The organism is Kribbella sp. CWNU-51 (genome assembly GCF_054073265.1).
On record NZ_JBSXMZ010000051.1, the window covers coordinates 109,693 to 164,906 of the forward strand.

55 protein-coding genes and 3 tRNA genes (1 of these 58 running past the window's edge) are annotated in these 55,214 nt (G+C 68.5%); 38 read left to right on the forward strand and 20 right to left on the reverse strand.

What is annotated here, in order from left to right; translation table 11 throughout:
* Positions 1-61: 61 nt before the first annotated feature.
* A complete protein-coding gene (locus tag ACXC9Q_RS37635) occupies positions 62-247 on the reverse strand; it encodes a Flp family type IVb pilin (RefSeq protein ID WP_457061459.1) in 186 nt (61 codons plus the stop codon).
* Between the two features lie 303 nt (positions 248-550).
* On the opposite strand from ACXC9Q_RS37635, the gene ACXC9Q_RS37640 reads away from it, so the two are divergent.
* The 4 genes from ACXC9Q_RS37640 to ACXC9Q_RS37655 all read left to right on the forward strand — a co-directional run bounded on the left by ACXC9Q_RS37640 (position 551) and on the right by ACXC9Q_RS37655 (position 3,848).
* Positions 551-1,261 (forward strand): prepilin peptidase, encoded by a 711-nt coding sequence (locus tag ACXC9Q_RS37640; RefSeq protein ID WP_457061461.1) that lies wholly within the window; start codon positions 551-553, stop codon positions 1,259-1,261.
* Between the two features lie 164 nt (positions 1,262-1,425).
* The gene (locus tag ACXC9Q_RS37645) at positions 1,426-2,115 is read left to right on the forward strand and encodes a response regulator transcription factor (RefSeq protein ID WP_457061463.1); all 690 of its coding nucleotides are present in this window, start codon (positions 1,426-1,428) and stop codon (positions 2,113-2,115) included.
* A gap of 133 nt (positions 2,116-2,248) precedes the next feature.
* Entirely contained in the window at positions 2,249-2,968 is a 720-nt protein-coding gene (locus ACXC9Q_RS37650) for a hypothetical protein (protein WP_457061465.1), read from the forward strand.
* 361 nt (positions 2,969-3,329) lie between these two features.
* Positions 3,330-3,848 carry a GNAT family N-acetyltransferase gene (locus ACXC9Q_RS37655; RefSeq protein ID WP_457061467.1) on the forward strand — a complete coding sequence of 173 codons (519 nt, stop codon included), beginning with the start codon at positions 3,330-3,332 and terminating at the stop codon, positions 3,846-3,848.
* Positions 3,849-3,902: 54 nt separating this feature from the next.
* Here ACXC9Q_RS37655 and ACXC9Q_RS37660 read toward each other — a convergent pair whose 3' ends face one another.
* Complete coding sequence (locus tag ACXC9Q_RS37660) at positions 3,903-4,253, reverse strand: hypothetical protein (protein WP_457061469.1); 351 nt, start codon at positions 4,251-4,253, stop codon at positions 3,903-3,905.
* 442 nt (positions 4,254-4,695) lie between these two features.
* Here ACXC9Q_RS37660 and ACXC9Q_RS37665 point away from each other — a divergent pair, with 442 nt between their 5' ends.
* From ACXC9Q_RS37665 to ACXC9Q_RS37675, 3 genes are all read left to right on the forward strand, one after another.
* Positions 4,696-5,565 (forward strand): FUSC family protein, encoded by an 870-nt coding sequence (locus ACXC9Q_RS37665; RefSeq protein ID WP_457061471.1) that lies wholly within the window; start codon positions 4,696-4,698, stop codon positions 5,563-5,565.
* Positions 5,562-5,696 carry a hypothetical protein gene (locus tag ACXC9Q_RS37670; protein WP_457061473.1) on the forward strand — a complete coding sequence of 45 codons (135 nt, stop codon included), beginning with the start codon at positions 5,562-5,564 and terminating at the stop codon, positions 5,694-5,696. Before ACXC9Q_RS37665 ends, ACXC9Q_RS37670 begins: the two co-directional genes overlap by 4 nt.
* A gap of 191 nt (positions 5,697-5,887) precedes the next feature.
* On the forward strand, positions 5,888-6,196 hold the full coding sequence (locus tag ACXC9Q_RS37675; protein ID WP_457061475.1) for a tyrosine-type recombinase/integrase: 309 nt from the start codon (positions 5,888-5,890) through the stop codon (positions 6,194-6,196).
* A 131-nt stretch (positions 6,197-6,327) separates the two neighbouring features.
* Here the strand turns inward: ACXC9Q_RS37675 and ACXC9Q_RS37680 are convergent.
* From ACXC9Q_RS37680 to ACXC9Q_RS37690, 3 genes are all read right to left on the reverse strand, one after another.
* Positions 6,328-6,400: transfer RNA gene (locus ACXC9Q_RS37680), tRNA-Phe, on the reverse strand.
* Positions 6,401-6,444: 44 nt separating this feature from the next.
* A tRNA-Asp gene (locus ACXC9Q_RS37685) sits at positions 6,445-6,521 on the reverse strand.
* Positions 6,522-6,580: 59 nt separating this feature from the next.
* Positions 6,581-6,653, reverse strand: a tRNA-Glu gene (locus tag ACXC9Q_RS37690).
* A 438-nt stretch (positions 6,654-7,091) separates the two neighbouring features.
* Here ACXC9Q_RS37690 and ACXC9Q_RS37695 point away from each other — a divergent pair.
* Positions 7,092-7,442, forward strand: a complete 351-nt coding sequence (locus tag ACXC9Q_RS37695) for a metallopeptidase family protein (RefSeq protein WP_457061477.1) — start codon at positions 7,092-7,094, stop codon at positions 7,440-7,442.
* 13 nt (positions 7,443-7,455) lie between these two features.
* Here ACXC9Q_RS37695 and ACXC9Q_RS37700 read toward each other — a convergent pair whose 3' ends face one another.
* Positions 7,456-8,184 carry a polyprenol monophosphomannose synthase gene (locus ACXC9Q_RS37700; RefSeq protein ID WP_457061479.1) on the reverse strand — a complete coding sequence of 243 codons (729 nt, stop codon included), beginning with the start codon at positions 8,182-8,184 and terminating at the stop codon, positions 7,456-7,458.
* Positions 8,185-8,228: 44 nt separating this feature from the next.
* A complete protein-coding gene (locus tag ACXC9Q_RS37705) occupies positions 8,229-8,579 on the reverse strand; it encodes an STAS domain-containing protein (protein WP_457061481.1) in 351 nt (116 codons plus the stop codon).
* A 253-nt stretch (positions 8,580-8,832) separates the two neighbouring features.
* Here ACXC9Q_RS37705 and ACXC9Q_RS37710 point away from each other — a divergent pair, with 253 nt between their 5' ends.
* Together ACXC9Q_RS37710 and ACXC9Q_RS37715 are read left to right on the forward strand one after the other, a co-directional pair.
* Positions 8,833-9,576: an SDR family oxidoreductase gene (locus ACXC9Q_RS37710; protein ID WP_457061483.1), complete on the forward strand. Its 744-nt coding sequence runs from the start codon at positions 8,833-8,835 to the stop codon at positions 9,574-9,576.
* Between the two features lie 26 nt (positions 9,577-9,602).
* Positions 9,603-10,316 (forward strand): DNA alkylation repair protein, encoded by a 714-nt coding sequence (locus tag ACXC9Q_RS37715; RefSeq protein WP_457061610.1) that lies wholly within the window; start codon positions 9,603-9,605, stop codon positions 10,314-10,316.
* Here the strand turns inward: ACXC9Q_RS37715 and ACXC9Q_RS37720 are convergent.
* Both ACXC9Q_RS37720 and ACXC9Q_RS37725 read right to left on the reverse strand, forming a co-directional pair.
* Complete coding sequence (locus ACXC9Q_RS37720; protein WP_457061485.1) at positions 10,298-11,794, reverse strand: MFS transporter; 1,497 nt, start codon at positions 11,792-11,794, stop codon at positions 10,298-10,300. The genes ACXC9Q_RS37715 and ACXC9Q_RS37720 overlap by 19 nt on opposite strands.
* A gap of 15 nt (positions 11,795-11,809) precedes the next feature.
* A complete protein-coding gene (locus ACXC9Q_RS37725) occupies positions 11,810-12,526 on the reverse strand; it encodes a hypothetical protein (protein ID WP_457061487.1) in 717 nt (238 codons plus the stop codon).
* A 269-nt stretch (positions 12,527-12,795) separates the two neighbouring features.
* Between ACXC9Q_RS37725 and ACXC9Q_RS37730 the strand changes: the two genes are divergently transcribed.
* The 6 genes from ACXC9Q_RS37730 to ACXC9Q_RS37755 all read left to right on the forward strand — a co-directional run bounded on the left by ACXC9Q_RS37730 (position 12,796) and on the right by ACXC9Q_RS37755 (position 18,066).
* Positions 12,796-13,644, forward strand: coding sequence for a DUF4397 domain-containing protein (locus ACXC9Q_RS37730; RefSeq protein WP_457061488.1), 849 nt, complete (start codon positions 12,796-12,798; stop codon positions 13,642-13,644).
* Between the two features lie 71 nt (positions 13,645-13,715).
* Positions 13,716-14,324, forward strand: a complete 609-nt coding sequence (locus ACXC9Q_RS37735; protein ID WP_457061489.1) for a class F sortase — start codon at positions 13,716-13,718, stop codon at positions 14,322-14,324.
* A 78-nt stretch (positions 14,325-14,402) separates the two neighbouring features.
* Entirely contained in the window at positions 14,403-15,719 is a 1,317-nt protein-coding gene (locus tag ACXC9Q_RS37740) for a S41 family peptidase (RefSeq protein ID WP_457061491.1), read from the forward strand.
* 29 nt (positions 15,720-15,748) lie between these two features.
* Complete coding sequence (locus ACXC9Q_RS37745; protein WP_457061492.1) at positions 15,749-16,366, forward strand: L-threonylcarbamoyladenylate synthase; 618 nt, start codon at positions 15,749-15,751, stop codon at positions 16,364-16,366.
* A gap of 83 nt (positions 16,367-16,449) precedes the next feature.
* Entirely contained in the window at positions 16,450-17,409 is a 960-nt protein-coding gene (locus tag ACXC9Q_RS37750) for a penicillin-insensitive murein endopeptidase (protein ID WP_457061494.1), read from the forward strand.
* Between the two features lie 12 nt (positions 17,410-17,421).
* Positions 17,422-18,066 (forward strand): nitroreductase family protein, encoded by a 645-nt coding sequence (locus tag ACXC9Q_RS37755; protein ID WP_457061496.1) that lies wholly within the window; start codon positions 17,422-17,424, stop codon positions 18,064-18,066.
* 1 nt (position 18,067) lies between these two features.
* Here ACXC9Q_RS37755 and ACXC9Q_RS37760 read toward each other — a convergent pair whose 3' ends face one another.
* Both ACXC9Q_RS37760 and ACXC9Q_RS37765 read right to left on the reverse strand, forming a co-directional pair.
* Complete coding sequence (locus tag ACXC9Q_RS37760) at positions 18,068-18,562, reverse strand: DNA polymerase ligase N-terminal domain-containing protein (protein ID WP_457061497.1); 495 nt, start codon at positions 18,560-18,562, stop codon at positions 18,068-18,070.
* Complete coding sequence (locus ACXC9Q_RS37765) at positions 18,559-19,374, reverse strand: SigB/SigF/SigG family RNA polymerase sigma factor (protein ID WP_457061499.1); 816 nt, start codon at positions 19,372-19,374, stop codon at positions 18,559-18,561. The genes ACXC9Q_RS37760 and ACXC9Q_RS37765 overlap by 4 nt, the downstream gene beginning before the upstream one ends.
* A gap of 131 nt (positions 19,375-19,505) precedes the next feature.
* On the opposite strand from ACXC9Q_RS37765, the gene ACXC9Q_RS37770 reads away from it, so the two are divergent.
* Both ACXC9Q_RS37770 and ACXC9Q_RS37775 read left to right on the forward strand, forming a co-directional pair.
* The gene (locus ACXC9Q_RS37770; RefSeq protein ID WP_457061500.1) at positions 19,506-19,877 is read left to right on the forward strand and encodes a VOC family protein; all 372 of its coding nucleotides are present in this window, start codon (positions 19,506-19,508) and stop codon (positions 19,875-19,877) included.
* Between the two features lie 257 nt (positions 19,878-20,134).
* A complete protein-coding gene (locus ACXC9Q_RS37775) occupies positions 20,135-20,326 on the forward strand; it encodes a hypothetical protein (RefSeq protein WP_457061501.1) in 192 nt (63 codons plus the stop codon).
* A 29-nt stretch (positions 20,327-20,355) separates the two neighbouring features.
* Here the strand turns inward: ACXC9Q_RS37775 and ACXC9Q_RS37780 are convergent, their stop codons facing one another.
* On the reverse strand, positions 20,356-21,426 hold the full coding sequence (locus tag ACXC9Q_RS37780; protein ID WP_457061503.1) for a serine hydrolase domain-containing protein: 1,071 nt from the start codon (positions 21,424-21,426) through the stop codon (positions 20,356-20,358).
* An 89-nt stretch (positions 21,427-21,515) separates the two neighbouring features.
* Here ACXC9Q_RS37780 and ACXC9Q_RS37785 point away from each other — a divergent pair, with 89 nt between their 5' ends.
* The 3 genes from ACXC9Q_RS37785 to ACXC9Q_RS37795 all read left to right on the forward strand — a co-directional run bounded on the left by ACXC9Q_RS37785 (position 21,516) and on the right by ACXC9Q_RS37795 (position 24,255).
* The gene (locus ACXC9Q_RS37785) at positions 21,516-22,448 is read left to right on the forward strand and encodes a LysR family transcriptional regulator (protein ID WP_457061505.1); all 933 of its coding nucleotides are present in this window, start codon (positions 21,516-21,518) and stop codon (positions 22,446-22,448) included.
* 137 nt (positions 22,449-22,585) lie between these two features.
* Positions 22,586-23,332, forward strand: coding sequence for an SDR family oxidoreductase (locus ACXC9Q_RS37790; protein ID WP_457061506.1), 747 nt, complete (start codon positions 22,586-22,588; stop codon positions 23,330-23,332).
* Between the two features lie 29 nt (positions 23,333-23,361).
* Positions 23,362-24,255: an SDR family oxidoreductase gene (locus ACXC9Q_RS37795; protein ID WP_457061507.1), complete on the forward strand. Its 894-nt coding sequence runs from the start codon at positions 23,362-23,364 to the stop codon at positions 24,253-24,255.
* Positions 24,256-24,297: 42 nt separating this feature from the next.
* On the opposite strand, the gene ACXC9Q_RS37800 is transcribed toward ACXC9Q_RS37795, so the two are convergent.
* The gene (locus ACXC9Q_RS37800; RefSeq protein WP_457061509.1) at positions 24,298-25,206 is read right to left on the reverse strand and encodes a TIGR03564 family F420-dependent LLM class oxidoreductase; all 909 of its coding nucleotides are present in this window, start codon (positions 25,204-25,206) and stop codon (positions 24,298-24,300) included.
* Between the two features lie 88 nt (positions 25,207-25,294).
* On the opposite strand from ACXC9Q_RS37800, the gene ACXC9Q_RS37805 reads away from it, so the two are divergent.
* The 8 genes from ACXC9Q_RS37805 (at position 25,295) to ACXC9Q_RS37840 (ending at position 37,516) form a co-directional block, all read left to right on the forward strand.
* Entirely contained in the window at positions 25,295-26,146 is an 852-nt protein-coding gene (locus ACXC9Q_RS37805) for a LysR family transcriptional regulator (RefSeq protein WP_457061510.1), read from the forward strand.
* Between the two features lie 277 nt (positions 26,147-26,423).
* Positions 26,424-28,700, forward strand: coding sequence for an MFS transporter (locus tag ACXC9Q_RS37810; protein WP_457061511.1), 2,277 nt, complete (start codon positions 26,424-26,426; stop codon positions 28,698-28,700).
* 1,165 nt (positions 28,701-29,865) lie between these two features.
* Positions 29,866-31,164, forward strand: coding sequence for an SWIM zinc finger family protein (locus tag ACXC9Q_RS37815; RefSeq protein ID WP_457061512.1), 1,299 nt, complete (start codon positions 29,866-29,868; stop codon positions 31,162-31,164).
* A 17-nt stretch (positions 31,165-31,181) separates the two neighbouring features.
* On the forward strand, positions 31,182-32,609 hold the full coding sequence (locus tag ACXC9Q_RS37820) for a DUF5691 domain-containing protein (protein WP_457061513.1): 1,428 nt from the start codon (positions 31,182-31,184) through the stop codon (positions 32,607-32,609).
* Positions 32,606-33,688 carry an ATP-binding protein gene (locus ACXC9Q_RS37825; RefSeq protein ID WP_457061514.1) on the forward strand — a complete coding sequence of 361 codons (1,083 nt, stop codon included), beginning with the start codon at positions 32,606-32,608 and terminating at the stop codon, positions 33,686-33,688. Before ACXC9Q_RS37820 ends, ACXC9Q_RS37825 begins: the two co-directional genes overlap by 4 nt.
* Positions 33,685-35,865 carry a DUF5682 family protein gene (locus tag ACXC9Q_RS37830; protein ID WP_457061516.1) on the forward strand — a complete coding sequence of 727 codons (2,181 nt, stop codon included), beginning with the start codon at positions 33,685-33,687 and terminating at the stop codon, positions 35,863-35,865. The genes ACXC9Q_RS37825 and ACXC9Q_RS37830 overlap by 4 nt, the downstream gene beginning before the upstream one ends.
* On the forward strand, positions 35,862-37,010 hold the full coding sequence (locus ACXC9Q_RS37835) for a VWA domain-containing protein (RefSeq protein ID WP_457061518.1): 1,149 nt from the start codon (positions 35,862-35,864) through the stop codon (positions 37,008-37,010). The genes ACXC9Q_RS37830 and ACXC9Q_RS37835 overlap by 4 nt, the downstream gene beginning before the upstream one ends.
* A gap of 74 nt (positions 37,011-37,084) precedes the next feature.
* Positions 37,085-37,516, forward strand: coding sequence for a GNAT family N-acetyltransferase (locus tag ACXC9Q_RS37840; RefSeq protein ID WP_457061520.1), 432 nt, complete (start codon positions 37,085-37,087; stop codon positions 37,514-37,516).
* Here the strand turns inward: ACXC9Q_RS37840 and ACXC9Q_RS37845 are convergent.
* Together ACXC9Q_RS37845 and ACXC9Q_RS37850 are read right to left on the reverse strand one after the other, a co-directional pair.
* Complete coding sequence (locus ACXC9Q_RS37845) at positions 37,513-37,857, reverse strand: YciI family protein (RefSeq protein ID WP_457061521.1); 345 nt, start codon at positions 37,855-37,857, stop codon at positions 37,513-37,515. The genes ACXC9Q_RS37840 and ACXC9Q_RS37845 overlap by 4 nt on opposite strands.
* Before the next feature lie 166 nt (positions 37,858-38,023).
* Positions 38,024-38,974 carry an aldo/keto reductase gene (locus ACXC9Q_RS37850; RefSeq protein ID WP_457061522.1) on the reverse strand — a complete coding sequence of 317 codons (951 nt, stop codon included), beginning with the start codon at positions 38,972-38,974 and terminating at the stop codon, positions 38,024-38,026.
* Between the two features lie 155 nt (positions 38,975-39,129).
* Between ACXC9Q_RS37850 and ACXC9Q_RS37855 the strand changes: the two genes are divergently transcribed.
* A complete protein-coding gene (locus tag ACXC9Q_RS37855) occupies positions 39,130-39,699 on the forward strand; it encodes a TIGR03086 family metal-binding protein (RefSeq protein WP_457061524.1) in 570 nt (189 codons plus the stop codon).
* On the opposite strand, the gene ACXC9Q_RS37860 is transcribed toward ACXC9Q_RS37855, so the two are convergent.
* Together ACXC9Q_RS37860 and ACXC9Q_RS37865 are read right to left on the reverse strand one after the other, a co-directional pair.
* The gene (locus tag ACXC9Q_RS37860; RefSeq protein ID WP_457061612.1) at positions 39,670-40,836 is read right to left on the reverse strand and encodes a hypothetical protein; all 1,167 of its coding nucleotides are present in this window, start codon (positions 40,834-40,836) and stop codon (positions 39,670-39,672) included. The genes ACXC9Q_RS37855 and ACXC9Q_RS37860 overlap by 30 nt on opposite strands.
* The gene (locus ACXC9Q_RS37865) at positions 40,820-41,908 is read right to left on the reverse strand and encodes a glycosyltransferase (protein WP_457061613.1); all 1,089 of its coding nucleotides are present in this window, start codon (positions 41,906-41,908) and stop codon (positions 40,820-40,822) included. The genes ACXC9Q_RS37860 and ACXC9Q_RS37865 overlap by 17 nt, the downstream gene beginning before the upstream one ends.
* Before the next feature lie 772 nt (positions 41,909-42,680).
* Here ACXC9Q_RS37865 and ACXC9Q_RS37870 point away from each other — a divergent pair.
* Both ACXC9Q_RS37870 and ACXC9Q_RS37875 read left to right on the forward strand, forming a co-directional pair.
* Positions 42,681-43,130 (forward strand): GNAT family N-acetyltransferase, encoded by a 450-nt coding sequence (locus ACXC9Q_RS37870; protein WP_457061525.1) that lies wholly within the window; start codon positions 42,681-42,683, stop codon positions 43,128-43,130.
* Positions 43,131-43,906: 776 nt separating this feature from the next.
* Positions 43,907-46,741: a S8 family serine peptidase gene (locus tag ACXC9Q_RS37875; protein WP_457061526.1), complete on the forward strand. Its 2,835-nt coding sequence runs from the start codon at positions 43,907-43,909 to the stop codon at positions 46,739-46,741.
* Positions 46,742-46,747: 6 nt separating this feature from the next.
* Here the strand turns inward: ACXC9Q_RS37875 and ACXC9Q_RS37880 are convergent, their stop codons facing one another.
* Together ACXC9Q_RS37880 and ACXC9Q_RS37885 are read right to left on the reverse strand one after the other, a co-directional pair.
* Complete coding sequence (locus ACXC9Q_RS37880; protein WP_457061527.1) at positions 46,748-47,896, reverse strand: PrsW family intramembrane metalloprotease; 1,149 nt, start codon at positions 47,894-47,896, stop codon at positions 46,748-46,750.
* Positions 47,893-48,534, reverse strand: coding sequence for a hypothetical protein (locus ACXC9Q_RS37885; protein WP_457061528.1), 642 nt, complete (start codon positions 48,532-48,534; stop codon positions 47,893-47,895). The genes ACXC9Q_RS37880 and ACXC9Q_RS37885 overlap by 4 nt, the downstream gene beginning before the upstream one ends.
* A gap of 106 nt (positions 48,535-48,640) precedes the next feature.
* Here ACXC9Q_RS37885 and ACXC9Q_RS37890 point away from each other — a divergent pair, with 106 nt between their 5' ends.
* The gene (locus tag ACXC9Q_RS37890; RefSeq protein ID WP_457061529.1) at positions 48,641-49,204 is read left to right on the forward strand and encodes a TetR/AcrR family transcriptional regulator; all 564 of its coding nucleotides are present in this window, start codon (positions 48,641-48,643) and stop codon (positions 49,202-49,204) included.
* A complete protein-coding gene (locus ACXC9Q_RS37895; protein WP_457061530.1) occupies positions 49,201-50,058 on the forward strand; it encodes an LLM class F420-dependent oxidoreductase in 858 nt (285 codons plus the stop codon). The genes ACXC9Q_RS37890 and ACXC9Q_RS37895 overlap by 4 nt, the downstream gene beginning before the upstream one ends.
* Here ACXC9Q_RS37895 and ACXC9Q_RS37900 read toward each other — a convergent pair.
* A complete protein-coding gene (locus ACXC9Q_RS37900; RefSeq protein WP_457061531.1) occupies positions 50,051-51,061 on the reverse strand; it encodes a LacI family DNA-binding transcriptional regulator in 1,011 nt (336 codons plus the stop codon). The genes ACXC9Q_RS37895 and ACXC9Q_RS37900 overlap by 8 nt on opposite strands.
* Before the next feature lie 134 nt (positions 51,062-51,195).
* Between ACXC9Q_RS37900 and ACXC9Q_RS37905 the strand changes: the two genes are divergently transcribed.
* The 4 genes in view from ACXC9Q_RS37905 to ACXC9Q_RS37920 are tightly spaced (at most 5 nt apart) and all read left to right on the forward strand, a layout consistent with a single transcriptional unit that may run on beyond the window.
* Positions 51,196-52,500 carry an ABC transporter substrate-binding protein gene (locus ACXC9Q_RS37905; RefSeq protein ID WP_457061532.1) on the forward strand — a complete coding sequence of 435 codons (1,305 nt, stop codon included), beginning with the start codon at positions 51,196-51,198 and terminating at the stop codon, positions 52,498-52,500.
* A gap of 5 nt (positions 52,501-52,505) precedes the next feature.
* A complete protein-coding gene (locus tag ACXC9Q_RS37910) occupies positions 52,506-53,453 on the forward strand; it encodes a carbohydrate ABC transporter permease (RefSeq protein ID WP_457061533.1) in 948 nt (315 codons plus the stop codon).
* Complete coding sequence (locus ACXC9Q_RS37915; protein WP_457061535.1) at positions 53,450-54,265, forward strand: carbohydrate ABC transporter permease; 816 nt, start codon at positions 53,450-53,452, stop codon at positions 54,263-54,265. The genes ACXC9Q_RS37910 and ACXC9Q_RS37915 overlap by 4 nt, the downstream gene beginning before the upstream one ends.
* Positions 54,262-55,214: the 5' portion of a hypothetical protein gene (locus ACXC9Q_RS37920; protein WP_457061536.1), read on the forward strand. Its footprint extends 511 nt past the window's final position; only the first 953 of its 1,464 coding nucleotides appear in the window; the start codon lies at positions 54,262-54,264; the stop codon falls past the right edge of the window. Before ACXC9Q_RS37915 ends, ACXC9Q_RS37920 begins: the two co-directional genes overlap by 4 nt.

A 55,214-nucleotide genomic window follows, 5' to 3' on the forward strand; every position in this document is an offset into this window, starting at 1 on the left:
TCCGGCCGGCCCCCACCACCCCTGCCATCGAACGGAGTGGATCGGCAGATCGCTCGATCGGTTAGAGGTTGCCGGCGACGTTGGTGAACAGCGTGACAATGGCCGGGCCCAGGATCAGCAGCGCGGGAACCACGATCATGGCGATCAGCGCCACCATCAGGCCGTACTCGATCATGGTCGCGCCGCGCTCGTCGCGACGCGTCTGCTGGACGGCGGTCTGCACGTAGGTGAGCAGGTTGTTGATCATGGGAACTCCTTCAGTTGGCGGCGGGTGCGGGACCCACCCGTTGAGCGAACGGCGACCTGCCGATCGGTACCGAAACAGTGGGGGATCGCCGGCCTGGCCCGGCATCGGTCAACCGGCCAGACAGCGAAGGACGATCGACCGACAACGGGGGAGACCACCGCCGACCGGTCGACAGGGGGATGACAGGTCTGTCGGTCGTTCGGCTGACACCGTCGGCCGGTCAGCCGACTTCGCGGCTCCGGTCGGACGGTTCTGCGGTGACGTGGTTCCTTCGCGCGTCAGGTGCGCCGTACCTTGGCCGGCATGGACATCGCGTGGACAGTTGCCGGAGGCATCATTGGCTTCGTTGCCGGACTGCTGCTGCGCAGCACGGTCTTCCGGCTGTCGGTGGCTTCCGGCGAGCCCGCCCCTACCAGCTGCGCGCGCTGCGGGACAGAGGTGGGCGGACGTTTCGCGATCCGGTGTACGCAGTGTCGTGGCTGGTTCGGCGTTCCGTTCGTCCTCGAGCTGGTCACCGCTGCGGTGGTTGCCCTGCTGCTGTGGCGGTTCGCCGGTCTTCCGGATGCGGCCCCGTTCGCCTTCATCGGCGCGCTGGGGGTCGCGTTGGCCGCCATCGACATCGCGGTCCAGCGGTTACCCAACCGGTTGACTCTGCTGCTGTACCCGGGTCTGATTGCGCTGTTCGGACTCGCGACGGCGGTCGACGGGCATCCGTCGTACCTGCTGCGCGCACTGCTGGGCGGGCTCGTGCTCGGTGGCGGTTACTTTGTGCTGGCGGTGTTGAGCCGGGGGCAGCTCGGTGGCGGGGACGTCAAGCTCGCCGGCGGAATCGGCATCGCGCTCGGCTGGCTGGGCTGGCCGACTCTGCTCGTCGGGGCGTCCCTGGGCTTCGTCCTGATGGGTGTCGTGAGCCTCGTGCTGCTGATCGCACGCCGGATCACGCTCCAGCACAGCATCAGCTTCGGCCCGTTCATGCTCGGCGGCGCACTGGTGGCCATCCTCGCCACCGCGTGACCAGTGGAGTCCGGAACTTTGTCACCAATTGTCCCATTGTTACGGCAAAAAACACCCATCCGAATCCCGTAACGGGTTGTAGGCGATTGCCGATCAACGGACCAGAAAGTGACATCTATTCATCTCCGGCTGGGGGCCACAGAAGAGTCCGGCGGGGGCCCGCAATGCAGAGCTCGATCAAAGTCGTTGTCATCGACGGCCACACACTGACCCGGTACGGACTGATGAGGCTCGTCAGCATCGACGCCGACATCACCGTCGTCGGCGAATGCGGCCTCGCCGCGGAGGCGCCGCTCCTGGTCGAGACCAGCCGGCCGGACGTCGTCGTCCTGGATGTCGCTTTGCCTGACGCGGATGGTCTCCAACTCGCCCGTGAACTCCGTGACCGGTACGTCGAGCTCGGCATCGTCGTACTCACGGCGCAGGCGGAGGACGACGTACTGTTCAGGGCTCTCGAGACCGGCGTCTCCGCCTTCGTCGACAAGACCGCCCCGAACACCGAAGTCCTCTGCGCGATCCGGCACGCCGCCGTGGCGGCCGCTTCCTTCACCGCGACCGGCCTGATGCACGCGTTGGCTCGTCGCGGCGCCGGCGTGCCCACCGGTGGGCAGTCTGTCAGTGATCGGGTGCCGGTGGGTCTGGCGCTCAGTCCGCGCGAGCAAGAGGTCCTGTCCCTCCTGGCCACGGGTCGTTCTGTGCCTGAGATCGCCGGCGCGATGTTCGTCAGTCTCTCGACGGCCAAGACCTATGTTTCCCGCGTGTACGAGAAGCTGGGCGCCGTCAATCGCGCGAACGCGATCATGATCGCCCTCGGACTGGGCCTGATCACGCCGAAGCTCCCCGCCTCGGCCTAGGCCATCGGGGCCTCTTGCTGGCGGCAGGGTACGCGCGCACACTCGGACTGGCGCTACTTCGCGCCGCCGCGGGCCGGATCCTGGTGCCTGCACACACCCCGCCCCACCCGTGGCCGCGATCGTGGGAGGCGGCATGGACGAGTCACGAGCTCTTCAGCGCGCAGGATGGGCGGGCGCCGCTTCGATTGTGCTGCTCGTCGCAGGGGTGGCGCTGGGCTACCTGGTCGGCGTCGACAACCCAGGCATGTCGGACGCCGCCATCCTCGAGAGGCTCAACGACGACGCGCGGCAGGCCGCAGCCGGCTTCGCGCCGCCCGTGCTCGCTGCGGGGGTCGCGCTGCTGCTCTGGTTCGCCACCGGTCTGCGGCAAGTGCTGGACCGACTGTCCGGCGGCGACCCGCTCGCGCACGCGATCGTGCCGGCCGCGGCGCTGTTCGGTGGGTTGACGATCACCGGTGTCTCACTCGATGTGTCGAGCGCGTTCGCGGCATGGTCGGACGAGTTCACCGCCGACCCGGACACCGTCCGCGCGCTCGGCATGGCGGGGCAGGTCCTCGGGCTCACCGGGCTGATCGGCTGCGGCGTGCTGGTTGCCGTGACGACGCGGATCGCCCAGCAGGCGGGCGTCCTGCCGACGTGGGCCGTCTGGGTGTCCTACGCCGTCGTCGTACTGTGCCTGTCCGGCTTCTGGAGCGGGGGCATCGCGTCCGTGGCCTTCGTGCTGTGGCTCTTCGGCGCCGTCATCGGGGTGCTGCGCGCGGCGCGGCAGACACCGCCGGCGCCGTCCGTCCCGGCGCAGGGCGCACCGGCCCCGGAGGCGGCCCGCACGCCCCCGCCCGTCACCAGCGACTGACGCCCCAGCCGACGGTCATACACAGCCCGGCCGGCCTCCACAACCGGTCGCGAAGCACGCCGACGCGCACTTGACGACGACGATCTACGCACATAGTTGGCATGGCCACGGACCGGATTGCCCTGGAGCCACTCGGCCGCACCGTGTAGGCCGCTGGGACAATCGCGTCAGGCGTCATGCGCGAGAGTCGTCCGCCCACTCCACTCGTGGGTCGTCGAACACCGCGACCCGACAGAACTCACCTTCGGTCAGTCCCGCCGGCGTACCGATCGCCGCGCCGGGGTCGACGCGACCAGGTACGCCGTGGCACTGGTGGGTTAATGGTTCGCCTGGCGGGCCGCCGGGGCCGAGGATGAGTGCGATGACTACTACTTCCCCCCGAGCGGTTCGCTTCGTCGAGATGACCAGTACCGCGCTGAGCGCGTTACTGGCCGACGACCGTTCCGCGGCAGAGACCGAGCTCGGCTTCCCACTCGGCGACGAGTTCCTCACTGACCGGGCCAAGTGGCTCTGGCAGTACCGCCTCGATCAGCTGACCCGGGATCCCAGCACCTTCGGGTGGCTCGTCAAGCTCGTCGTGGCCGACGGGATCGTGGTCGGCTATGCCGGTTTCCACGGTCCACCGGACGAGGCCGGCATGGTGGAGATCGGCTACACCGTCGACCCGCCGTACCGGCGACAGGGTTTCGCCAAGGCGATCGTGACCGCGCTCCTGGAGCGTGCGGCGGCCGAACCCGCAGTACGGACCGTGCGGGCCACCATCAGCCCCACCAACCAGGCATCGCTGGCCACCATCGCCGGCTTCGGCTTCGTCGAGAACGGCGAACAGTGGGATGAGGAGGACGGCCTGGAGCTCATCTTCGACCGCCCCAGCCCCTGACACGAACGTGGCTCGCGGCATCTCCCGCCTAACCAACCTCCCTGGTCAGTACACCTAGGCCACTTTGGCGATCTTGCATTCAATGCCGGCCGATCCAATGGGAGCTTGCGCCGGGGTGGTTCCTCCGAATGTGGTCGTGCCGCGAACCTCGAAGGTCTGACCGCCGATCCTCTGGTGAGAGGCTGCATCCAAGACGTCGACGGTAACTGAGTAGTTCGTCGCGTCGCCTGAAATCGTGCCGGTGATCGTGACCGTGCCCTGCGATCCGACTGTGTTCACTTGGCAATCGACGTTCGTGCGGTAGCTCTTCCTGTCAAGGGACGGACTATCCACTCCTGGCACACCGATCGAGTGGAGCACCGCGAAGACACCGAACAACGCCAGCACACCCAAGGCAATGATCATGAGAATCTTCCGCCTGGGCCCGCCGAGGCGGGCCATATCCATCGTTGGCCATGGTCCACTCGCTAGTCGGCATCCCTGTCCCCCGTAACCCCGATCGATCCCTGATAGGCGCATTTAAGCGCCGGTCAGTGTACAGCGCAGTAGGTGTCTTGATCTGATGGGTTTCTGCTCTCGAACCGCCGACCTTCCGCTTCTCAGTTCGACAGCGGTTCCCGGGCTACCGGGCATGACCGTTGCCCAGCAGGTCTCTCCGTCGGGTCCTGGCGGTCGCTGGAGCTGGGTGTTGCGGTCTCGGTTGCGGTCATTGCCACCGGTGCGAATTCACGGCTGGTCGTGATGGGTGTTTGATGAGGATGGGCTGGGCGGTTTGGTCTGCCCGCTTGGAGGGATTGTGGCTGGGCCTGCAGAATCAGTTGAGGGTGCTCGTCCACGACTGTCTCAGGTGCTGGCCCGCCGGACTGTTGTCGCTGTCGCGGCGATCGTGATTCTGAGCGTGCCGTTCGCGGTGTTCGCTGCGATCAGCGGCCAGGTCACGGCATCGTCGTGGGCGCCGCTGGGCGGTGTCGTCGCCCTGACGAACCTGATGATCGGCGGCCGGGCGATCGCTTATCTCAGTGTCGGGTTGCTGACGGCGCTGACCCCGGTCGCGATCGTGTCCGGGGCGGTCCCGGTGGCGGGCGCCGGGCTGATGGCGATCATGTGCTTCGGGGTGGGACTGAGCGCTGCCCAGGGGCTGCACCGGGGGATGCTGCTGATCCCGATGTACCTCGCGTTCATGATCATCACCCCGCCGCCGTGGAGCGGACAGACGGTGGACCGGACCAGTACCTCCTACCTGCTGTGGAACATGTTGTTCCTGGGCGGCGGGGCGCTATGGGCGGCGCTGGTTTTCCCGCCTCTGCTGCGGAAGCAGAAGATGCCGCCGCGCCCGGAACCGTGGTCCCGGGCCGACACCCTGGTCTACACAACCACGATCACCGTGCTGTGTACGGCGAGCACCCTGGGGGTACTGATCTGGTGGCCCGGGTCCAATGGCGCCTGGCTGGTGTTGACGCTGCTGGTGGTGACCCAATTCGGCGCCGACACTCACTTGAAACGGACACTGGGCCGGGTCGCCGGAACGGTCGCCGGGGTCGTGATTGCCGCGATCGTGGCATCAGTCAGCAGTTCCGAAGTCGAGTTGCTCGCTATCGGCCTAGTCCTACTCGTGATCACAGTGGTGATCATGCTCGGCCCGCACTCCTACGTTCTGTACTCGATCTTCATTACCCCACGGTCGTCCTGTTCACCTCGACCAGCATCGCCGATGTGACCACCACCGATAAGCAGCGGCTCGAGTTCACCCTGATCGGGTCCGCGCTCATCCTGCTCGCCTCGGGGATCACTCTTACGTGGTCGCACTACCAACAGACCCATAGCCCGTCAGCGGCTGCTGGATCGTAATCCACGCAGTACGGGCGTCCCCCCGAAAGCCACCAGCCGCCAACGGTCGCCACCAGCAGCAATCTGTGAACCTGAAGCTAGCGCAGGCCTTGAACCCCGAGAGCAACGCACGTGACACGCGCGTAATGAGAAGGACGTCGGTTCGATTCCGACAGGCGGCTCCACCCGACCGCGACCAGCAATGTCCGCAGGTGGCGGCCGGCGACCAATGGGAGGACACCGGGTGCCTCTTCACAACATCACACGGCACCGCGATCGAGCCCGACAACCTCCGACGCAGTTGGTACCCGCTCCGGGACAAGGCCGATCTCGGCAACGTCCGACTTCTCGATCTTCGGCACAGCTGCGTGTCGCTGTTGCTGCGCCTGAAGGTCCCTCCGCACATCGTCCGGGACATCGTGGGGCACGCGAACATCGACGTGACAATGACGAGCTACGCGCACGCATCGCTGGAGGAGAAGCGCGCCGCGCTGGAGAAGCTGGGAGAACGTCTCCGCTAGCTCTATCCCTCTCGGTATTGGGAGAGCGGCTGATCGAGAACGGCACTCAGAAACCGCCTACTGCTGCACCGGTTGCTACAGATTGCCCCGCTGGCGATGGAGTGCGGCGAAGAAACCGCAGGTGAGAGGTGTGGTCAGGGGCGGTCTCGAACCGCCGACCTTCCGCTTTTCAGGCGGACGCTCTACCAGCTGAGCTACCTGACCGGGAGAAAGTTCGGCGGCGGTGTGTTTACACCGCCGCCTTCTCCTGGCGACCCAGACGGGACTCGAACCCGCGACCTCCGCCGTGACAGGGCGGCACGCTAACCAACTGCGCCACTGGGCCAGATGACTCGATGATCCTACAGCATCTTCGAGGTGCTTCTGACACCGGTCTTTCGACCGTATCCCCAACGGGATTCGAACCCGCGTTACCGCCTTGAAAGGGCAGCGTCCTAGGCCACTAGACGATGGGGACTCGGACCCGCGGGAGCCGAAGCTCCAGGGACAGCCGTAAGCATAGAGGAGACCACGCCCGCAGCCAAAACGGGTTCCGGGACGGGCGCCGTACGCCTCGGCGACAGTCGGCGTACGGCGCCCTGGAGGGGGGACCAGGGTGGGTCGCGTCGGTGGATCACGTGGTCGCGAAGGGGATCAACTGGTCGCGAGGGCGGTCGCGTCAGGGGCGATCAGCTGCGGGTAGAACCGGTGGAGACTGCCGGTCCGAGCCTGGACACGAAGCGGCTGCTGACCTACCTGAGTGCGGGGCTGACGGTCGTGTCTATCGCCCGCGAGGTCGGGGTCAGCGAGCGGACGATCACGCGCCGGATGGGCGGCTGCAGGAGGCGCTTGGCGGGCAGACGAGATGGGCGCAAGCGTCGCGTCAGGGCTGGCTTTGGGTAACTACGCTGGCAGCGTGATCGAGATGAGTCGGGCCGACTTCGAGGTGCTGGTGTCGGAGGCGCTGGACGAGGTGCCGGGTGAGCTGGCGGCGCTGATCGACAACGTGGCGATCTTCGTCGAGGACGAGCCGCCGGCCGGGGATCGGGAGCTGCTCGGGATCTACGAAGGCATCCCGCTGACCGAGCGCGGGCATTACTACGGCGGCGTGCTGCCGGACCGGATCACCATCTACCGCAACCCGACCCTGCGGATGTGCGCCACGGTCGAGGACGTCGTCGACGAGGTGAACATCACGGTGGTGCACGAGATCGCGCACCACTTCGGCATCGACGACGCCCGCCTCCACGAGCTGGGCTACGGCTGAACCACAAAAGGACCTAGGAGCGCGAGAACAGCAGCTTCCACGGCATCAGGGCCGACTCGAGCTGCACCTTCAGGGTCATCTTCGACGCACCCACGGTCCGCTCCTCGAAGCGGATCGGAACCTCCGCGATGCGCAGGCCGCGCTTGACCGTCCGGTAGTTCATCTCGACCTGGAACGAGTACCCGTTGCTCTCGATCGTGCCCACGTCGATCCACCGCAGCGTGTCCGCCTTCCAGGCCTTGAACCCGGCCGTGGCGTCCTTCACATGCAACCGCAGGATCGCGTTCACGTAGAAGTTGGCCCACGCGGACAGCGCCCGCCGGTGCCAGCCCCACTCGGCCGCCGCCTCGCCGCCGTCGACGTACCGGGACCCGATCACCACGCCGGCGTCCGTCGTCCGCAGGGTCTCCACCATGGTCGGGATCACCGAGGCCGGGTGAGACAGGTCGGCGTCCATCTGGATGACGATGTCGGCGCCTTCGTCCAGGGCACGGGTGATCCCGGCGATGTACGCGCGGCCGAGACCGTCCTTCACCGTCCGGTGCAATACGCCGACCCGCTCCGGCGACTCCTTCGCCAGCTCGTCGGCGATGTCACCGGTGCCGTCGGGGGAGTTGTCGTCGACGACGAGCATCTCCAGGCCGGGCAGGTTGAGGTCGGCCAGCAGTCCGGCCAGCACGGGCAGGTTCTCCCGCTCGTTGTAGGTCGGCACGACGACCACGATCTTGGTCAGCTCACCCATGACTTTCCTTTGTCGGAGACAAGGAAAACTACCGCATCCGACGATCAGAGCTGCGCCAGCGCCTCCGGGACCGTGGCGAAGATCCGGAACTGGGCGCCGAGACCGGTGACCTCGAGCGGCCGGTCGATCGGCCGGCCGACGCCGACCAGGGCCAGGGTGATGTTGTGCTCGCCGGCCAGGTTGCGGGCCTCGACCAGGTTGCCGAGACCGGCGGAACTGCAGAAGGTGACGGCGGAGACGTCGATCAGGACCAGCCGGGCCGGCGGCGCCACCGCGGCGCGGATCGACTCGGACGCGAACTCGGTGGTGGCGATGTCGATCTCACCGGACAGCCGGACCAGCAGGACGCCGGGTTCGAGTTCCTGGGTCTCAGCGTCGAACGTGGTTCTGATCATCTCGCCATCCCGCGGGTCTCGGTGGCTTGTCACGCCGGTCTCTCCCCCGGGCAGCACCATGACCACCGGTCGGTCCTGGCGGAACGGAACTGCCCTGCTCTCACCGTATGCCCCAACGCGCGGGCGTCACAACGGTTCTCGTGCGGATGACCTCGGAGCGTGACCTGACCGCTGTAAGCGCTGCCAATTGGTAGGCAAGCGTTTCGAAGAATCAAACAAACGAAAGACCCACTCGCGGTGATAAACAAGAGCAATGGGCGTACTCGAAGGCAAGGCAGCACTCGTCACCGGCGGCTCGCGCGGCATCGGCGCCGCGATCGTACGGCGCTTGGCCGCCGACGGTGCCGTGGTCACCTTCACCTATGCGAGCAGCGAGGCCGCGGCCGCGGATGTGGTCGCCGAGGTGAAAGCGGCCGGCGGTGAGGCGATCGCGATCCAGGCCGACCAGGCCGACCTGACCGCTGTCGACGAGCTGTTCGACCGCGCGGCCGAGCCGACCGGCACCCTCGACATCTTCGTCTGCAACGCGGCCCAGGCGTCGGTCCAGCTGATCGCTGACGTCACCGAGGACGACTTCGACGCAACGTTCGCGGCCAACGTCAAGGGACCGTACTTCGCTCTCCAGCGCGCCGGCCGCAGTCTCCCGGACGGCGGCCGGATCATCGCGATCTCCACGGTCAACACGGCCCTCCCAGGGCCGGGCATCTCCCTGTACGCCGCCGGCAAGGGTGCGCTGGAGCAGTTCGTGAAGGTCGCCGCGCGCGAGTACGGCTCCCGCGGGATCACCGTCAACACGGTGTCGCCGGGCGCGACCAGCACCGACATGTTCCACGGAGCCAACCCGCCGGAAGCCGAGGCGAAGCTGGCCGGAATCACCGCCCTCGGCCGCCTCGGCCAGCCCGCCGAGATCGCCGACGTGGTCGCTTTCCTGGCCGGACCCGACAGTCGCTGGCTCACCGGGCAGAACATCCAGGCCAGCGGAGGGTTGCTGATCTGACCACGAAGGACCTGACGACGAAGGACCTGCTCGCCGAGGTCGACGCCGCGGCCGACCCGGCGGTGGCCGAGGTGCTGTCGCGGTACTTCCAGCTGCAGCCGGGTGGTTACGGCCACGGCGACCGGATGATCGGGGTGAAGCTGTCGACCATCCGCGGCATCCTCAAGCCGTACTTGCGCGCCGACCTCCCGCTGCCCGAGCTCGAGCAAGCGTTGACCAGCGCGGTTCACGAGCACCGGCTGACGATCCTCTGCCTGCTCGCCGATCGCGCGTCCCGCAGTCTCAAGCCGCGTACGGCGAACCCGGCCGAACTCACCGCGATCCACGAGCTCTATCTCCGCAGTACGGCGTACGTCGACAACTGGGACCTGGTCGACTGCAGTGCTCCGCAGGTCGTCGGCGGCTACGTGGTCGACAAGCCCCGGGACGTCCTCTACACACTGGTGCGCTCGGCATCACTGTGGGAGCGCCGGATCGCGCTGATCGCGACGCAGTTCCTGATCGGGGTCGGTCAGACCGCGGACACCTACGCGCTGGCGGCCGAGGTGCTCGGCGATCGGGAGGACCTGATCCACAAGGCGTCCGGCTGGATGCTGCGCGAAGCCGGGAAGCGAGTCTCGGAGGAGGAGTTGCTGGCGTTCCTCGACCAGCACGCGACGCAGATGCCCCGCACCATGCTCCGCTACGCGATCGAGCGGCTCGATCCCGCCGTACGCAAGCACTACCTCGCGCTGCGCTGATTCAGCTGGGGGTCGGCGTAGGGCGGGGCTTCGAGGGCGCAGGTGGTGTGGTGGTGGACGAGGCCCCAGGTCTTGCGCGGCCTCGTCTTGGGCTCGGCGAGGCTGAACCAGGCGATCGCAGCGCCGCCTACGGCCAGCACTGCTGTGATCCACAGCGCGTTGTCGAATCCGTTCTCGAAGGCCAGGGGATCGCGGTAGCTGTCGCCGGTGATCCCAGCCGCCATCGGGATCGCGGCGACCGCCATCAGTTGCGCCGACCGCGCGACCGCGTTGTTCACCCCTGACGCGATCCCGGCGTGGTGGTCGTCGACCGACGACAGCACAGTGGCGGTCAGCGGCGCCACCGTCGATACCAGGCCAAGTCCGAGGACGACGACGGCCGGCAGTACGTCGGTGAAGTAGTTGGAGCCCGGTTTGATCCGCAGCATCAGCAGGAATCCGGCCGACATCAGCAGCGGTCCGACCGTCATCGGGATCCGGGCGCCGATCCGCTCGGACAGACCACCGGCGTACCCGCTCAGGCCGAGCATCAGCAGGGTCATCGGCAACAGGGACGCGCCGGCCCAGAGAGCGGAGTACCCGAGGACGGTCTGCAGGTACACGACCAGGAGGAAGGTCGAGGTGCCGAGTGCGCCGTACACGGCGACTGTGACTAGGTTCGCGCCGGTGAAGCGGCGGTTGGCGAAGATGCCGGGTGGCAGCATCGGGTGCGAACTGCGGCGCTCGACCTCGACGAAGGCCACCAGCGCGAGTACGCCGATCGCCAGGCTGATCAAGACGCGCGCGGAACGGAACCCGTCATCGCCCGCGCCGATCAGGCCGAAGGTGAGACCGGCCAGACCGATCGTCACCAGGATCGCGCCATTGATGTCGAGCTTGCCGGTCGCTGTCTCGTCGCGGGTCTCGGGCACGTGCCGGAGAGTGACGAGGACGGTCACCAGTGCGATCGGCGCGTTCAGCACGAAGATCAGCCGCCACGAGCCGCTGTCGACCAGGCTGCCGCCGACGAACGGGCCGACCGCCGCGGCGACCGAGGTGAGGCCGGACCAGATGCCGACCGCCTTGGCGCGGTCGGAGCGCTGGAACGACGTCTGCAGGATGGCCAGGCTGCCCGGGGTGAGCAGCGCGCCGCCCATGCCCTGGAGGACCCGGCCCGCGATCATCACCTCGAGGGTCGGCGCCGCCGCGCACAGCATCGAGGCCACCGCGAACCAGATCACCCCGATGACGAACACCCGCCGCCGGCCGAGCCGGTCGCCGAGGGAACCGCTGAGCAGGATCAGGGCGGCCAGCATCAGCATGTAGCCGTTAACGATCCACTGCAGGCCGGCCATGCCCGCGTTGAAGTCCTCGCCCATCGCCGGCAGAGCGACGTTCACCACCGTGCCGTCCAGGAACGCCATGCCCGACCCCAGCGCTGTCGCCGCGAGCACCCACCGCCCCCGGCTAGTCCCCAACGCGATCCAGTCATCGCTCATGGGGTCAGCCTAAGGTCAGCGCGGTAGATCCAACTGCAGTACGACGAGGGCTTTGCTGGCCGGGATGTTGGGCAGGATTCCGAGCTTCGGGGGATCGCCGACCGCGCACCGGGTGTCGGTCATCAGTGGGCAGACGGCATTGAGCAGTCCACTGGTGACGGAGAAGGTGGTCGGCAAGGTCCCTTCGGTGATCGCGGTGAGCGGCCGGATCGCCGCGCCGGCCCGCTCCGGTTTCGACACCGTCCTGCGGACCACGGAGCCGGACAGCCGGTACGTCAGACGGACCCTGGTGGCGGCCGTCGTCAACGGCAGGTCGGCCGAGCCGTTCACGGTGGTGTTCTGGACCGGCACCGACTGGTCGTCGGCGAGGACCTTCAGGTTCGTCACCTGCGGACTCGTCTTGGCCATCATCCCGGGCAGGTGCTCGCCCGACGACGGCACCTGGAGCTGCAGGATGTTCATGGCCTCGGGCAACATCACGTCCTCGGTCATGTCGAAGGACCCGTCCTTGCGCGGTACGGCGATCAGCCGGATGCCGGGCTTGGTCACACCGGGACCGGGGCTGACCGTGCCGCCGGCCTCCGGGGTGGGCGTGGCCGAGCCGCGGTCGATGCCGGGGCTGGGTGCGACCGGGCCGCTGCCCCCGTCCGTGCAGGCGGCGGTCGCGCTCAGCCCCAGCATCAGCGCGGCCGCCGCCAGCACCCGCACCGCGGTGCGGGTGAGGTCCTCCACCCCCGTTGACGAAGGGAGGAACTCACGACCCGGACCAGTGCGTCCCGACATGAGTCACCGCCCCCCAAAACGGACCTGGCCGTTACCCCTTCCGGCCGGATCGGACTGGGGCTTACGATACGCCCGAATTAGTGGGGTGCGGCAATTACTGCCGTATTTTTCCGTGAGCTACGGAGGGGGCAAAAATGCAGGGACGGAGCGTGTCCGGGCAATTCCGGTCAGTATCGCAACGTGTACTAACGAGAATTCGTGGTCCGGTATTTCGAAGGGTGATTCCGCTGTGCCTGGCGGTCACCGTCGCGGCCGCGCCGGCGCTGCTCGCGACGCCGGCGCAGGGGGCGGCCGGCGCCAACCTGTACATCGTCCAGGGCCTGCCGGGGCGCACCCTGGACATCAGCATCGACGGCCACTCGGTGGCGACCGGCGTCCAGGCGGCGCAGCTGGTCGGGCCGTTCGGGGTTGCTGCGGGCAAGCGGATGATCACTGCCAAGCAGGGCGGGAAGGTGGTCATCCAGCGTCAGGTGACGGCTGGATCCGGGGCCAGCATGGACGTCGTGATCCACCAGCCGGCCTCGCCGACGGGGGCGCCGGTGATCACCTCGTACGCGAACAAGCTGGGCTCGGTCCCGAAGGACAAGGCCGCGCTCCGGGTGGCGCACACCGCGGCGGTCGGCCCGGCCGACATCCTGGTGAACGGCAAGGTGCTGTTCTCCAATGTCGCGAACGGGGAATCACTCGACGTAGTCGTTCCGGCGGCCACGTACAAGGTCGCGATCGTGCCCACCGGCGCGACGTCACCTGTTGTTCTCGGTCCGTTGGATTTGCCGGCGAAGGCTGGTTATCTGACCCGGGTATTCGCGATCGGCGCACCAAGTCAGAAGACGATGACGGTCGCGGTCGGCACGATCAAGCTCCCGGCCTCGGGGTCGGGCACACCGAACCTGGTGAACACCGGGACCGGCGGACAGGCGGCAGAGCTTGACCAGGCGCGAAACTCTGCCGCGTCCAACGAGTCCGGCCTCTGGGTCGTGGTGCTGCTGGCCGGACTGTTCGCGGCCGTGGTGACGGCCCGCAGGGTGGTCGGCCGCAAGGTCGCGCGAAAGGTGGTACGTCGCTGAAACGGTGGCTGATCGGGCCGGTGCTGTGTGGTGTCGTCCTGGCCGGTTGTTCCGGCCAGGACGACAGCGCCATGCCCAGTCCGGGTACGGATGGCGGTACCTCAACGCCGGCGCCGCCGTCCGTACCAGGGTTCAGTTCCGAGATCACCCCGACGATCCCCACGCCGTCGGATCCGGTGACCGCGCCGCCTGGCCGGGTCGGGACACCGGCCCCGAGTCAGCGCATCCGTTTCGTCCCCGAACAGGTCGTGCTGCCCGGCGCCGCGAGCGCACCGGTGCTTCCGGCAACAACCGTCAACGGTCAGCTCCAGGTACCGGCGGAGGGTCAGCGGGTCGGCTGGTGGGATGGTGGGGCCGAGGCTGGTGATCCGTTCGGCTCGGTGGTCCTTGCCGGTCACGTCGACACCAAGACCGAGAGGCGCGGCTTCTTCGCGCGGTTGCGGCGCGTGCAGGTAGGGGAGGTCGTCGTACTCAATGGTTCGGGGCGTACGGCGTCGTACAAGGTGAAGTCGATCGTGTCGGTGCCGAAGGACGCGCTCGCGACCAAGAGTGGCGCCTTCACCCAGACCGGTGATCACCGGCTGGTTCTCATCACCTGCACCGGACCGTACGACGCCTCCCGGGGCGGCTACGCGGACAACCTTGTCGTCACGGCGACGTCGCTCGGTCTGGCGAAGTAGGACGGTGGTGTTAGCTCCACCTCTGGTTGGGGTGATTGCCTCCTGTCGGTGAGGCCGGCCGCCGACCAGGCTGGCGGCATGACTCTGACGACTTTCCGCCCCGCGCGCCGCTTGCTGGTCGGTGTCGGCGCCGCCGCCGGGCTGGTGGCGGCTCCGTTGTCCGCTCCACTCGCCGCTACCGCCGCGGGATCCGCCACCGGGGTGTGGGCGATGGACGGCTACGGCACGATCGTTGCTGTTGACAACGGTAAGGCGAAGCTCTACCAGACCACGAGCATCAGTTGTACGCCGGCCGCCGAGTACACCCAGGACGGCAACACCTTCGCCGCGGACGGCGAGCAGTCGTTCACCGGGGCGCGGCACCTGCGCCGGGTCCCGAAGCTGCCGGCCCTGTGTTCGATGCCGGGGGCAACCGGTCCGCTGGCTACCTTCGATCAGTTCTGGACCACCTTCGCGGAGAACTACCCGTTCTTCGCGGCCAAGGGCATCGACTGGACCGCGGTCCGCGCGAAGTATCGGCCGCAGGTGACCTCCGACGCGGCGCTGTTCGACGTCCTCACGGCGATGATCCGCCCGCTGGGTGACGCGCACACCGGCATCAGCACTCCGGACCGGGACTTCGCCGGCGTCCGGCCGGGGACAACGCTCCCCACCTTGGAGCTCGAGACGAACGTGATCCGCCCGTATATCGAGCACACCACGTTGCGCGGCGCCCGCTACACGTCGTACGCGAACGACCGGATCGGGTACGCCGAACTCCCCGGTGGGATCGGATACCTCCGGGTGATCGGCTTCCTCGGGTACGGCGACATCCCGCACTACGACCCGGAGCGAGCCGTGCTCGACCGGACCCTGGACACGATCCTCGCGACCAAACCGCGCAAGCTGATCCTGGACCTGCGCCTCAACGGCGGCGGCTCGGATCAACTCGGACTCGACCTGGCATCCCGGTTGACCGCGCGCCCGTACTTCGCCTATTCCAAGCGGACCCGCAACGACCCGGCCGATCCGTCGTCGTTCACCGCGCCGCAACCGGCGTACGTCGTACCGTCCGGGAAGTCGAGGTTCACCGGGCCGATGGCGATCCTGACCGGTGGATCGCAGCTGAGCGCGGGCGAGACGTTCACGATGGCGATGATGAACCGCACGCCGCGGCCGATCCGGATCGGCGAGAACACCCAGGGCGTCTTCTCCGACACCATGGACCGGACGTTGCCGAACGGCTGGACGTTCTTCCTGCCGAACGAGGTGTACCGCACGGCTGCCGGGACGTCGTACGACGGCGCCGGGATCCCACCGCACATCCGGCGGCCGGTCTTCACGCCGGCCGAGCTGGACGGCGGCCGGGACTCCGCGTTCAGCACGGCCGTCGAGTACCTGCGCCGGCAATCCTGAGCGGATCCGCAGCGGTAGGCTCGGCGGTCATGGCCAGGTATTTCGATGTGCATCCGGACAACCCGCAGCGGCGGTCGATCGGGCAGGTGGTCGACCTGCTGCGCGAGGACGGCCTGATCGCCTACCCGACCGACTCCTGCTACGCACTCGGTTGCCAGCTGGGGAACAAGGATGGGATCGACCGGATCAAGGCGATCCGGCACCTGGACGATCGGCACCACTTCACATTGGTCTGCGAGAACTTCGCCCAGCTCGGGCAGTTCGTGCACATCAGCAACGCTGTCTTCCGCTCGATCAAGGCGGCGACGCCCGGGAGCTACACGTTCATCCTGCCGGCGACCAAGGAAGTACCGCGCCGGCTGCTGCACCCGAAGAAGAAGACGGTCGGGGTGCGGATCCCGGACCATGTGGTCACTCAGGCCCTGGTCGCCGAGCTGGGCGAGCCGCTGGTCTCCAGCACCCTGCTGCTGCCCGACCACGACGAGCCGATGACGCAGGGCTGGGAGATCAAGGAAGAGCTCGACAACCAGATCGACGCGGTCATCGAGGGTGAGGCCGGCACCGAACCCACCACGGTGATCGACTTCTCCGACGACGTACCCGAGATCGTCCGGGTCGGCGCGGGGGACCCCAGGCCGTTCGAGTGAGGTCTTGCGATCGGCAAGATTGTGCCCGATGGTGGCTGGTGAACGTTAGTCATTAACGCATCCTCACCCGCCCCGGAGGAGCCATGAAACGTCTCGTGTTCGCGCTGCTGGCCGTCGTCCTGCTGGCTGGTCTGCCGGCCCCGGCGTACGCCTATGCCGACGCCTTCTTCCCGACCCAGAGCAGCGGCAACCGCGGTGCCGACGTCCAGGCGATCCAGTACCTGCTGCAGTACAACGGGCAGCCCGTCGACGCGGACGGGGTCTTCGGCGCGACCACGGTCACGGCGGCCAAGGCGTTCCAGACGGCCAAGGGGCTGGGCGTCGACGGGATCGTCGGGCCGCAGACGTGGACGGCGTTGACGCCGACGATCCGATCCGGCGACAACAACGCGGCGGTCAAGGCATTGCAGGTAGAGCTGAACGCCAAGCGCCGGCTGAGCCTGGCCGTCGACGGAGTGTTCAGTACGGCGGTTCACGACGCGGTGGTGGCGTTCCAGTCGCACGCGGGAATCGGCGCGGACGGTGTCGTCGGCCCGATCACCTGGCGCAACCTCGCCTGGCACTACGACTACCCGGATTTCAGTGCGAACCTGTGCGACCAGGACCCGGACGGCAACGGTACGGCGGCCAACTGGGCCACGGCCGCGGCTGTCGCCGAGCTGGAGCAGGGCGCTCGCGCGTTCGCATCGACCGGTCAGGGTCAGGTCCCGTACGGCGATGCGGGCTTCGAGCACGGTGGTGACATCCCCGGCCACAGCAGCCACGACGTCGGACTGGACATCGACGTCTGGCCGATCCGGACCGACAACGCCCAGTGCACCGCGGGCCGGATCACCTGGCAGTCGGCGACGTACGACCGCGCCGCGACCCGCCAACTCATCCAGTCCATCAAGGCGGCCGCGCCCGGCCATGTACGCCTCATTTTCTTCAACGACCCGACCCTGATCAACGAGGGCCTGACCACTCAGTGGCCCAACCACGACAACCACCTGCACTTCCGCTTCTGCGAAAAGGTCCACCCCAGCTCACTGCACGTCTGCTGAGATAGTGGTGCGGTGACCACACTCGATCTGTCGCCCGACGAACTGCTGACCACGACTCGCACGGTGCGGAAGCGGCTCGATCTGGACAAGCCGGTCCCGCTCGAGCTGATCCGTGAGTGCATCGAGATCGCGTTGCAGGCACCGTCCGGGAGCAACCGGCAGAAGTGGCACTGGCTTGTGATCACCGACGCGGACAAGCGGGCCGCGATCGGCGAGTACTACCGCCTCGCGGTCGAGAAGTACCTGGCCGGTCCCGGAGCCGCCGGCAAGTTGTACGCCGACGATCCCGTGCGCGGACCCATCCAGCGCCGGATCGGGGACGGCGTGGCCTACCTGGGCGAGCGGATGGGCCAGGTGCCTGTACTGGTGATCCCGTGCCTCGAGGCCGCGTCGCTGCCCGCAGGGAACCAGGCCGGCCTCTGGGGCTCGATCCTTCCGTCCGCGTGGAGCTACATGCTCGCCGCCCGGTCCCGCGGACTGGGTACGGCGTGGACCACCCTGCACATGAACTACGAACAAGAGGTCTCCGACCTGCTCGGGCTCCCGGAGGAGATCCGGCAGACAGTGCTGATCCCGACCGCCTACACGATCGGGACCGACTTCAAGCCTGCGCCTCGTCAACCGCTCGACGACGTCCTCCACCTCGACACCTGGTAGATCAGGACGCGGCCATCTCCTCGATGGTCAGACCGCTCAGCACCGAGCGCGGCTCGGTGACGGTCAGATCCACGGCCGGATCGGCCTCGGCGTCCCGGACCTTGACCAGCAGCCAGTCCTCGCCGGTCCGGGTGAAGGCCCAGGCGCCGTTCAGTTTCACGCCGTGCAGTTGCACCTTGAGATGCCCGCGCTCGATCGCCACCGCCGGGTCGACCAGCTGGTGACGATCGTCGCGGGTCAGGTTGGTGAAGACGCCCGCGTCCCAGACGATCACCGCGCCCGTGCCGTACTGGCTGTCCGCGATCACGCCCTCGTAGGAGGCGTACTCCAGATCGTGGTCAGTGGTGAACACCGCGAGCCGCTTCACGGTCGGATCCAGTGACGGCCCGCGCGGCACCGCCCACGACTTGAGGACCCCGTCGACCTCGAGCCGAACGTCGTAGTGCAGCCGCCGAGCGTCATGCAGCTGCACCACGAAGATGGGCTTCGGGGTCAAGCCGCAGCTGCCGTCGGCGGTTCGATCCGGCGCCGCAGCCGGCCGAGGATGCCGCGGAGCAGGCGGGAGACCTGCATCTGGCTCACCCCGATCTCGGCGCCGATGTCCGCCTGGGTCTGCTCCTCGACGAACCGTAAGGTCACGATCCTACGCTCGCGCGGTGGCAGGCTGCTCAGAGCCGGTTCGAGTACGGCGACGTTCTCGAACCGTTCGTACGATGTGTCGTCGACTGCGAGAGTCTCGGCCAGCGGCACAGCCGCGTCGCCGTCGAGCGGACGGTCCAGGGACATCACCGCGAAGCATCCGTCCGCGGACAGCGCGGCGGTCACTTCCTCAACGTCCGCGCCGATCGCGTCGGCCAGCTCCCGCAGGGTGGGCTCGCGGTGGAGATCCTGCACGAGTCCCGGCCGGGCCGCGCCGATGGATCCCTGCAGCTCCTGCAGCCGTCGCGGGATCCGGATGGTCCACGAGCAGTCGCGGAAGTACCGCTTCACCTCGCCCCGGATCGTCGGTACGGCGTACGCCAGGAACGGGGTGTCCGTGGTCGGGTCGTAGCTGTGCGCGGCCTTGACCAGGCCGAGGGATGCGACCTGGTTCAGGTCGTCGGCCTCCACGCCGCGGCCGTGGAAACGGGAGGCGATGCTGTGGGCGATGCCGAGGTTGAGTTCGATCGCCTGATCCAGGAGTGCCTGGCGGACCTCGTGGTCGGTAGCGGCCGCGCGCCGGCTGAGCAGCGATCTGGTCTCGTGATCCCGCCGCTCGGCCGGATCGGTCGGCGGCTCGGGGGTGGTGCTGGACTGCACGGTGTTCATTTGGGTCTGACCTCGCGACTGGAGTCACGGCGCGGCACGAGTCTGGACCGCGGTCAGAAGGTTCTGATCACCTTTCTACCCCCTGCGGCCGGGCTTAAGCATCCGCACCCCCTTGGCATAGGTTGCGGGGCATGGACTGGAAGCTGGAGTTGGTGTCGGTCCCGGTGTCCGACGTGGACCGGGCCAAGGCGTTCTACACGGACAAGGTCGGCTTCGTCGCCGACCACGATCATCGAGTCAGCGACGAACTGAGGTTCGTTCAGCTGACCCCGCCGGGTTCGGCCTGCTCGATCGCGATCGGCAGCGGCATGGACCAGGCCGAGCCCGGCTCGGTCCGCGGGCTGCAGATCGTCGTACCCGATGTCGCGGCCGCTCGTGACGAGTTGCTCGCCCGCGAAGTCGAGGTGTCGGATCTGCAGGAGTTCCCGTGGGGGCTCTTCGCCTTCTTTCGCGACCCCGACGGGAACTCCTGGGCCCTGCAGCAGATCGTCGCGCGTTCCTGAGGATTCCTCACTCCGGCGCCGGCCGGATCCCCTGGTACACGGGCGGTTCTGTGCGGTCGTGTTCGCTTCGCGACCAATCCGAATTACCGCTAACGGCGCGTCATCTGGCGGTTGTAGGGTGGCCTTTGGTTGAGAAGCCAACCCCCCGAAGTTGGCTTTGTTTCCCTGCGAGGGCGACGATGACCGATCTTCAGCACCACCCCAGAGCAGTGCGACACCACCCCACATCCTCCGCCCCTGTCCAGAAGTCAGGTGCCATGCCAGTTGCCCCAACCCGAACAAGGACTGTCCCGGCTCGGCCCACCGCCGTCCAGGTCCGCATCGGCGGCCGCTGGATCGCGGGGCAGGAGCTGGGCCGCCGGACCGGGGCGGCCGGGGCCGACGAGGTGCTCGTCAGCCACCACGGCCATCTCGTCTGGGTCGACGAGCAGTCGGTGCGCGAGTCCTAGCAGCTGAGAACCCTTGCAGGTAAGGGGTTTCAGCAGAGAGTTTTCGCCACCAGATTGCCGATCTCGACCGCCGACGCCGACTGCGCCGGGTCGAACAGCACCCTGGTCAGACCGAACGCGACGCCCGAGCGCGTGTCGGCCCAGCCGACGCTGCCTCCCATCCCCGGCATCCCGAACGAGGTCGGACTCTCCTCCGCCGACGACCCGAGCCGGCCGATCGGGTAGCCCAGCGCCCACGTCGCCGGATTGCCCATCAGCTCGTCCGGCGCGGTCAGTGCCGGCCCGGTGATCTCCGGGACCGCCTCCGGGCGGACCAGCCGGACACCGCCGACCTCACCGATCAGAGCGGCGTACAGCTTGGCGATGCCGCGCGCGGTCAGCACGCCTTCGGAGGGGATCTCGGCGGTGAGCTGGTCCGGGCGGTTGCAGCGGGCGGCGCGCGGGGTGAGGCCGGGCGGGGTGACCTTGGCGAACAGCCCGGCCACCATCGCGAAGGTGTCCTCGGCGCCCTCCGGCTCGACCAGCGTCGCGACCCGGTGCAGCTGGTCCTGCGGTACGGCGAAGTACACCTCGTCGGCGATCCCGAGCGGCTCGGCGATCTCCCGCAGTACGCCGGAGATCCGCCGGCCGGTGGCGCGGCGGACGATCTCGCCGACCAGGTATCCGAACGTCATGGCGTGGTAGGTCATCTTGGTGCCCGGCTCCCACCAGGGCTCGGCCGCGGCCAGGTAAGAGGTGATCTTCGCCGGGTCGGTGAGATCGTCGGCGGTGGTGTCCGGGGCCAGCGCGGGCAGGCCGACCGAGTGGGTCAGCACGTGCCGCAGAGTCGCCTTCTGCTTGCCGTTGGCGGCGAACTCGGGCCAGAGGTCCGCGATCGGAGCGTCGTACTCGAGCACGCCGCGGTCGACCAGCACGTTCGCGACGGTCGCGGCGGCTGCCTTGCCGGTGGATGCCGCGTAGAAGAGCGTGTCCGACGTGATGTCGCCGGCGACCGCGTCCACGACCAGCTCCCCCTGGCGATAGACCGCCACCTGCAGCCCGAGCTCGGTCTCCACCAACTCGTCGAGCCGCCGCTGGACCTGGTCCTGAAGGTTCGTCACGATTCCATCCTGTCTCTTTGAGATGCTCTCGTGGACTAGTCGGAGCCATGTTCGCGTGCTTGACGTCGGGTCGGTGCCAGACTGCCGCTGTGGAATTGCGGCAGCTGGAGTACTTCGTGGCGGTGGCGCACGAGCGGAGCTTCACGTTGGCCGCTCGGCGGTTGCATGTGGTGCAGAGTGCGGTGAGCGCTGCGATCGCCGCACTGGAGCGAGATCTGAAGGTCACGCTGTTCGAGCGGAGCGCCCAGCGTGTGGTGCTGACCGAGGCGGGTACGGCGCTGCTCCCGGAGGCACTCGCGGTGATGGACGCCGTCCAGGGCGCTCGTGATGTCGTCGACGAGCTCGGCGCGGGGATGCGTGGAACCGTGCGGGTCGGGCTGCTGCCAGGTCTCGGACTGGTCGATCTGCCCGCGGCGGCCGGTGAGTTCCGGCGACGGTACCCGAACGTCGAGCTGCAGCTGCGGGTCGACGCCGACGGCTCGGCCGGTGTCATCGTCGGGCTGCGCAACGGCGACATCGACGTCGGCTTCCTCGGGATCGCGGCCGGGAGTGTGCCACGTGATCTGACCGCCTGGGAACTGCTCCGGGTCCCGCAGGTCCTCGCGGTCCCGGTCGGGCACCGGCTCGCGCGCCGGCGGACGGTGACGCTGACCGACCTCGCCGACGAGGCGTTCGTGGACTTCCCACCCGGCTTCGGTACCCGGACGTTGATCGACCAGACCTTCGAGGCGGCCGGGATCGCGCGGCATGTCGTGGTCGAGGCGCTCGGTATCGAGAACGGCGTCCAGTTCGTCGCCCACGGCGTCGGCCTCGGCATCCTGCCCGGGTACGCCGTCAGCGGGGTGGACGCGATCCGCGTCGTACGGATCGCCGACGAGTCGTTCCAGTGGTCGCTCTACATGGCCACGCTGAAGAAACGGAAACCGACGGCCGCGCTCCGGGCCCTGCTCGGCCTGGTCAGCACCCACCTGCGCCATCCACCCGGCACTGAACTGGGCCGCGACGTAGATCGACAGAACTGATTCACTCACGCCCTCTGAGGGTTGGGTTCTTGGATCAACAGGATTGATCTACTCATCGACTTGAGTCGTTGGACTTGATGCATTCTGCGGAGCACGATCGAGATGTCAGCAAGACGTCGAGATCGAGGAGCAGGACGATGACCGAGAACACCACCGCCGGACGGGTCGCGATCGTGACGGGTGGATCGAGCGGGATCGGCCGCGAGGCCGCGGTCCGGCTGGGGCGGGACGGCTACGCGGTGGCGATCGTGTACGTCGGCGGCCAGGCAGGTGCCGAGGAAGCCGTCAAAGAGGTCGAGCAGGCCGGCGGCCGGGCGATCGCGGTCCAGGCCGATGTCGCGGACGAGACCGCCGTGGCCGCGCTGTTCGACCGGACCGAGCAGGAGTTCGGCGGGATCGATGTGGTCGTGCACGCGGCCGGGATCATGCCGCTGGCACCACTGGCCGACCTCGACCTGGAGGTCTTCGACCGGATCGTCCGCACCAACCTCCGCGGCACCTTCGTCGTCGACCAGCAGGCGGTCCGGCGACTCCGCACCGGCGGCGCGCTGATCAACATCTCCAGCTCGCTGACCAAGCTGGCCCGCCCGAACTACTCCGCGTACTCCGCCACCAAGGGAGGCGTCGAGGCGATCACGCTGATCCTGGCTCGCGAGTTGCGCGGCCGCGACGTCACTGTGAACGCCGTGGCCCCCGGCCCGACCGCGACCGCGCTCTTCTTCGACGGCAAGTCGCAGGAACTGATCGACCGGATCGCCGCGGAGCCGCCGCTGGAGCGTCTCGGCCAGCCGTCCGACATCGCCGAGATCATCGCCTTCCTGGCCGGCCCGGCCCGCTGGATCAACGGCCAGGTCATCTACGCCAACGGTGGCTCGGCCGCCTGACAACCCCTTGTTCTGAAAGGAAAGCCGTGATGAGCAAGACAGTCCTGATCTCCGGCGCGTCGAGCGGTTTCGGCGCCCTGACCGCCCGCGCCCTGGCGAACGCCGGCCACATCGTGTACGCCGGGATGCGCGATGTCGCCGGCCGCAACGCAGCCGCCGCGGCGGACGCCAAGCAGTACTCGTCCGAGCACAACGTCGACCTCCGTGCCGTCGAGCTCGACATCAGCACGGACGCCTCCGTCCAGCAGGCAGTTGCCACCGTGATCGGTGAGCAGGGGCGTCTCGACGTACTCGTGCACAACGCCGGTCACATGGTCACTGGTCCGGCTGAAGCGTTCACGCCGGAGCAGTTGGCCGACCTGTACGACACCAACGTGGTGGGCACGCAGCGCCTCAACCGCGCCGCACTCCCACACCTCCGCGAGCAGCAGGACGGCCTGATGGTGTGGGTCGGCAGCTCGAGCACCCGCGGCGGGACCCCGCCGTACATGGCTCCGTACTTCGCGGCGAAGGCGGCGATGGACGCGCTGGCGCAGAGCTACGCGCTCGAGGTCGCGCGGTTCGGGATCGAGACGACGATCGTCGTACCAGGAGCCTTCACGCACGGCACCAACCACTTCGCCCACAGTGGCTCCCCGGCCGACGCGGACGTGGTCGCGGCGTACGAGACGAAGTACGCCGGTCTGATGGAGCAGGTCAGCCAGAAGCTGGCCGAGCTCGAGCCGGCCTGGGCGGACGTCGCCGAGGTCGCCGAGGCGATCGTGACCGTGGTCGGCACCGAGAAGGGCCGCCGGCCGTTCCGGGTGCACATCGACCCGTCGGACGACGGCGCCGCGGTGGTGAACGGGGTGGCCGACCGGGTCCGCGCCGAACTGCTCCGCCGGATCGGTCTGGACGACCTCCTGCACCCAGTCGCGGGATGATCGACCCCCTCGCGCACTTCCTGCTGCCAGACCCGGCAGCGGCTACTGCTGTGCCGCGTAGTCGAGGGCGAACCTGACCGTCCGCTCATGCTCCTCGGGCGTCCCGACCGGGCAGAACACGAACTCCGTGGTCCCGGCGTCCGCGAATCGCTGGATCTCCTTCGCCACCGCCGACTCGTCTCCGAGCACGGCAGTGTCCTCCGGTCCCGCCTTCCCGCCGCGGTCGAGCACCGCCCGGTACGCCGGCATGTCGCCGGCGGCACCGAAGCGTTCCCGGATCCACTGGCGGGTCGCGTCCGGATCGTCGGTGAGCGCGATACAGGCAGCGGCGACCACCTGTGGTTGCGGCCGGCCCGCGGCGGTGGCGGCTCGGTCGATGGTCGGCCGGATGTAGCTCTCGACCAAGTCGGGTCCGACCCAGCTGGTCATCGTCCCACCGGTCAATTGGCCGGCGGTCTCGAGCATCCGCGGACCCAGCGCTGCCAGGATCAGGTCCGGAGCCTCCGCGCCGGTGATCTCGATGTGGCCGCGAGCCGTCAGCCGTTCGCCTTCGTAGTTGGTGGGCTCGCCGGAGAGCAGTGGTCCGAGCGCTTCGACGTACTCGCGCATGTACGTCGCCGGCCGGTCCATCGACAGGCCGAACATCCCCTCGACCATGTGCGGATGACTCGTCCCGATCCCGAGCGTCAGCCGGTTGCCGGTCACCGCCTGCACGCTGAGCGCCTGCGCTGCGAGGGCCATCGGATGCCGCGGGTAGATCGGTACGACGCCGACCGCGAAGCCGATCGTGGAGGTGAACGGCGCCGCTCCCGCGATCAGCGTGAGGGCGTCCCAGCCGGTGCGCTGGCTGAACCAGATCCGGTCGATCCCACTGTCCTCAGCAGCCTTCGCGGCCGCACCGACCTGGTCGATCCGGAGGCCTTCTTCTTCGATCCACAGTCCGATTCTCATGTCCACAAGTCAACGAGCGCGGTGATCGGCGACCAAGACGCAGCTACCCTGTGCAGTGATAAGGATTCGTGATCGCTGGGGGTGGCCGATGGAGCTGCGGCAGCTGCGGTACTTCGTCACCGTCGCCGAGGAACTCCACTTCGGTCGGGCCGCCGAGCGGCTGAACATCGTCCAGCCCGCGGTCAGCCAGCAGGTCGCCCGGCTCGAACGCGAACTCGGTCTGAAGCTCCTCGACCGCTCGTCACGCCACGTTCGGCTGACCGGGGACGGCGAGCGGATGCTGCGCGAGGCGCGGACCATCCTCGCCGCCGCGGATCACGCCACCGGGGTCGCCGCGGAGCTCGCTTCCGGCCGGGCCGGCGTCCTCCGGATCGGCACGGCGCCGGGCCTGCGGGATCGGCTCGAGCGCGGCCTCGCCGCCCTACGGGCGAGCACGCCGGACCTGGAGATCAAGCTCAGCTCGGGTGCCGCGGCCGATCATCTCGATGCCCTTCGATCCGGCGACCTGGATGCCGCCTTCGTCCGTGGCGAGGTTGCCGCGGCCGATCTCCGGGTGGTCGAGCTCTGGCAGGATCCGCTGTCGGTCCTGGTGCCGTCGGAGTACCGGGCGGACGACGGGGTGAAGCTCGTCGACCTGGCCGGTCTGCCGATGCGTCTGCCGGCCGACCCCTGGCTGCGCGAGTTCCTCACCGCGGCCTGCCGGGACGCCGGCTTCGAGCCGGTGCTGGGACGGCCGGCGGACGACCTGGAAGCCACCATCGTCGAGATGTCGACCGGCTCCCCGGCCTGGACCGTCGTGTACGGCACGTCGTGCGGATCGGCCGAGGGCGTCCTGTGGATGGGGCCGTTCGCGCCACCGCTGCGCGCTCCCGGCAACATGGTGATCGCACCAGGCCGCCCGGCCGCGTGCGTCGACGTCCTCGTCTCCGCCTTCGGGTGACCCCCGGCGGGCCCTGACAGCACCGCCGGGGGCCGCGTGTTGATCTCTCAACAAGCACCGGATCGTACGTGGCAAACCCTCTCCCGAGGAGACGTCGTCTCAAGAAAAGACGTCGAGCGGTAGGTAGCTCCCGGTGAGCGGTCGCTGACACTGCGGGCTTATTGTTGGTTATTGCAACCAAAAATCAGGCTGGGTGAGGACCTGCCGGCCGTTTCCGCCCCGGAGCAGCGCCCAGCGCTGCCCCGGCCGCAGCGACCCCGCGTACGAACGGAACCCGATGTCTGCCACCCGGACTCTGGACACGGCCACACCCCCGGCCACCACCCCTGCCGCCGACCCAGGACTCTCCCACCGCGAGATCCTGGAGATCCTGGCGGGGCTGCTCGCCGCGTTGTTCACCGCCGTACTGAGCTCGACCATCGTCAGCAACGCACTGCCGACGATCATCGCGGACCTGGAGGGCTCCCAGACGCAGTACACCTGGGTGATCACCGCCAGCCTGCTCGCGATGACCGTGTCCACTCCGGTCTGGGGCAAGCTCTCCGACCTGATCAGCAAGAAGCTGCTCGTCCAGCTCGCGATCGTGATGTTCGTGGCCGGGTCGGCGCTCGCCGGCGCCGCGCACAACGTCCCGTTCCTGATCGGTGCGCGGGTGCTGCAGGGCCTGGCGATGGGCGGTCTGATGGCCCTCGCCCAGGCCATCATCGGCGCGGCCATCCCACCGCGTGACCGCGGCCGGTACTCCGGCTACATGGGTGCCGTGATGGCCGTCGCGACCGTGTCCGGGCCACTCGTCGGCGGCGTCATCGTCGACACGTCGTGGCTCGGCTGGCGCTGGTGCTTCTACGTCTGCGTGCCGCTCGCCGTACTGTCGCTGATCGTCCTGCAGAAGTACTTGCACCTCCCGGTGATCAAGCGCGAGGTCAAGATGGACTACCTCGGTGCTCTTTTGATTGCCGGCGCGGCCAGCCTGCCGTTGATCTGGGTCTCGTTCGCCGGCACGCACTTCCCGTGGTGGTCCTGGCAGACCGGCGCCTATCTGGGCGGTACGGCGCTCCTCGGCATCCTGGCCGTGGTCGTCGAGACGCACGCGCGCGAGCCGCTCGTGCCGGTGAAGGTGGTTCGCGAACGCACCACCGCACTGGCGATCCTGGCCAGCCTGTCGGTCGGGGTGGCGATGTTCGGCAGCGCGGTGTTCCTCGGGCAGTACTTCCAGGTGGCCCGCGGGTACAGCGCGACCGAGGCCGGGTTGCTGACGATCCCGATGATGTTCGGCTCGTTCCTCGGGTCGGTCGGGGCGGGGCAGTTGATCACGCGGTTCGGGAAGTGGAAGCGGTACCTCGTGCTCGGTGGGCTGTTCCTCACCGCCGGCCTCGGCCTGCTCGGCACCATCGATCACACCAGCCCGTACTGGTACGTCGGCTGCGGCATGCTCGCGATGGGCATCGGCATGGGCATGATGATGCAGAACCTGGTGCTCGCCGTACAGAACACCGTCGACGTCACCCAGGTCGGCGCGGCCAGCGCGTCGGTCACTTTCTTCCGCAGCCTCGGCGGTGCGGTCGGGGTGTCGGTGCTCGGCGCGATCCTGGCCACGCGGGTGACGGATCTGATCACGCAGAACCTCCGGGCGCTCGGGCCCGAGGCGGCGGCCGCGGCGCAGAGCGGATCCAGTGGCAGCGTGCTCGATGTCAACGCGTTGCCGGCGCCGGTCGCCGAGATCGTGCGGCACGCGTACGGCGATGCGACCGGGAAGATCTTCGTGATCGCGGCGGGGGCGGCGTTGGTCAGCCTGCTCGCGGTGCTGTTCATCCGGGAGGTGCCACTGCGTCGTACGGTTGCGATGACGGACGAAGGCGTTGCGGACGCCGGTTCGTTCCCGGATGATCCGGCGGAACGGGCTGCCGTCGTGGCGCTCGACGTGATCACCTCGGCCGAGCGCACTGCCCGCGAACGCGAACGCGAGGCCAGCGAACGCGTCCAGGCCGCGGCGAACGTCGTCCGTCAGATGCGCACCGACGTCGCCGACCTGTTCACCCGCGTGGACCAGCAGATCGCCGCCCTGGAGGACACGCTGCCGGACGCCGTACCGCAGCCGGCCGCCGCGATCCTCGACGCCCAACGCCCGGCCGGCGAGCTCGTCGACGAACTCCGCCGCTACGAACTCAGCGTCCTCAGCGCCAGCCAACGCACCGCCGACCACCTCCGCGAAACCGCGAAGACCGACGCGGACCACCTCCGGGTGGCAGCCCAAGCCGAAGCCGACCAACTCCTCGCCCAGGCCCAAGCCGAAGAGCACGAGATCCGCCACCGCATCGCCGAACTCGAGGCAGTCGAACACCGCCTCCTAGCCACCATCCGCGACGGCCTCTCCACCACCCCCACCCCACCCGCACCCCCCAACCGCTCCCACCCCACCCACCCGGCGCCCACCCACCCGGCGCCCAACCCGGCTCCCAACCACCCGGCACCCACCCACTCGGTGCCCAGCCACCCCCACCCCGCCTCCAACGGCTACCCCGAAGAAGCCCACCACCGCCAAGCCTTCGGCTAACTCCACCCACTCCGCGCCGAGCCACCCCCACCCCGCCCCCAACGGCTACCCCGAAGAAGCCCACCACCGCCAAGCCTTCGGCTAACCCCACCCCTCCACCCCGTTCCCCCGCCAACCAACCACCGCCGGCGGGGTGACTGGGGAGGGTTTTACCCCTGTGGAGGTGCAATTCCCTCCCCGGTCCACGTTGTCTCCGGGGAGGTCGCCCGTGCTGTGAGGTGGGATGCCTGCGGGGTGGTTGAGTGGTGAGTCGTGGATTCCGGCCGACGGCGGGGTGACTGGGGAGGTTTTTACCCCTGGAGAGGTGCAATTCCCTCCCCGGTCCACGTTGTCTCCGGGGAGGTCGCCCGTGCTATGAGGTGGGATGCCTGCGGGGTGGTTGAGTGGTGAGTCGTGGATTCCGGCCGACGGCGGGGTGACTGGGGAGGGTTTTACCCCTGTGGAGGTGCATTTCCCTCCCCGGTCCACGTTGCCTCCGGGGAGGACGCCCGTGCCATGAGGTGGGTGATTGGTGAGTCGTGGATTCTGGTCGACGGCAGGCCCTTGGGCCTGGGTGTGACCGTGATCCACGGCTCCACTCCGCCAGAGCACCGAGTCGTGGATCTTGGCGGCTGAAGATCGGTCGAGCTGACCGCGATCCACGACTGGGTGCCGCTTCGAGTCGACGGCCTCGAGGCGGGCGGCCAGGTCGGCCTCCTGGTCGCGACCCCCTTGGCCTCTCGCGGAGAGCGGCGCGCGGTGAGTTGTGGTTTGGGTGGAGGCGGGGTGACTGGGGAGGGTTTTACCCCCGTGGAGGTACATTTCCCTCCCCGGACCACGTCGCCCCGGTCTACGCCTCCCCGGTCCAGGTCGCCCCGGTCTACGCCTCCCCGGTCTACGCCTCCCCGGTCCACGTCGCCCCGGTCCACGCCTCCCCGGTCCACGCCTCCCCGTTCTACGCCTCCCCGGTCTACGGGGCCCCCGGGGTCGTCGCCCCGGTCTGCGTCGCCCCGGGGTCGTCGGTTTGGGTGGGGAGACGCGATGCCGGGTGAGCTCGGATCGGCGTCGTCGCCGGAGTTTGTTGGGGCGACCTACCCGTCCGCGATCCAGGAGCTGGTGGCTCTTGGGAGGATGTCGGGGGCGGGTGGCATGCTTCCGGGGGAGGGGTTGTCGAGCGAGGAGTGCCGTGGGGCCGTGGGATGTGGAGCAGGTGCTGGGGCTGGCGCCTGATCCTGCGTCCGCGAAGGCCGGCCAAGCGCAGGCGCGTACGGCGAAGTGGCCGGAGACTGGCTCGTCCGAGCGGGCGGTGTGGGGACTGTGTCAGGGGAGCGGCAAGCAGCCGTACCAGACCACGGTCGACCTGAGCGGACGGGCGTACAAGTGCTCCTGTCCGAGCCGGAAGTTCCCGTGCAAGCATGCGCTCGGGCTCCTGCTGCTGTGGGCCGGGGGCGAGGTGCGGCCGGGCGACGAGCCGGCGTGGGTGACGTCGTGGGTGGAGCAACGCGCGGCTCGCGCGGAGCGGCCGGAGCGGAAGCCGGGTGAGGTCGCCGACCCGCTGGCCGCGCAGCAGCGGGCGTCCCGGCGAGCCGACCGGGTGTCGGCCGGGATGGCGGAGCTGGCCAGTTGGCTCGATGATCAGGTGCGGCAAGGGCTCGGTGGATTCGACCAGCGTGCGTACACCGAGCTCAGCCGGCTGGCGGCCCGGATGGTCGACGCGCAGGCGCCCGGGGTGGCGGGAGCGGTACGGCGCGCCGCCGGGGTGATCGGCCGTGGTCACGGATGGCCGGGCGAACTACTGGAGGAGCTCTCGCTCATCCACCTGATCGTCTCCGCGCATGACCGGCTGGCCGAGCTGCCGCCGTCGCTGGCCGACACCGTGCAGAGCCGGATCGGCTGGACCGTCGAGACCGCGCGGGTGCTGGCCGAGGGCGAGAAGGTCGAGGACGACTGGCTCGTGCTCGGGCGGGTGATCGAGCCGGACGAGCGGCTCACGGTCCGCCGCGTATGGTTGCGCGGGGCAACAACGGGACGGCTCGGCCTGATCCTCACCTTCGCCGCCGCCGGGAGACCGCTGGACCCGTTGCCGGCCCGACCGGGTGAGTATGTCCCGGGTGCCCTGTCGTTCTACCCCGGTGCGCTCCCGATGCGTGCCCTCCTGACCCAGACCGCTCCCCGCCTGCCCGCGCCCCGGCCATCCGGATTCACCGCGCGCCAGGCGTTGGCGTCGTACGTCGAATCCGTCGCAGCCGACCCGTGGAACGAACGCTGGCCGCTGGTCCTGCAGGACGTCCGACCTGCTCGGTACGGCGAGGGCTGGGCGCTCGTGGACACGGCCGGTGACGGGCTCGAGATCCTGCCGGGCGTGGATCCGTGGAAACTGCTCGCGGTGTCCGCCGGCGATCCGGTCAGCGTCGCGGGTGAGTGGAACCGCGCCGGCTTCCGCCCGATGACCTGCTGGCACGACGATCGGCCGGTGGTCTTGTGAAGGGCTGGGACGGGCTGGTGAGTTCGGCTCTGCTCGGGACGGACCGGCGGCCACCGCATTTCGAGGAATTGCCGGAGCATGTCCAGGAACGCCTGGGTGATGGCGGGTTGCTGGATGCGGCGGCGCTCGCGACTGTCTACAAGCGCGCCGGTCGCACGCCGCTTCGTGAGGTCGAGCCGTTGCCGGCGGCCCCTGGTGAGGATCGGCCGCTACCCCGGCCGGTCGCGATCCGGCGGTTGGCCGCGATGCTCGGTGGCTTCCAGGCGACGGCGCTCGGCGAGTGGTTGCGGGCTGCGGATGCTCGCGGCTGGGGCGTGCCGCCCGAACATCTGCCGGCGTTGGCCGACTACGCCCGCAACCGGGCCGAGTACCGCCCGCTCGTCATCACCGCGGCCGGCCGCCGCGCCCGGTGGCTCGCGGACCTCAACCCGGAATGGCGCTTCCTTCACGCTGCAGTTGCCGAAGACAACGATCCGGAGCTCTGGACCCACGGGAACGCCTTGCAACGCCGGACCTGGCTCCGCACTCTCCGCTCGCAGGATCCCGAGGCCGCTCGCGAAGCCCTGGCCGAGGTCTGGCCGACCGAGTCCGCCGCCACCCGTGCCGACTTCCTGAGCCTGCTCGCCGACAGATTGTCCAAGCAGGACGAGGACTTCCTCGAGGCGGCCCTCGACGACCGCTCCAAGGAAGTCCGCCGAGCCGCCGCCCGCCTCCTCGCCCGAGTCCCTGGCGCGCAGTACGGCGTACGCATGACCGAGCGCCTCCACTCCCATCTGACCCTCACTCAAGGCGTACTCGCGGTCGACCTCCCCAAACGCGTCACCCAGTCGATGGAACGCGACGGCATCGACTCCCAGAACCCGGAGGGAGTGGGCAAGCGGGCGTGGTGGTTCCTGCAGATCGTTGCCAACACCCCGTTGTCGGAAATGGACACCGCCTGGCTCCACCTACCGGTGGAGGGGTGTGCACCGGAGGTGCTGCAGTCGGGCTGGACAGAGGCCGCCATCCGAGAAGGCACTGCACGCCGAGCCGACGGGCGAGCGGCCGATGCGCCGGATCTGGCGATGCGGTGGGCGCGGGAGCTGCTGCGAGCGAATGCCGGCACCGGCAGCCGGAGTCCTGCGGAGCTGCTGCGCCTGCTACCCGCCGAGGAGTGGGCCGGCGCGATCGACACTCTCCGCACCACAGTCGATGTCGCGGAGCTGGTCGGCGGGCTTCCGGTGCCGTGGCCGGCCTCGTTGGCGAGCATGATCCTCGACCAGTTGGCCAAGGTGGGGACCAACCGCGCGTGGGCCCGGCTGGCGAGTATTGCGGCGCGTGCGGTGCCGCCCGACGTACTGAATCATCCGATCACCCGCGAGCCGACCGGCGAGGAAGACACCTGGCGCCGCCGCCTCGTCGAGACCTTGATCTTCCGTCGTGAGATGTATGAGGAGCTGGCATGAGCACTGAAGTACTGCGGCCGCATGCGGAAGAGGAGTATGCGGGGGAGCTGGCCGCGCTGGCTGCGGCGGATGACAGGGCGCGGCCGCCTGCGTGGCTGCTCTCGCCGGCTGCTGTGGTCACTTACCTGCTCGGCGGTAAGGCGGGCGACGTGGAGATCTCGCCCAAGTACGTCGGTCCACGGCGGCTGATCGAGGTGGCGGTGGCGACCCTCGCGACGGACCGGGCGCTGTTGCTGCTCGGCGTACCGGGGACGGCGAAGACGTGGGTCAGCGAGCACCTGGCGGCGGCGATCAGCGGGGACTCGACCCTGCTCGTGCAAGGTACGGCGGGGACCGCCGAGGAGTCGATCCGGTACGGCTGGAACTACGCCCAGTTGATTGCCCAGGGCCCCAGTGAGGCGGCACTCGTGCCGAGTCCGGTGCAGCGGGCGATGACCGAGGCGAAGATCGCCCGGATCGAGGAGATGACCCGGATGCCGTCCGACGTCCAGGACGCGCTGATCACGATCCTGTCCGAGAAGACGCTCCCGATCTCCGAACTGGCCACGGAAGTCCAAGCCCGCAAGGGTTTCAACGTTATCGCGACCGCGAACGACCGCGACAAGGGCATCAACGAACTCTCCAGCGCACTCCGACGCCGGTTCAACACCGTCGTACTCCCGCTCCCGGACTCGGCCGAGGACGAGGTCGAGATCGTCTCCCGCCGGGTGGCACAGCTCGGTACGGCGCTCGAGCTGCCGCAACCGGACGACGCACTCGACGAGATCCGCCGCGTGGTCACGATCTTCCGCGAACTGCGCTCCGGGCGGACCGAGGACGGCCGGACCGCGGTCAAGTCACCGTCCGGCACCCTCTCGACCGCAGAGGCGATCAGCGTCGTCACCGGCGGCATCGCGCTGGCCGCCCACTTCGGCGACGGCGTCCTGCGGCCGACCGATGTGGCCGGCGGCATCCTCGGTGCCGTGGTCAAGGATCCCTCCGCGGACCGCGTCGTCTGGTCGGAGTACCTGGAGACCGTGGTCCGCGAACGAGACGGCTGGGCGCCGTTCTACCGAGCCTGCCGAGAGATCTCCGGATGAGCGTTCATTTGCTGGGGATTCGGCACCACGGGCCCGGCTCGGCGCGCGCGGTGGCGACCGCGCTGGCCGAGCTTCGGCCGGATGTGGTGTTGATCGAGGGGCCGCCGGAGGCGGACAAGGTCGTGGAATTGGCCGGGTCGGAGGAGATGGAGCCTCCGGTCGCGCTGCTGGCGTACGCGGTCGACGACTCGACCCGGGCTGCGTTCTGGCCGTTCGCGGTGTTCAGCCCCGAGTGGCGGGCGATCAAGTACGCGCTCGCGGCCGGGGTGCCGGTGCGGTTCTGCGATCTGCCGGCCGCGCATCAGTTCGCATCGTCCGGTGGTGGCGGCCGGCGAGCGGCGTCGATCGATCCGTTGGCGACGCTCGCACATGCCGGTGGGTACGACGATCCCGAGCGCTGGTGGGACGACGTGATCGAGTCGCGGCGCGAAGGTGCCGAACCGTTCACCGTGATCGCCGACGCGATGCGCGAACTGCGCCGCGACGAAATCGCGACTGGTCGCGAGGCGCAACGTGAGGCCTACATGCGCACCGTGCTGCGGAAGGCCATCCGGGAAGGGTTCGAACGGATCGCGGTGATCTGCGGCGCCTGGCACGTGCCCGCGCTGGAGCTACCGTTGCCGCCGGCAACGCATGACCAACGGATCCTGAAAGGCCTGCCGAAGCGGAAGGTCGCCTGCACCTGGGTCCCCTGGACGCACGGCCGGCTGGCGGCGGCGAGCGGGTACGGCGCCGGGATCACCTCACCGGGGTGGTACCACCACCTGTTCACCGCGCCCGACCAGATCACCACCCGCTGGCTGTCGAAGGTCGCGCGGGTCCTGCGGGCCGAGGATCTGCCGGTCTCCAGCGCCCATGTGATCGAGGCGGTCCGGCTCGCGGATACGTTGGCCGCATTGCGGGGACGTCCGCTGGCCGGGCTGAGCGAGGTGACCGAGGCGACGCGAGCGGTGCTCTGCGGCGGGAACGACGTACTGCTCGATCTGGTCACTCGGGAAGCGGTCGTCGGAGAGCTGCTGGGGACGGTGCCCGGCGAGACGCCGCAGGCTCCGGTCGCGGCGGATCTCGCGGCGCAGGCGCGCCGGTTGCGGATGAAGCGGGACGCGACCGAGCGGGTGATGGAGCTCGACCTGCGCAAGCCGAACGACCTGGAGAAGTCCAGACTCCTGCACCGCCTGCGGATTCTCGGGGTGCACTGGGGCGTGCCGGCCGCCGACGAGCGGCGGGCGCAGGGCACGTTCCGGGAGATGTGGCGGCTGACCTGGGATCCCGGCCTCGAGGTCGAGCTGGTCGCCGCCGGGGCGCACGGCACGACTGTGGCCGGCGCCGCGACGACGGTCATGCTGCGCGTGGGTGACGAATCCTCGACGCTCGCCGAGGTCACCGCCGCGCTGGAGAAGTCGCTCCTCGCCGACCTCGCCGAGGCGTTGCCGTCGCTGCTGCAGGGCGTCGACACGCGCGCCGCAGCCGATGCCGACGTCGGCCATCTGATGGCGGCGTTGCCCGCGCTCGCGCGCTCTTCGCGGTACGGCGACGTCCGAGGTACCGACACCGCCGGGCTCGCCGCGGTCGCGGGCCGGATGGTGTCGCGCATCTGTGCCGGCCTCGGCCGGACTGTGCACGGACTCGATCCGGATGCGGCGGCCGCCGTACAAGAGCTGATCGACGGCGTACAGGACGCGACGGTGTTGCTGGCCGAGAATGTGCGGTCGGAATGGCTGAACACGTTGCAGGGGTTGAGCGATCGCGTCTCGGTGCCGCCGCTGATCCGCGGCCGGTTGACCCGGCTGATGCTCGACACCTCGCGGCTGCCGGATCACGAGGTCGCGCTGCGGCTGGGGCGGGCCCTTTCCCCTGGTACGCCGACCGCCGACGCGGCCGGGTACGTCGAGGGGTTCCTCGCCGGAGGCGGTCTGTTGCTGGTGCACGACGAGCGCCTGCTGGCGCTGGTGGACTCGTGGCTGGGTGCGGTCCCGGACGATGCGTTCCTTGAGGTGTTGCCGTTGCTGCGCCGTACCTTCGGGACGTTCGCCGCGCCGGAGCGCCGGTCGATCGGGACCAGGGCTCGTGCGCTGGGCGATCCGGCCGCACTGGTCGTTGCTAACGACAACGATCTCGACACCGAGCTGGCGGCGTCCGTCCTTCCCGTCGTCGCGCAGCTACTGGGGGTCTCATGAGCGAAGAACGCATGCGCCGCTGGCGCCTCGTGCTGGGCGGCGAGGCCGAGCCGGAGACCGGTACGACGCTCTCCGCTCAGGACCGATCCGTCGATGCCGCCTTGGCCGCCTTGTACGACGCGGAGGCCGGCGAGCCGGGGACGCAACGATCGGCCGGGCTGGGTTCGTCGGCGCCGCGGGTGGCGCGGTGGCTGGGGGACATCCGGCAATACTTCCCGAGCACCGTCGTCCAGGTGATGCAGCGGGACGCGGTCGAGCGGCTCGGCATCACCCGGATGTTGATGGAGCCGGAGTTGCTGGGTGCGGTCGAGCCCGACGTACACCTGGTCAGCACGCTGCTCGCGCTCAACGAGGTGATGCCGGAGGAGACCAAGCAGACCGCGCGGGACGTGGTCGGGCGAGTGGTCGCCGAGCTGGAGGCGCGGCTGGCCGAACGCACCCGGGCGGCCGTCACGGGCGCGCTCGACCGGGCTGGTCGGACGGGGCGACCGCGGCACTCGGACATCGACTGGGACCGGACGATCCGGGCCAACCTCAAGCACTTCTCGCCGGCGCTGGGGACGATCGTCCCGGACCGGCTGGTCGGGTACGCGCGGCGGAACCACAGTGTCCAGCGGGACATCGTGCTCGCGATCGACCAGTCCGGCTCGATGGCGGAGTCGGTGGTGTACGCGTCGCTGTTCGGCGCGGTGCTCGGGTCGATCCGCACGCTGCGGACCAGCCTGGTCGTGTTCGACACCGCGGTCGTCGATCTGACCGATCAGCTGGAGGATCCGGTCGATGTCCTGTTCGGTACGCAGCTCGGTGGTGGGACGGACATCAACCGTGCCCTCGCGTACTGCGAGGAACTGGTGACGAAGCCGGCCGACACTGTGATGGTGCTGATCTCGGATCTCTACGAGGGCGGTGTCCGCGAGGAGATGCTGCGGCGGGCGCGTTCGCTGGTGGAGTCCGGCGTACAGCTCATCGCGTTGCTCGCCCTGGCCGACTCCGGCACCCCGTCGTACGACGTCGAGAACGCGACCGCCCTCGCCGATCTCGGCGTACCCACCTTTGCTTGTACTCCCGACCTCTTTCCCGACCTGATGGCCGCCGCCATCCGCCACGAGGACATCACCACGTGGGCTTCCACCAACCTCGCCTGAAAGGCGCCGAGGAAGGCGTCATCGCGGTGTAATTCAGCTGACAGCCTGGCGGCGCCGGTGCGACGGTGGGCGGCATGGAGATCAGCGGTATTGCGCCGGACGAGTACGACCGGGCGGCGGAGTTGTGGGAGGCGTCCGTCCGGGCGACGCACGACTTCGTCACCGAGGCGGACCTGGACGTGTTCCGGCCGCTGGTGCGGGCGTCGTTCGGAGAGATCGAGCACCTGGCCGGGCTGCGGGCGGATGACGGGCTGCTGATCGGTTTCATCGGGGTGGCCGAGGGCAACGTCGAGATGCTCTTCCTGGATCCGGCGTACCGCGCGAGAGGTGGCGGGAGCATGTTGCTCGCGCACGCCTTCCGGACCTTCGACGCCACGTCGGTCGACGTCAACGAGCAGAACCCGCAGGCCACCGGGTTCTACCTGCACCACGGCTTCCGGGTCGTCGGCCGGAGCGAGACGGACTCGACCAACAGGCCCTACCCGATCCTGCACCTGAAGCTCTAGCCTGCGATCTCCAGGATGTCGATCGGCGTGTTGGGGTCGGCCTCGGCGAAGCGGAGCGCCCACTGGACCGCTTCCTCTTTGGAGTCGACGCGGATGATCGAGACACCCGCGACAAGCTCCTTGGTCTCGGCGAACGGGCCGTCGAGTACTCGCGGCTCACCCGGGGCCGGGAACGTGATCCGCGCCCCGCGCGAACTCGGCATCAAACCCTCACCGAGCAGCAGCACGCCCGCCTGACGCATCTCCTCGAGGACCGCGTCCGCCCGCGCCAGCATCTCCTGGTCCGGCGGGTTCCCCGCCTCCAGGTCGTCGTTCGTCTTGTGAAGCAGCATGTACCTCATACGCCTGACCCTAGACCGTGTCTGATGGTCCCGCGCCTACTGCGCGGCACTCGGCACGGCACCCCGGCGCACTGGAGCAAAGGCCACGATGGAAACCACATCGAGGCCTTCGCTCCAGCACGCCGAGCTACCGCACCGAGCACCTGCTCGCTACGGCGCGGGACCATCAGACACGGCCTAGTGCGACCCAGAAGTCCGGTGGGATCTCGTGGTCGAGCCACGCCGCGGCTTCGGTGATCTCCCGCGGGCTCCGCGCCCCGACCACCACGGCCGGTACGGCGGGATGCGTGAGCGGGAACTGGAGTGCGGCGGCCAGCAGCGGTACGTCGTACGCACGACAGAGCTCGCGGAGTCCGTCGATCCGCCGGAGCAGGGTGGGCGGGACCCGCGCGTACCCATGCGGCGCACCCGCCGCGGTGTCGGCCAGGACGCCACCCTGGAACACGCCGGCCGCGAGTACCGCGACGCCGAGCTTCTCGCACAGCGGCAGCAGTTCGTCGGCGCCGGACTGGTCGAGCAGGGTGTACCGGCCGGCGAGCAGGATGCAGTCGGCTCCGACCGGGCCGGTCTCGCGAAGGAACCGGGCGGCCACGTCCGCGTGGTTGACGCCGAGGGAGATCGCGCGGATCGTGCCGCGGCCACGGAGCTCGCTCAGCGCTCGCAGCGCCTCGGTCGAGGCGGTCAGGTAGTCGAGATCCGGGTCGTGGATGTGCAGGATGTCGATCCGGTCGATGCCCATCCGCTCCAGGCTGGCCTCGAACGAGCGGAGCACAGCGTCGTACGAATAGTCGAGCCGGGGACCGAGGCCGGCCGGCGGCTCGGCCCAGATCGGCTGGATGTCCGGGCCGCCGGGCTCGATCAACCGGCCGACCTTGCTGCACAGCACGAACTCCGCCCGCGGCCGCCCGCGGAGCGCGAGCCCGGCCCGCTGCTCCGAGAGTCCGTAGCCGTAGACCGGCGCGGTGTCGAACAGCCGGACGCCGAGCTCCCAGGCGCGGTCGATGGTCGCGACGGCCTGCGCCTGCGGTACGGCGGAGAACATTCCGCCGATCGACGCGAGCCCCAACCCCAGCCTGCTCACCGTCAACCCGGTCCGCCCGAGCTCCACCATCCGCATGCCACCGACCCTAAGAGCCCCCACCGACACTCCACCGCCCCCACCAGAACGACCTTGTGCACCGGTCAACCGTTTCCAGCGCCGAATTTTGGTTGAGCCGTGCACAAGGTCGCGGGGGGCTTCCGCGCGGGGGTGGGGGGCGGGAGGATGCGGGGATGGGTGAGATCGCGGAGCGGTACCGACGGCGGGCTGAGGCGTTCGAGCGGAAGGTCGCGGCGGTGGAGCCGGACCAGTGGGACAACCAGTCGCCGTGCGCCAAGTGGACCGCCCGGGACGTGGTCGAGCACGTCGTGACGATGCACGGCGTCATGCTGCAGCCGGTCGCCCGCAAGCTCGAGCCGTCCGACGACCCGCTGACCGCGTTCCAGGAGGCGCGCGCCGCGGTCGAGGACGTGCTCGACGACCCGATCCTCGCCCTCACCGAGACCGACTCCCCGAGCGGCCCGCTGACGGCCGAGCGGCACATCGATCAAGTCGTCTCCGACGACCTCGTCCTGCACGGCTGGGACCTGGCCCGGGCGACCGGCCAGGACGAGACGATGGACCACGCCGACGTCGAACGCCTCTGGGCGACCGCGGTGGCGATCCCGCCGGACGTGATGGAGAAGTACCGCACCCCGGGCGCCTTCGGCGAGGGCATCGAGGTCTACGGGCCCGAGGTGCCGGTCCCCGCGGACGCGCCGCTCCAGGACCGGCTACTTGGGCTGATCGGCCGTCAGCCGTAGCAGGTTGGTCGGGGCGTAATACGTCGCGGGCTCTGTGCACAGCGGCGCACTGGTGAGTTGCTTCGGCCTGGTCATGAGGAGTGCGTGGCCCTGCGCGATGGCCGGCTCCAGGTACTCGTGTCCGGGCAGGTTCGCGACAGCGGTCCGGCAGCCGAGGGCCATCCCCTCGAACAGAGCGGTCGTCGAGACGCCGACCTGGTAGGTGGCCGAGGCCAGCAGGTCCAGCGTGCTGCCGCCGGTGGACAGCTGCACACCGGGCGGGATCGTGTAGTCCGACGCGCGCTCGCTCGGATGGAGGCGGTACAGGACCTCCAGACCGGGATGCTCCTTCGCAACCGATTCGGCGACGTGGAGGAGTTCGGCGCCGATCGTGCCCTGCGACAGGAAGACGACGCGGCTGGGATCCTTCGGGCCTGCTGTGGGGAGGAAGGGGGCGCCAACCACCTCGGTCTTCAGGCCGGCGGGCAGGTCGGCAACGTTCGTCCAGTACGAGCCGAAGCACCACAGCTCGTCCGGCTGGTCCGCGACCACCGGGCGGCCCGGGTAGCTGTAGCCCAGGTGGAACGGGCTGATCGCGCCATGCTGCAGCTCGACCACGCGGATCCCGAGGTCGCGCGCGGCGCCGACGATGTGCTGGTGGAAGTACGCGACGACCACATAGACCGTCTTGATCCGGTGGCGTCGCAGCAGCGTGCGGTACAGCGCGCGCAGCCGGAGATGCTTGGGGACCTCGCGGGCGAGCAGAGCACCTACAGGTACCGAGACACCGGTCAGTTTCTGCAGTGCTGTCGCGATGCCACGGTCGTCCAGCTGGCGCTTGTGTACCGCTCCGGCGGCCGACGTGAAGAAGTCCAGGTTCTTGCTGCCGGTCAGCGGAGTTCCGTTGATCCCCGAGTCGAGGATCAGCGCTGACGGGCCGAGGGCGGCGCGGAGTTCGTCGGTGTAGATCTCGACACCGCTCGGTTTCCGTGGATGCGGTACGACGAGAGCGTCGTACCGGCCGACGAACGGGTTGCGGGTGACCACGCCGCTCACGTGCTTGGCGACGAGTGCGGCCTTGTCGTACGGCGAACGTCGTACCGGATGGGGTGCGCCGTGGATGCCGCTGCGGCGGGTCAGCTCATGGAAGACGCGCATCCGGATGATCGGCCACGGATGCGCGTCCCGGATCCGCCAGCCGAGCAGACTCAGGTCCCGCTCCACCTGCCAGATCGCCCGGCACAGGCTCGCCACCGTCGGCGCCGTGCCGTTCCCGGTACTCGTCATGGTTGATCCCCACTATCCCCGCGAGACTGCCGACGCCGGAGAAGAACCGGCGGACCGCCTTCAGCAGGTGCGTCTTCCGGCCGAGCAGCAGCCCGGCGAGGGCGAACCCGATCGCCGAGATCACCCGGGCCGAAGCATAGGCCAGCACCAGCAGGTAGCTGATTGCGCCCGGGCGGATCAGCAGCCGGCTGATCGTGTCCCCGCTGCCGGACCGGAAGGCACGCCGTACCAGCCAGCGCAGCGTCGTCCGCCCGACCGGCACCTCCTCGGCGATGCACGCCTCCTCGCACCAGACGATCCGGAACCCGGCCCGGTGCACGCGGAGGAAGAAATGCAGGTCGCTGGAGCCGGTGTAGCGGAACGCGGGATGGAAGCCGGGCGTGACCGCTTGGTAGACCCGCCGGCTGACCAGGGTGTTGTTCGTGTACGCCTTGCGCAGTTCCTCGCCGGTGGTGTGCTTCCCGGTCGAGTCGTGGACGTCGCTGTAGTGGTTCCAGGGCGGCGCGCCGGGCGGCAGGTGGCCCTTGACCGGCCCGGTGACAACGTCGGCACCGGTCGACTCCCAGGCCTTCAGCAGGGTTTTGAGCCAGCCGGTTGGCGCGACCTCGTCGTCGTCCACGAAGACCAGGGCGTCGTCGTTCCAGCACAGCTCGACCGACCGCTCCCGCGCGAACGGGATCCCCGGCTCCGGTTCCACCACCGATTCGATCGGGTACGGCGTACCCGCCCCGAACTCCTGGATGACGCCGGCCGCCGACCCCTCCGCGTCGTTGTCGACCACCACGATCCGGATCGCGTAATCCCCGTCCTCCGGCAGTTCCTGGGCCTGCAGGCTGGTCAGCAGCGCGTGCAACAGAGCAGGTCGCCTAAACGTGATTACCGCAATGGCGACACTGGTGCTCATGGCGCCCGAGACTATCGGTCCCGCCCAACAACCGCCCATCCGACAAGGCGTTCGAAGGATGTGAGACACGCCCAACAACCGCTGACCCGGTCCCGCGTGCTCGGATGTGATCACGCGCAAAGGACACCGGTGCGCGGCGGCAGTTCTTGTCGGCCGCCTTCGGCGGAGTCTGCGCACGGTGTGACGGGTTGGGGTGGTCGGCGGATGGGGAGGTGGCTACTCGTCTCGTCGGGAGCGGACGCGATGTTGAGTCGGGGATCGGGGTTGTCCAGCGGGCGGGTTTCCGCCGGGATCCACGACTCGACGGATCGGACGGGCGCCAATCACCACGACTCGAAGGTCCCGGCGGATGACAGACGATCGGCGCCGCTTCGCGGCGGCTGCCGCGAGCTGGGGACACGGATTGATGTGGTGGGCGCGGGTCGGCTGTGATCACGGGCAAGGACGCGGCCCTCGGCCGACGCTGTCTTCTGGACGCCACCGGCGGCTACCGCGGGCTGGTGACCGGGTCCGGCGTGTTCGGCCGGGTCGGATGTGGTCACGCGCAAAAGGACGCCGCTGCGCGGCGGGCAGTTCTTGTAGGCCGCCTCCCGGCGACTGCCGCGGACTGGTGAGATGTGTGGGTTCCGTCGGCGGGATGGAGGTGATCACACGCGGATGGCGCCGGTGTGCGGCGGCAGTTCTTGTCGACGGTCTGCGGGTGCGGAGGTGAATTCTGTGGCCTTGCCTGCCGGGCGACGCAATCATGTTCTGACGGCACGGTTGGGTTGACGCCTGGCGCAGCGCACGCGGTGGCGCGGAAAGGAGTGCGGTGCACGAATTCGAGCCTCGAGTGGCTACGGCCGACGACCGGGACTTTCTGTACGAGCTGCATCGTCGGTCATTGGGTGATGCCATCGAGGCGACCTGGGGGCCATGGGACGACGAGGTGCAGCGGCAGTTTCATCGCGACTGGTTCGATCCTGAACAGGTGGAGATCGTCCTGATCGACGGTCGGCCAGTGGGGATGATTCAGGCTGCCTTAACCGCGCTCGACACGTTCTACATCTCGAGGATCGAGGTCGACCCAGAGCTGCAGAACCGTGGTGTCGGCACTGCACTGATGCAGCATCTGGTGGAGCGTGCCCGACAGTCGGGCGCGCAGGCAGTCGAGCTGCACGTCCTCGAGTTGAACCGTGCCCGCGAACTCTACGAGCGGCTCGGCTTCCGCGTCGTCGCCAAAGAACCACTAAAACTCCGGATGCGTCTCGCGCTGTCCTGACTGACTCCTGGTGCGGTCGGTTTGGCGGCATGGGTGCGATCGCCGACGAGTCGACACGCGGCGTGTCAGGTGTGGAGGCGGGTTAGTTCTTGCGGGCGTGGGTGACCGCTGCGGTTTCGGTGCCGTTGGCGCGGGCGATTTTGCGGGCCAGGTCCCGGGCGGCTTCGAGTCGGTGGCGTTGGCCCGGCTGTGACGACCCGTACAGGACACCGCTGCGCGGCGGCCGTTCTGTTGCCGCTTTCGACGAGTGCGGCCCCGACCCAATTCCATCCCAGCGGACACCAGCCCGCCGGCGGCGCCGCGGCCCGGCTCGGCTGCCACGCGCCGTCGGGATCGGTCACCTTGTGCACGAGATCCGTACGGCATGGGCCTCGGCGTACGGATCTGGTGCACAAAGTCGATCCTGGCCGTCGTCCACAGCTCCGATCCAGCCGCGCGAGGACAGCGCGGGGTGGGTTCGGAGCTGCGGGGCGGATCTGTGCCACTCACCACGCAGACACGGCCTTGGCTGGTCACGCTCAGACCTGGGCCGGTGATGACGTGGCGGTGGGGTTGGTCAGTGCCTCAGGTCCACACCAGCAACGATCCGGGCACACCGGCCCAACAGCGCAAGGACCGCTCACCCACGGAAACGACAAAGAGCCGGGTTTGGGCGGGGCGTAACGCTGGGGGTGGTTTGGGCGATTTAGGGGCGGGCCGGTTCTCGGTCCTTCCGCCCGCGAGGCTCTTTGGGGGTCCCGTTGTTGTCCCGTCCCGCGCGTTTGTTGCGCTTGGTTATGCCTGCGGCCGTGGTCGCCGGTGGTTTGGTCGTTGTCACCGGGTCGTCCGGGTCGGCGGCTGAGCACAGGCCTTATCGTCCGGCGTTCACCGCTCACCACAACTCTGGGAAGGCTGAGTTCGAGCCGAACGCGGTGATGGTGAAGTTCAAGGCCAAGGCCTCGTCCTCGGCCCGGAAGGCCGCCGTCGCGAAGGTTGGTGCTGCCGAGGACTCGGTGAGCGCGAACGTCGTGAAGATCACGGGTGACCTGTCGGCGCCCGAGCTGCTGAAGAAGGTCAAGGCCGACCCGACGGTCGAGCTCGCCTCGCTGAACTACAAGCGCTACGCGACCGCCGTACCGAACGACGAGTTCTACGGCACCGACCAGGCGGCGTACCTGAACACTGTGCGGATGCCGCAGGCGTGGGATCTGTCCAAGACCACCGGGAGCCAGATCGTCGCCGTCCTCGACACCGGTGTCGACGCGGGCCACCCGGACCTTGTCGGGCACCTGGTCACCGGGTACAACGCGACGTCACCGAACCGCGGCCCGATCGACGACAACGGCCACGGGACCATGACGCTCGGCATCATCGCGGCCGCCGCGAACAACGGAGAAGGCGTCGCCGGGGTCGGCTGGAACGTGAAGGCGATGCCGGTCAAGGTGCTCGCATCGGACGGGTCCGGGTACGACGTGGACATCGCCGAGGGCATCGACTGGGCCGTTGCCCACGGGGCCAAGGTGATCAACATGTCGCTCGGTGGTCCGGGCGACAACCCGATCCTGCACCAGGCGGTCAGCGACGCGGTCAACGCGGGTGTCACCGTGGTCGCGGCCGCCGGCAACGACGGCAGCGACGACCTCCAGTACCCGGCGTCGTACACGGAGGCGATCGCCGTCGCGGCGACCGATGCCAACGGTGCGCTGACCGACTTCAGCTCGTTCGGCGACTGGGTCGACATCGCGGCGCCGGGTTGGGACATCCTGAGCACCGGGCCGCGGTCACTGACCCCGGCCGGCTACCTGCCGTACTGGTACTGCACCGGCACCTCCTGCTCGGCGCCGATCGTCGCCGGCGTCGCGGCGCTGGTGAAGAACAAGTACCCGGCGCTCGGCCCGTACGACATCGCGCAGCGGCTCGAGGACCTCTCCCGGGACGCAGGCCCGCGCGGTATCGACCCGTACTACGGCCACGGCATCCTGGACGCCAACGCCGCCCTCGGTGGCCGGTTCGCGCCGGACTTCCCGACGGCGGTTGCGGACGGCAACGACCAGCCGGTCCGCGCCAAGAAGCTGAGCACCTTCGGCTCGACCACGGGCGCGATCGACTCCGAAGGTGACGTCGACTGGTACTCGATCGACCTGGCCTCGATCCAGGACGTCCGCGCCGCGGTCACCGGACCGTCCTTCGACGAGGGTGTCTACTCCTCGAACGTCGGGCCGGTCGTGGACGTGTACGACTCCAACCTGAAGCTCCTCGCCCACGCCGAGAACGAGTTCCCGGTCGTCGACCCGGCCACCGGCCCGAAGTGGGGCCCGCTCACCGCGCAGGTGAACGTCACCGGTCAGGTGGGCTCGCTGTATGTTGCCGTGCGCAACTACAATGGGTCGAAGTCCACCCGGCCGTACACGCTGAGCATCGCGAGCAGCAGTCAGAGTGGACCGACCGCGGGCCCGTCGTACCAGCTGCGGGACGTGTTCCCGGCGAACCTGGCGTCCGGGGTGCCGGCGTCGGCGAAGCCGACGGTGACGTTCGCGCGGGACATGGACCCGGCCTCCGTAACCAGCGGCACGGTGATGCTGCGCGACGGCAAGACCGATCAGCAGGTCAGCGCGATCACCACGTACGACGCCGCGACGCGGACGGCCACGGTCACCCCGCAGCAACCGCTCCTCGACAACCGTCCGTACAAGATCGAGGGCACGTCCTACCTGTACGAGGCGGACGGCACGCAACTGCCGTGGTTCCGGACGGTCTTCAGTACGGCGGACCTGGCGCCGCAGGCGCTGACCACCTTCACCGGTAGCGGCGCGTACCTGGCCGCCAACCTGGCTTGGAAGATCCCGCCGACCACGGATCTCGACCAGGTGATCGTCCGGCGGAACGTCGGCAGCAAGGCGCCGACACCGACCACCGGCACGCTGGTGTACGCGGGCACCGGGACCTCGGTGAAGAACACCGGACTGGCCCAGGGGACGACGTACACCTACGCGGGCTGGGTCGTCGACCGGACCGGCCACTACAGCCCGATCGCGGTCAAGCAGCTGCTCGGGATGAAGTCCGGGATCGCGACGACCTCCACGCTGATCAACTACGGCGGCTCGATCACGATCAAGGGCAGCACGTTGCGGATCGACAACCTGGCGTACGCCGGTCTGCCGGTCAACGTCTACGTGCGACTGAAGAACGTCTCCACGTTCAAGTTGCTGGCTGCGCTCAAGACATCGTCGACCGGGACCCTCTCGGTGGTCGACAAGCCGGCCGTGTCGTCGGTGTACATGCTGACGTTCCCCGGCAGCGCGGATCTGATGGGCACCCGCACCGCCGACATCACGGTGCAGGTGGCTCCGACGATCTCGGCGACCCTCGCACCGGCCGCGATCAAGCTGGGCAACACCACTGCGCTCAGCGGGTACGTCGCTCCGGCACACGCGGGCCGGTCGGTGTACCTGCAGCAGTACGGCAGCAAGGTCTGGAAGTCGATCGCCTCGGTCAAACTCAGCACCTCGGGCAAGTACGCCTTCGGTATCAAGCCGGCGGTCCGGGGCCAGATCGCCTACCGGGTCTGGTTCCCCGCCGACGCCGACCACGCCCAGGCCTACACGGTGAACAAGATCGTCACCGTCAGCTGAACGAGGTCAGGTCTGGAGGCGTAGGAGTTCCTGGCGGGCGTGGGCGACGGGTGGGGTTTCGGTGCCGTTGGCGCGGGCGATCTCGCGGGCCAGGTCGTGGGCGGCTTCGAGGCGGTGGCGGGCTTTGGAGCGGCTGTGGAGGTGTTTGCGGTACTTCCTCCGATCCTTCCGAAGCCCGCTGACCGCGTCGAGGAGGGCCGGGTCGATGACGCCGGCCTCGACCTCGGGGCCGAGGAGATCCCGCATCCAGCGGCGTTCCTGGTCGGCGGCGTGGCGCAGGACGTAGAAGAGCGCCACGAGTTCGACGGCGGCGATCGCGAACGGCAGCACGGCCGCCGCCGCGGTGCCGCCGCCGAGGGCGCCCATGTCGTCCCAGGCGAAGTGGAACACCATCGCCATCAGCATGGTCAGCACACCTCGAACCACCTTGCGTTCGCCGCGGGTCCGGCCGAGGACCCACATCAGCCCGGCGCAGAAGATCGCGCTGAACAAGGCGTGGGACACGATCCCGGCGGCGCCGCGGGTCGCGAACACCCGCAACGACGAGCCCAGTTGGTCCACGCCGTACAGCTGGGTGGCGCCGTTGTAGACGTACAAGACGTCCTCGAACACCTGGAACCCCAGGCCGATGAACGCTCCGATGATGAAGCCGTCGTACGCACTGCGCACCAGGCGGGGCGCCAGACCGATGAGGAGGACCAGGCCGATCGCCTTGCCCCACTCCTCGTTGATCGGCGCGGTCAGACCGGCACCCCAGTCGGACGCGAACGACGTGCCGCCGACCTTGGCCCAGATCGCGAGCAACGCGGTGTTGGCGGGCAGCGCGATCCAGAACGTCGCGGCGACGCCACCCCAGACGAAGCCGGCCGCCAGCAGCCCGGCCGGCTGCGAGGTGAAGCGGTTGTGAGGCCGCAGAAGCAGCAGCCAGGGCACGAGATAGAGACCGAACAGTACGACGCCTCCCGCGAGAGCCGGCGTATAGAACGTGGCGCCGGGACCGAAGTACCGCAGCATCGTCAGCGCGCCGCCGCCCACGCCCAGCAGGTAGACCCAGAAGGCGACGTTGTCCGGGCGCAGGAACCGGAACGGCGCACCCCAGCCCGATTCCTCGATCGCGCGAAGCTGCGCCGTCTTCTCCTCGGGTACGACGCTCATCGCGCCACGCCCGGGGTGATGCTCCGCAGCAGCGCGCCGACGTCGTCCTGGTAGCGCTCGAACTGACCCGACGCGGTCCGGACCCGGACGAGCAAGGCCGGTGCGGAGTCGACCGCTTGCGTCGTGCCGATGGCCATCTTGAACGCCACGTCGATCCCGTCGCCGCTGGGTCCGGTGCGGCTCTGCACGACCCCGACCAGCCCGGCGTCGGTGGTGAGCGTCCCGCGCGCTCCGGTGACGCCCGGCGTATCGCTCTCGGACCGCTCGACCTGATCGAGGAATCCGGTCGCGCTACCGTCGTACGACGTACCACGCATCTCGATCGTCGCGCCGCCGGAGGCCAGCAGGACCTGCAGGTTGGTCGCAATCGCACCGGCCCCACCGGTCAATGTCCCACTCTCCAGCTGCCAGCCAACCGGCGGCACCGCCGTCGCGCCGCTGCCGAGATCCAGGACCTGGCCGGCCCGGATCTCGTTGTGCCACGGGATAGCCGCGTTCAACGCCTGCAGACCGTAGATCAGCACCAACGCCACCGCCAGCGCGGTGAATCCAGCCTTGAACGTCCGCCGGTCGAGTCCGAGGAACCGGTCCTCGACCGGCACCCACTCCCGCGGCGCTTCCTCCCTGCTCACGACCATCGAGGCTCCATTCGCCTGAGCGGCACGGACTGGGACGGGCGTATCCGGACACTCTAGGCACACTTGCCCGAGATCTGTTCGGTGTACCTGTGGGTACAGTTGTCGGGTGGAGACGGTGGAGCGGTTGATTCGCAGTACTCAGGAATTGTTGTGGGAGCGGGGGTATGTCGGGACCTCGCCGAAGGCGATCCAGCGGGCCGCGGACGCGGGACAGGGGAGCATGTATCACCACTTCGCGGGAAAGGCGGAGTTGGCGAAGGCGGCGATCGAGCGGTCCAGCGCCGAGTTGCGGGAGGCTGCTGAGGAACAGTTCAGCGGCTCGGGGTCGGCGACGGAGAAGATCAGCGGCTATCTCGAGCGGGAGCGGGAGGTGCTGCGAGGGTGCCGGATCGGGCGGTTGACGGCGGATCCGGAGGTGATGGCGGATCCGGAGTTGCGGGCGCCGATCGACGAGACGTTCACCTGGCTGCGCACCCGGCTGGCCGAGGTCGTTGCTGAGGGCAAGCTTGCGGGCGAGTATCCGGAGTCGCTGGATGCTGAGGAGACGGCGGCGACGATCGCGGCTGTGTTGCAGGGTGGGTACGTGCTGGCTCGGGCTGCGGGGTCGGTCGAGCCGTTCGAGTTGGCTGTGCGGGGATTGATCAACCTGTTGCCGGAGGCTACGAAGTGAAGATCGGTGCGGTGTTCCCACAACTCGAGATCGGTGCGGACCCCAACACAGTGCGGGAGTGGACGACCACCGTCGAGGCGGCTGGATACGACCACGTGGTCGCCTATGACCACGTTCTCGGTGCGGATCCCACGAATCGGCCGGGGTGGACCGGATATACCGACAAGTCCTTGTTTCATGAGGTTTTCGTGCTGTTCGGATACATGGCGGCGATCACGACCGAGCTCGAGCTGGTGACTGGTGTGCTGGTGCTGCCGCAGCGGCAGACGGCACTGGTGGCGAAGCAGGCGGCCGAGGTCGACGTGCTGAGTGGCGGTCGGCTGCGGCTCGGCGTCGGCATCGGGTGGAACCAGGTCGAGTACGACGCGCTCGGGGTGCCGTTCGAGAAGCGGGGCGCGCGGCTGACCCAGCAGGTCGAGTTGTTGCGCAAGTTGTGGGCCGAGCCGGTCATCTCGTACGACGGCACATTCGACCGGGTCGAGGAAGCTGGGTTGAATCCGTTGCCCGGCAGGGAGATCCCGATCTGGTTCGGTGGCGGTGCGGACGCCGTACTGCGTCGGACCGGGCGGATCGGAGACGGCTGGATGCCGACGAGTCCGCCCGACGACAAGGCTCGTGCGCAACTGGAGGTGATCCGGGAAGCGGCTGCCCAGGCTGGACGTGATCCGGCCACGATCGGTATCGAGGCCCGGCTCACGCTCGGCGCCGTACCCGAGCAGGACTGGCGGGCTTTCGCCGACGGCTGGCGCGACCTCGGTGCGACCCACTTCGGCGTCAACACCATGAACATGGGCCTGTCCAAGCCCGAGGACCACGCCGCCGTACTCCGCGAGGTGCTCCCAGAGCTCAGCTGATCCGGGTGTTGGCGGTCGACCCGCGGATCACCAACGGGCACGGCAGCGTGACGATCTCGGTCGGTCGCTCCGGATCCGCGATCCGCTGGCGCAGCAGCGAGACGCCGGTCTCGACGATCGCGTGCACCGGCTGCTCGACCGACGTGAGGTCGAACGACTCCCACGCCGCCAGGTCGGTGTTGTCGAAGCCGATCACCCACACGTCGTCCGGCACCTTGACCCCGAGTGCCCGCGCGCCGTCCAGGATGCCGAATGCGAGCAGGTCGGTGACCGTGTAGATCGCGGTCGGCGGGTTCTTCGCGGAGAGTAGCTTCTGGGCCGCGGCGTGGCCGTCGGCGTGCGGCACCCCGACCGACACGACATTGCTGGGCTTGATCTTGACGCCGGCGTCGGCCAGCGCGGCCCGGAAACCGAGATCGCGGTCCCGGGAGGTGTTCCCGGTATGGACCAGCGTGACCAGGCCGATGCCGGTGTGCCCGGCGTCGACCAGATAGCGGCCGGCGTCGTACGCGCCCTGCCAGTTGTCGCCGACGACCTGGTCGCAGTCGAGGCCGTCGATGCCGCGGTGCAGCAGTACGGTCGGTGTCCCCGAGGCGACCGCCATCGTGTGCAGGGACGAGGCGTACGTCGCCGACGTCAGCAGGAACCCGTCGACCAGGCGTTGCTGGATCACCTTGCCGACCGCCTCCTCCGGGTCGTGCTCGATGTTCCACAGGATCATGTGCTGCCCGATCGAGCTGAGCACCCGGCCGATCTCGTCCAGCAGCTCGGCGTGGAACGGGCTCGTCACGCGCGTCATGAACACGCCGATGGTGTCGGTCCGCCCGGTCTTCATCGCCCGGGCCAGCGCATTCGGAATGTAGTTGGCGTCCTTCAGTACCTGCAGAACCCGGGCCCGGGTCTCCGGGTTGACCTTCGGATTGTTGGTCAGCACCCGCGAGACCGTGGCCTGGGACACCCCCGCCAGCCGTGCGAGATCCCGGCTCGTCGGTGGTCGTGACATGAGCCGCCCTCCCCTTCTTCTCCGGTCCCCAAACCCTACTGAAGAGTGTCGCCTCTCGCCGTTGACCTCGGGGACCGACCTCTGTATACGTATTCATTGTATACGTATTCATCCCTAGCGGATGGGAGATTCCGGTGCAGACTTTGCCCTCCAACCTGAGCCGCCGCAGGTTTCTCGCCGGACTGACGGGAATTGCGGCCAGCGGTGCGCTGGCCGCCTGTGGTGGCAACGGCAACGCCGGTGGTGACAGTAAGAAGAGCCTGACCTTCCTGAACTGGCAGCAGGTCAAAGGCACACCACTCGAGCAGGCGATCCAGGCGTACGAGAAGTCCTCCGGCACCAAGGTCACAGTGCAGCCGGCGGTCACGCAGGAGTACGACACCAAGATGCGCACGCTGATCGCGGGCGGCAGCCCGCCGGACGTGATGCGGATCAACGACGACTTCGTCCGTGGCTTCTCCACGCAGGGCGCGCTGCTCGACCTGAAGTCGTACATCGAGAAGGACAAGCTGGACACGTCGCAGTTCGCCAAGGAGACGTACGAGTTCCCCAAGCAGCCGGACGGTTCGCACACCGCCTGGGTGCTCGGCTACGAACCCCGGCTGATCTTCTACAACGTGGATCTGTTCAAGCAGGCCGGCGTACCGCTGCCGCCGACGACCTGGTCGTCGACGGGCTGGACGTGGGACGACTTCCAGGAGAAGGCGAAGAAGCTCACCGACCCGGCCAAGAAGCAGTACGGCGCTCTGGTCTACCTGGACACGGGTTACGAGCAGACGTTCACGGTCAACCACGGCAGTCAGACCGGGATCTTCTCCCCGGACGGGACCCAGTTCACGTTGTCCGACCCGAAGGAGGTCGAGGCACTGCAGTGGGCGACCGATCTGACCTGCAAGGACAAGGTGCAGCCGCCGTGGTCCGCGCTGCAGCAGGACAACGCGGACACTCAGATGTTCGCGCAGGGAAAGCTCGCGATGATGTTCGCGACCTTCGGCACCGTGCCGTACCTGCGGTCCACGATCAAGGACTTCACCTGGGATGTCGCTCCGCCGCCTGGTGACGTGGAGCAGAAGACCGAGTCGAGCGTGATCGTGTTCTGCATCCCGAAGAAGGCCAAGAATCCGGACCAGGCCTGGGACCTGCTCAAGTACCTGGCCAGTGAAGAGGGCGGCAAGACCTTGTTGCAGGGTGGCGCGTTCACCCCGATCAACCTGAAGGCCGCGGCCGAGCTGGCACCGAACGGGAAGATGCCCGCGCACATCGGGCTGTTCGCCGAGGCGGCCAAGCACCTGACTGCGACCAACCAGACCAAGAACACGATCGGAGCCCGCGAGTTGTACCGGCCCGCGCTCGACCAGGCCTACAACTGCGAGAAGCCGGTCGGCGACGTTCTCAGCCAGATGAAGCCACAGGTGGAGAACGCCTTGAAGGGTAGTTGAGGTCAATGGCAACGACTACACCGACGCGGGACCCGGTGGTGGCGGTCGTACCGGTCGACCGCTCCGCCGAGGTCCGGCGGGCACGGCGCAGGCAGAACCTGATCGGCTGGCTGTTCATCAGTCCGATCGTGGTCGGAGTCGTGGCCTTCCAGTTCTTCCCGATCCTGGTCTCGATGGTCGCCTCGCTGACCGACTGGAACGGGATCGCAGCGCCGAAGTTCGTCGGCCTGCGGAACTTCACCGACATGTTCACCAATGACCCGTTGTTCCTGCAGACGTTCAAGAACACGGTCTACTTCACGCTGGTCAGCATCCCGTTGACGATCGGTATCGGGCTGATCCTGGCCCTGCTCTGTGTTCGCCCGATCCGCGGAGTCGCGTTCTTCCGTACGGCGTACTTCGCGCCCTACGTGACGAACGTCGTAGCGATCGGGTTCGTCTGGTTCTGGTTCTTCCAGCCGGATAACGGCGTAGTCAACGGGCTGCTCCACCAGATCGGGATCGATGGCCCGCAGTGGTTGTCGAGCTCGTCCTGGGCGATGCCGGCGGTGATCATCGTCAGCGTCTGGCAAGGCATCGGGTACCCGATGATCATCTTGCTCGCGGGCCTGCAGGGCCTTCCGAACGAGTACTTCGAGTCCGCGAAGATCGACGGGGCCGGTGCGTGGCAGCGGCTGCGGTTCATCACGCTGCCGCTGCTGACGCCACACTTCCTGTTCCTGTTGATCACGCAGTTCATCTCGTCGTTCCAGGTCTTCGGCCTGATCTACGTGATGACCAAGGGCGGGCCGGGCCACGCCACCAGCGTCTACATCTACAACATTTACCAGAACGCGTTCAGCTACGGAAAGGTCGGCTACGCCTCGGCGATGGCGTGGATCCTCTTCGTGGTGATCGCGGCGGTCACCTACTTGCAGTGGAAGCTGCAGAAGAGGTGGGTGTTCTACTCATGAGACTCGTCGGCAAGACTTCGCAGTACGTGGTGATGTCGCTGTTCGCGGTGGCGTTCCTGGCGCCGCTGGTCTGGATGATCAGTGCGTCACTGCGGCCGGAGGCGAAGGTACTCTCGGTGCCCCCGAAGTTCCTGCCCACGGACACGCAGTGGGACAACTACCGGCAGGTGTTCGACCTGATCCCGGTGTTCCTCTGGAACAGCGTGAAACTCGCCGGGCTCAACGTGATCGGCATCCTGATCGTCGCGTCGATGGCCGGATACGCGTTCGCGCGGCTGCGGTTCGCCGGCCGGGACCTGGCATTCATGGTGCTGCTGGGCACCTCGATCATCCCGGGCATCGCGTACCTGATCCCGCAATACATCGTCTTCCAGCACATCGGCTGGGTGGACACGCAGTATCCGTTGTGGGTGCCAAGGGTGCTCACACCGGTGTTCGCGACGTTCCTGATGCGGCAGTCCTTCATGACGATCCCGAACGAACTCGAGGACGCGGGCAAGATCGACGGGGCGTCCACGTTCGGCATCTATCGGCGGATCATGCTGCCGCAGACCAAACCGGCGTTGGCCGCGATCGGGGTGTTCACGTTCCTCGAGTCGTGGAACGACCTGTTCGGTCCATTGATCTACATCACGTCCGAGAACCTGCAGACATTGCCAGTAGCACTTGCCCAGTTCCAGGGCGAGTACTTCACCCAGATCAGTCTGCTGATGTGCGGTGCGACGGTGTCCGTCGTACCGGTCATCGCCGTCTTCCTCTTTGCACAGCGCTATTTCATCCAAGGCATCACGATGACAGGAATGAAGGGGTGAGCACCGTGCCGGACCGGCTCGTTGCCATGCAGATCGGAGCGGTTTCGTTCGTCGACGAAGGCGTCGACCAGACACTCGACATCCTGGCCGACCGCGGCGCGGTGAACGCGCTGTTCCTGGCCACACCGACCTGGACCCGGGGGACCGGCGGTCGCCAGATCCCCGGGCACCCGATCCCCGACCACGGCGGATCCGAATACGACCTCGGCTGGGTCGGCGGAAACTACGCGACGCCGCACCCGCAGTACTACGGCAACACGGCACTCGGCGCGGTCGGCCGGGCGCCGGAACACCCGGAGCTGGACCTGCTGGCCGAGGTCGTGCCGAAGGCCCGTGAGCGCGGCATCCAGTCGTTCGCCTGGATGGAGGAGAGCGGCGGTGCCCGCGAGCTGCGGACCTACCCGAACTTCGCCAAGGTGCTCGAGGTGGACGCGTGGGGGCGGCCCGGCCGCCGGCCGTGCTTCAACAACCCGGACTACCGCAACTGGCACCTCGGGTTCGTCGAGGACTACGTGCAGAGCTACGAACTCGACGGACTGGCGTGGTGCTCGGAGCGGCCCGGTCCGTTGAACATGCTGATGCAAGGCACGGTCGACGTGTCGGAGATCGGCTGCTTCTGCCCGCACTGCCGGCAGATTGCCCGCGAGCGCGGGATCAACGTCGACCGCGCGATGCGCGGCTACCGTGAGCTGGTCGAGTGGAACCAGCGCGTCGGCGCCGGCGAGCGCCCGGTCGACGGTGCGTTCGTCACGTTCTGGCGGATCCTGCTGAACTACCCCGAGGTGCTTGCCTGGCAGACCCTGTGGACCGAGAGCCAGCGCCAGCTGTACCGCGATATCTACGGTGTCGCCAAGGCGATCTCGCCCGAGGTGCAGGTCGGCTGGCACGTCTACCACAACATCTCGTTCAGCCCGTTCTACCGGGCTGACCAGGACTACACAGAGATGGC

What these genes read in the sequence shown, in the direction of transcription:
- ACXC9Q_RS37635 (WP_457061459.1), bottom strand. Translation starts at nt 247, where the DNA reads ATGATCAACAACCTGCTCACCTACGTGCAGACCGCCGTCCAGCAGACG.
- ACXC9Q_RS37640 (WP_457061461.1), top strand. Translation starts at nt 551, where the DNA reads ATGGACATCGCGTGGACAGTTGCCGGAGGCATCATTGGCTTCGTTGCC.
- ACXC9Q_RS37645 (WP_457061463.1), top strand. Translation starts at nt 1,426, where the DNA reads ATGCAGAGCTCGATCAAAGTCGTTGTCATCGACGGCCACACACTGACC.
- ACXC9Q_RS37650 (WP_457061465.1), top strand. Translation starts at nt 2,249, where the DNA reads ATGGACGAGTCACGAGCTCTTCAGCGCGCAGGATGGGCGGGCGCCGCT.
- ACXC9Q_RS37655 (WP_457061467.1), top strand. Translation starts at nt 3,330, where the DNA reads ATGACTACTACTTCCCCCCGAGCGGTTCGCTTCGTCGAGATGACCAGT.
- ACXC9Q_RS37660 (WP_457061469.1), bottom strand. Translation starts at nt 4,253, where the DNA reads ATGATCATTGCCTTGGGTGTGCTGGCGTTGTTCGGTGTCTTCGCGGTG.
- ACXC9Q_RS37700 (WP_457061479.1), bottom strand. Translation starts at nt 8,184, where the DNA reads ATGGGTGAGCTGACCAAGATCGTGGTCGTCGTGCCGACCTACAACGAG.
- ACXC9Q_RS37705 (WP_457061481.1), bottom strand. Translation starts at nt 8,579, where the DNA reads ATGATCAGAACCACGTTCGACGCTGAGACCCAGGAACTCGAACCCGGC.
- ACXC9Q_RS37710 (WP_457061483.1), top strand. Translation starts at nt 8,833, where the DNA reads ATGGGCGTACTCGAAGGCAAGGCAGCACTCGTCACCGGCGGCTCGCGC.
- ACXC9Q_RS37720 (WP_457061485.1), bottom strand. Translation starts at nt 11,794, where the DNA reads ATGAGCGATGACTGGATCGCGTTGGGGACTAGCCGGGGGCGGTGGGTG.
- ACXC9Q_RS37735 (WP_457061489.1), top strand. Translation starts at nt 13,716, where the DNA reads ATGCCCAGTCCGGGTACGGATGGCGGTACCTCAACGCCGGCGCCGCCG.
- ACXC9Q_RS37740 (WP_457061491.1), top strand. Translation starts at nt 14,403, where the DNA reads ATGACTCTGACGACTTTCCGCCCCGCGCGCCGCTTGCTGGTCGGTGTC.
- ACXC9Q_RS37745 (WP_457061492.1), top strand. Translation starts at nt 15,749, where the DNA reads ATGGCCAGGTATTTCGATGTGCATCCGGACAACCCGCAGCGGCGGTCG.
- ACXC9Q_RS37750 (WP_457061494.1), top strand. Translation starts at nt 16,450, where the DNA reads ATGAAACGTCTCGTGTTCGCGCTGCTGGCCGTCGTCCTGCTGGCTGGT.
- ACXC9Q_RS37765 (WP_457061499.1), bottom strand. Translation starts at nt 19,374, where the DNA reads ATGAACACCGTGCAGTCCAGCACCACCCCCGAGCCGCCGACCGATCCG.
- ACXC9Q_RS37770 (WP_457061500.1), top strand. Translation starts at nt 19,506, where the DNA reads ATGGACTGGAAGCTGGAGTTGGTGTCGGTCCCGGTGTCCGACGTGGAC.
- ACXC9Q_RS37775 (WP_457061501.1), top strand. Translation starts at nt 20,135, where the DNA reads ATGCCAGTTGCCCCAACCCGAACAAGGACTGTCCCGGCTCGGCCCACC.
- ACXC9Q_RS37790 (WP_457061506.1), top strand. Translation starts at nt 22,586, where the DNA reads ATGACCGAGAACACCACCGCCGGACGGGTCGCGATCGTGACGGGTGGA.
- ACXC9Q_RS37795 (WP_457061507.1), top strand. Translation starts at nt 23,362, where the DNA reads ATGAGCAAGACAGTCCTGATCTCCGGCGCGTCGAGCGGTTTCGGCGCC.
- ACXC9Q_RS37800 (WP_457061509.1), bottom strand. Translation starts at nt 25,206, where the DNA reads ATGAGAATCGGACTGTGGATCGAAGAAGAAGGCCTCCGGATCGACCAG.
- ACXC9Q_RS37805 (WP_457061510.1), top strand. Translation starts at nt 25,295, where the DNA reads ATGGAGCTGCGGCAGCTGCGGTACTTCGTCACCGTCGCCGAGGAACTC.
- ACXC9Q_RS37810 (WP_457061511.1), top strand. Translation starts at nt 26,424, where the DNA reads ATGTCTGCCACCCGGACTCTGGACACGGCCACACCCCCGGCCACCACC.
- ACXC9Q_RS37825 (WP_457061514.1), top strand. Translation starts at nt 32,606, where the DNA reads ATGAGCACTGAAGTACTGCGGCCGCATGCGGAAGAGGAGTATGCGGGG.
- ACXC9Q_RS37830 (WP_457061516.1), top strand. Translation starts at nt 33,685, where the DNA reads ATGAGCGTTCATTTGCTGGGGATTCGGCACCACGGGCCCGGCTCGGCG.
- ACXC9Q_RS37835 (WP_457061518.1), top strand. Translation starts at nt 35,862, where the DNA reads ATGAGCGAAGAACGCATGCGCCGCTGGCGCCTCGTGCTGGGCGGCGAG.
- ACXC9Q_RS37840 (WP_457061520.1), top strand. Translation starts at nt 37,085, where the DNA reads ATGGAGATCAGCGGTATTGCGCCGGACGAGTACGACCGGGCGGCGGAG.
- ACXC9Q_RS37845 (WP_457061521.1), bottom strand. Translation starts at nt 37,857, where the DNA reads ATGAGGTACATGCTGCTTCACAAGACGAACGACGACCTGGAGGCGGGG.
- ACXC9Q_RS37850 (WP_457061522.1), bottom strand. Translation starts at nt 38,974, where the DNA reads ATGCGGATGGTGGAGCTCGGGCGGACCGGGTTGACGGTGAGCAGGCTG.
- ACXC9Q_RS37855 (WP_457061524.1), top strand. Translation starts at nt 39,130, where the DNA reads ATGGGTGAGATCGCGGAGCGGTACCGACGGCGGGCTGAGGCGTTCGAG.
- ACXC9Q_RS37860 (WP_457061612.1), bottom strand. Translation starts at nt 40,836, where the DNA reads ATGCGCGTCTTCCATGAGCTGACCCGCCGCAGCGGCATCCACGGCGCA.
- ACXC9Q_RS37865 (WP_457061613.1), bottom strand. Translation starts at nt 41,908, where the DNA reads ATGGGCGGTTGTTGGGCGGGACCGATAGTCTCGGGCGCCATGAGCACC.
- ACXC9Q_RS37875 (WP_457061526.1), top strand. Translation starts at nt 43,907, where the DNA reads ATGCCTGCGGCCGTGGTCGCCGGTGGTTTGGTCGTTGTCACCGGGTCG.
- ACXC9Q_RS37880 (WP_457061527.1), bottom strand. Translation starts at nt 47,896, where the DNA reads ATGAGCGTCGTACCCGAGGAGAAGACGGCGCAGCTTCGCGCGATCGAG.
- ACXC9Q_RS37885 (WP_457061528.1), bottom strand. Translation starts at nt 48,534, where the DNA reads ATGGTCGTGAGCAGGGAGGAAGCGCCGCGGGAGTGGGTGCCGGTCGAG.
- ACXC9Q_RS37900 (WP_457061531.1), bottom strand. Translation starts at nt 51,061, where the DNA reads ATGTCACGACCACCGACGAGCCGGGATCTCGCACGGCTGGCGGGGGTG.
- ACXC9Q_RS37910 (WP_457061533.1), top strand. Translation starts at nt 52,506, where the DNA reads ATGGCAACGACTACACCGACGCGGGACCCGGTGGTGGCGGTCGTACCG.
- ACXC9Q_RS37915 (WP_457061535.1), top strand. Translation starts at nt 53,450, where the DNA reads ATGAGACTCGTCGGCAAGACTTCGCAGTACGTGGTGATGTCGCTGTTC.